General features: G+C 71.8%; 57 protein-coding genes (1 of these 57 only partly in view). 41 read left to right on the top strand and 16 right to left on the bottom strand.

Annotation, left to right across the window (positions count from 1 at the left end):
- From AB0M59_RS19000 to AB0M59_RS18990, 3 genes are all read right to left on the bottom strand, one after another.
- Positions 1–286, bottom strand: the 5' end (the start) of a protein-coding gene (locus AB0M59_RS19000; protein ID WP_364616605.1) for a metallophosphoesterase family protein. The gene continues 443 nt to the left of window position 1, outside the view; only the first 286 of its 729 coding nucleotides appear in the window; its start codon is at positions 284–286; its stop codon lies off the left edge, out of view.
- A 61-nt stretch (positions 287–347) separates the two neighbouring features.
- A complete protein-coding gene (locus AB0M59_RS18995) occupies positions 348–1,565 on the bottom strand; it encodes a cytochrome P450 (RefSeq protein WP_364616603.1) in 1,218 nt (405 codons plus the stop codon).
- A gap of 33 nt (positions 1,566–1,598) precedes the next feature.
- A complete protein-coding gene (locus AB0M59_RS18990; protein WP_364616601.1) occupies positions 1,599–2,294 on the bottom strand; it encodes a TetR/AcrR family transcriptional regulator in 696 nt (231 codons plus the stop codon).
- A 140-nt stretch (positions 2,295–2,434) separates the two neighbouring features.
- On the opposite strand from AB0M59_RS18990, the gene AB0M59_RS18985 reads away from it, so the two are divergent.
- The 3 genes from AB0M59_RS18985 to AB0M59_RS18975 all read left to right on the top strand — a co-directional run bounded on the left by AB0M59_RS18985 (position 2,435) and on the right by AB0M59_RS18975 (position 5,206).
- Positions 2,435–3,811, top strand: a complete 1,377-nt coding sequence (locus AB0M59_RS18985; protein ID WP_364616811.1) for a replication-associated recombination protein A — start codon at positions 2,435–2,437, stop codon at positions 3,809–3,811.
- A gap of 131 nt (positions 3,812–3,942) precedes the next feature.
- On the top strand, positions 3,943–4,320 hold the full coding sequence (locus AB0M59_RS18980; RefSeq protein WP_364616599.1) for a VOC family protein: 378 nt from the start codon (positions 3,943–3,945) through the stop codon (positions 4,318–4,320).
- Between the two features lie 40 nt (positions 4,321–4,360).
- Positions 4,361–5,206, top strand: a complete 846-nt coding sequence (locus AB0M59_RS18975; RefSeq protein WP_364616597.1) for an NAD(P)-dependent oxidoreductase — start codon at positions 4,361–4,363, stop codon at positions 5,204–5,206.
- A gap of 96 nt (positions 5,207–5,302) precedes the next feature.
- Here AB0M59_RS18975 and AB0M59_RS18970 read toward each other — a convergent pair whose 3' ends face one another.
- Positions 5,303–6,190 carry a hypothetical protein gene (locus AB0M59_RS18970; protein ID WP_364616595.1) on the bottom strand — a complete coding sequence of 296 codons (888 nt, stop codon included), beginning with the start codon at positions 6,188–6,190 and terminating at the stop codon, positions 5,303–5,305.
- Positions 6,191–6,318: 128 nt separating this feature from the next.
- On the opposite strand from AB0M59_RS18970, the gene AB0M59_RS18965 reads away from it, so the two are divergent.
- From AB0M59_RS18965 to AB0M59_RS18935, 7 genes are all read left to right on the top strand, one after another.
- A complete protein-coding gene (locus AB0M59_RS18965) occupies positions 6,319–6,705 on the top strand; it encodes a DUF948 domain-containing protein (RefSeq protein WP_364616593.1) in 387 nt (128 codons plus the stop codon).
- Positions 6,702–7,004 carry a hypothetical protein gene (locus AB0M59_RS18960; protein ID WP_364616591.1) on the top strand — a complete coding sequence of 101 codons (303 nt, stop codon included), beginning with the start codon at positions 6,702–6,704 and terminating at the stop codon, positions 7,002–7,004. The genes AB0M59_RS18965 and AB0M59_RS18960 overlap by 4 nt, the downstream gene beginning before the upstream one ends.
- A gap of 169 nt (positions 7,005–7,173) precedes the next feature.
- Positions 7,174–9,834: an alanine--tRNA ligase gene (gene alaS / locus AB0M59_RS18955; protein ID WP_364616589.1), complete on the top strand. Its 2,661-nt coding sequence runs from the start codon at positions 7,174–7,176 to the stop codon at positions 9,832–9,834.
- A gap of 31 nt (positions 9,835–9,865) precedes the next feature.
- Positions 9,866–10,327, top strand: coding sequence for a Holliday junction resolvase RuvX (gene ruvX / locus AB0M59_RS18950; RefSeq protein ID WP_364377111.1), 462 nt, complete (start codon positions 9,866–9,868; stop codon positions 10,325–10,327).
- The gene (mltG, locus tag AB0M59_RS18945) at positions 10,324–12,639 is read left to right on the top strand and encodes an endolytic transglycosylase MltG (protein ID WP_364616587.1); all 2,316 of its coding nucleotides are present in this window, start codon (positions 10,324–10,326) and stop codon (positions 12,637–12,639) included. Before ruvX ends, mltG begins: the two co-directional genes overlap by 4 nt.
- Positions 12,629–13,483 carry a shikimate dehydrogenase gene (locus AB0M59_RS18940; protein ID WP_364616586.1) on the top strand — a complete coding sequence of 285 codons (855 nt, stop codon included), beginning with the start codon at positions 12,629–12,631 and terminating at the stop codon, positions 13,481–13,483. Before mltG ends, AB0M59_RS18940 begins: the two co-directional genes overlap by 11 nt.
- A gap of 60 nt (positions 13,484–13,543) precedes the next feature.
- On the top strand, positions 13,544–14,833 hold the full coding sequence (locus tag AB0M59_RS18935) for a GrpB family protein (RefSeq protein ID WP_364616585.1): 1,290 nt from the start codon (positions 13,544–13,546) through the stop codon (positions 14,831–14,833).
- Here the strand turns inward: AB0M59_RS18935 and AB0M59_RS18930 are convergent.
- Together AB0M59_RS18930 and AB0M59_RS18925 are read right to left on the bottom strand one after the other, a co-directional pair.
- Entirely contained in the window at positions 14,784–15,443 is a 660-nt protein-coding gene (locus AB0M59_RS18930; RefSeq protein WP_364616584.1) for a TetR family transcriptional regulator, read from the bottom strand. The two genes, AB0M59_RS18935 and AB0M59_RS18930, sit on opposite strands and share 50 nt — an antisense overlap.
- Positions 15,444–15,468: 25 nt before the next feature.
- Positions 15,469–15,888 (bottom strand): hypothetical protein, encoded by a 420-nt coding sequence (locus tag AB0M59_RS18925; protein WP_364616583.1) that lies wholly within the window; start codon positions 15,886–15,888, stop codon positions 15,469–15,471.
- A 151-nt stretch (positions 15,889–16,039) separates the two neighbouring features.
- Here AB0M59_RS18925 and AB0M59_RS18920 point away from each other — a divergent pair, with 151 nt between their 5' ends.
- Together AB0M59_RS18920 and AB0M59_RS18915 are read left to right on the top strand one after the other, a co-directional pair.
- A complete protein-coding gene (locus AB0M59_RS18920; protein ID WP_364616582.1) occupies positions 16,040–17,233 on the top strand; it encodes an endonuclease/exonuclease/phosphatase family protein in 1,194 nt (397 codons plus the stop codon).
- Between the two features lie 165 nt (positions 17,234–17,398).
- Positions 17,399–18,331, top strand: coding sequence for a D-2-hydroxyacid dehydrogenase family protein (locus tag AB0M59_RS18915; protein ID WP_364616581.1), 933 nt, complete (start codon positions 17,399–17,401; stop codon positions 18,329–18,331).
- Positions 18,332–18,518: 187 nt separating this feature from the next.
- Here AB0M59_RS18915 and AB0M59_RS18910 read toward each other — a convergent pair whose 3' ends face one another.
- From AB0M59_RS18910 to AB0M59_RS18890, 5 genes are all read right to left on the bottom strand, one after another.
- Positions 18,519–20,003 carry an alpha/beta hydrolase gene (locus AB0M59_RS18910; protein WP_364616580.1) on the bottom strand — a complete coding sequence of 495 codons (1,485 nt, stop codon included), beginning with the start codon at positions 20,001–20,003 and terminating at the stop codon, positions 18,519–18,521.
- Positions 20,000–20,815 (bottom strand): serine hydrolase domain-containing protein, encoded by an 816-nt coding sequence (locus AB0M59_RS18905; RefSeq protein ID WP_364616578.1) that lies wholly within the window; start codon positions 20,813–20,815, stop codon positions 20,000–20,002. Before AB0M59_RS18905 ends, AB0M59_RS18910 begins: the two co-directional genes overlap by 4 nt.
- Positions 20,816–20,994: 179 nt before the next feature.
- Positions 20,995–21,261, bottom strand: coding sequence for an HPr family phosphocarrier protein (locus AB0M59_RS18900; protein WP_364616576.1), 267 nt, complete (start codon positions 21,259–21,261; stop codon positions 20,995–20,997).
- Positions 21,262–21,301: 40 nt separating this feature from the next.
- Positions 21,302–22,537 carry a PTS transporter subunit EIIC gene (locus tag AB0M59_RS18895; protein WP_364616574.1) on the bottom strand — a complete coding sequence of 412 codons (1,236 nt, stop codon included), beginning with the start codon at positions 22,535–22,537 and terminating at the stop codon, positions 21,302–21,304.
- Positions 22,534–23,322: a GntR family transcriptional regulator gene (locus AB0M59_RS18890; RefSeq protein WP_364529260.1), complete on the bottom strand. Its 789-nt coding sequence runs from the start codon at positions 23,320–23,322 to the stop codon at positions 22,534–22,536. The genes AB0M59_RS18895 and AB0M59_RS18890 overlap by 4 nt, the downstream gene beginning before the upstream one ends.
- A 242-nt stretch (positions 23,323–23,564) precedes the next feature.
- Between AB0M59_RS18890 and AB0M59_RS18885 the strand changes: the two genes are divergently transcribed.
- On the top strand, positions 23,565–23,804 hold the full coding sequence (locus tag AB0M59_RS18885; protein WP_167379806.1) for a glucose PTS transporter subunit EIIB: 240 nt from the start codon (positions 23,565–23,567) through the stop codon (positions 23,802–23,804).
- Entirely contained in the window at positions 23,801–24,256 is a 456-nt protein-coding gene (locus tag AB0M59_RS18880; RefSeq protein ID WP_364616572.1) for a PTS glucose transporter subunit IIA, read from the top strand. The genes AB0M59_RS18885 and AB0M59_RS18880 overlap by 4 nt, the downstream gene beginning before the upstream one ends.
- 69 nt (positions 24,257–24,325) lie before the next feature.
- On the opposite strand, the gene AB0M59_RS18875 is transcribed toward AB0M59_RS18880, so the two are convergent.
- Complete coding sequence (locus AB0M59_RS18875) at positions 24,326–24,763, bottom strand: Rieske (2Fe-2S) protein (RefSeq protein ID WP_364616570.1); 438 nt, start codon at positions 24,761–24,763, stop codon at positions 24,326–24,328.
- A 105-nt stretch (positions 24,764–24,868) separates the two neighbouring features.
- On the opposite strand from AB0M59_RS18875, the gene AB0M59_RS18870 reads away from it, so the two are divergent.
- The 10 genes from AB0M59_RS18870 to AB0M59_RS18825 all read left to right on the top strand — a co-directional run bounded on the left by AB0M59_RS18870 (position 24,869) and on the right by AB0M59_RS18825 (position 33,441).
- A complete protein-coding gene (locus AB0M59_RS18870; protein ID WP_364616568.1) occupies positions 24,869–25,237 on the top strand; it encodes a hypothetical protein in 369 nt (122 codons plus the stop codon).
- A gap of 5 nt (positions 25,238–25,242) precedes the next feature.
- Entirely contained in the window at positions 25,243–25,755 is a 513-nt protein-coding gene (locus tag AB0M59_RS18865; RefSeq protein WP_364616566.1) for a sigma-70 family RNA polymerase sigma factor, read from the top strand.
- A complete protein-coding gene (locus tag AB0M59_RS18860) occupies positions 25,752–26,399 on the top strand; it encodes a zf-HC2 domain-containing protein (RefSeq protein WP_364616564.1) in 648 nt (215 codons plus the stop codon). The genes AB0M59_RS18865 and AB0M59_RS18860 overlap by 4 nt, the downstream gene beginning before the upstream one ends.
- A 251-nt stretch (positions 26,400–26,650) precedes the next feature.
- Entirely contained in the window at positions 26,651–27,418 is a 768-nt protein-coding gene (locus AB0M59_RS18855; RefSeq protein ID WP_364616562.1) for a prepilin peptidase, read from the top strand.
- A 48-nt stretch (positions 27,419–27,466) separates the two neighbouring features.
- Positions 27,467–28,654, top strand: coding sequence for a chorismate synthase (gene aroC / locus AB0M59_RS18850; RefSeq protein ID WP_364616560.1), 1,188 nt, complete (start codon positions 27,467–27,469; stop codon positions 28,652–28,654).
- Positions 28,651–29,175 (top strand): shikimate kinase, encoded by a 525-nt coding sequence (locus tag AB0M59_RS18845; RefSeq protein ID WP_364616558.1) that lies wholly within the window; start codon positions 28,651–28,653, stop codon positions 29,173–29,175. The genes aroC and AB0M59_RS18845 overlap by 4 nt, the downstream gene beginning before the upstream one ends.
- A gap of 8 nt (positions 29,176–29,183) precedes the next feature.
- The gene (gene aroB / locus AB0M59_RS18840) at positions 29,184–30,293 is read left to right on the top strand and encodes a 3-dehydroquinate synthase (protein WP_364616555.1); all 1,110 of its coding nucleotides are present in this window, start codon (positions 29,184–29,186) and stop codon (positions 30,291–30,293) included.
- On the top strand, positions 30,290–30,721 hold the full coding sequence (gene aroQ, locus AB0M59_RS18835; RefSeq protein ID WP_364616552.1) for a type II 3-dehydroquinate dehydratase: 432 nt from the start codon (positions 30,290–30,292) through the stop codon (positions 30,719–30,721). Before aroB ends, aroQ begins: the two co-directional genes overlap by 4 nt.
- Positions 30,718–31,632, top strand: a complete 915-nt coding sequence (locus tag AB0M59_RS18830; RefSeq protein ID WP_364616549.1) for a GNAT family N-acetyltransferase — start codon at positions 30,718–30,720, stop codon at positions 31,630–31,632. Before aroQ ends, AB0M59_RS18830 begins: the two co-directional genes overlap by 4 nt.
- Before the next feature lie 327 nt (positions 31,633–31,959).
- A complete protein-coding gene (locus AB0M59_RS18825) occupies positions 31,960–33,441 on the top strand; it encodes a beta-xylosidase (protein WP_364616809.1) in 1,482 nt (493 codons plus the stop codon).
- Positions 33,442–33,456: 15 nt separating this feature from the next.
- On the opposite strand, the gene AB0M59_RS18820 is transcribed toward AB0M59_RS18825, so the two are convergent.
- The gene (locus tag AB0M59_RS18820; protein ID WP_364616546.1) at positions 33,457–34,083 is read right to left on the bottom strand and encodes a B-4DMT family transporter; all 627 of its coding nucleotides are present in this window, start codon (positions 34,081–34,083) and stop codon (positions 33,457–33,459) included.
- Between the two features lie 62 nt (positions 34,084–34,145).
- Between AB0M59_RS18820 and AB0M59_RS18815 the strand changes: the two genes are divergently transcribed.
- From AB0M59_RS18815 to nusB, 3 genes are read left to right on the top strand one after another with little or no spacing between them, the layout of a single operon-like run.
- The gene (locus tag AB0M59_RS18815) at positions 34,146–35,234 is read left to right on the top strand and encodes a Xaa-Pro peptidase family protein (protein WP_364616543.1); all 1,089 of its coding nucleotides are present in this window, start codon (positions 34,146–34,148) and stop codon (positions 35,232–35,234) included.
- Positions 35,235–35,276: 42 nt separating this feature from the next.
- Entirely contained in the window at positions 35,277–35,840 is a 564-nt protein-coding gene (efp, locus tag AB0M59_RS18810; protein WP_364616540.1) for an elongation factor P, read from the top strand.
- Positions 35,840–36,295 (top strand): transcription antitermination factor NusB, encoded by a 456-nt coding sequence (gene nusB / locus AB0M59_RS18805; RefSeq protein WP_364616537.1) that lies wholly within the window; start codon positions 35,840–35,842, stop codon positions 36,293–36,295. The genes efp and nusB overlap by 1 nt, the downstream gene beginning before the upstream one ends.
- 167 nt (positions 36,296–36,462) lie before the next feature.
- On the opposite strand, the gene AB0M59_RS18800 is transcribed toward nusB, so the two are convergent.
- Positions 36,463–36,951: a helix-turn-helix domain-containing protein gene (locus AB0M59_RS18800; RefSeq protein WP_003096372.1), complete on the bottom strand. Its 489-nt coding sequence runs from the start codon at positions 36,949–36,951 to the stop codon at positions 36,463–36,465.
- A 248-nt stretch (positions 36,952–37,199) separates the two neighbouring features.
- Between AB0M59_RS18800 and pyrR the strand changes: the two genes are divergently transcribed.
- From pyrR to AB0M59_RS18735, 13 genes are all read left to right on the top strand, one after another.
- Positions 37,200–37,817, top strand: a complete 618-nt coding sequence (gene pyrR, locus AB0M59_RS18795) for a bifunctional pyr operon transcriptional regulator/uracil phosphoribosyltransferase PyrR (RefSeq protein WP_364616534.1) — start codon at positions 37,200–37,202, stop codon at positions 37,815–37,817.
- Positions 37,814–38,746, top strand: a complete 933-nt coding sequence (locus AB0M59_RS18790) for an aspartate carbamoyltransferase catalytic subunit (RefSeq protein ID WP_364388022.1) — start codon at positions 37,814–37,816, stop codon at positions 38,744–38,746. The genes pyrR and AB0M59_RS18790 overlap by 4 nt, the downstream gene beginning before the upstream one ends.
- The gene (locus AB0M59_RS18785; protein ID WP_364616532.1) at positions 38,743–40,029 is read left to right on the top strand and encodes a dihydroorotase; all 1,287 of its coding nucleotides are present in this window, start codon (positions 38,743–38,745) and stop codon (positions 40,027–40,029) included. Before AB0M59_RS18790 ends, AB0M59_RS18785 begins: the two co-directional genes overlap by 4 nt.
- Positions 40,029–40,523 (top strand): transporter, encoded by a 495-nt coding sequence (locus AB0M59_RS18780; RefSeq protein ID WP_364616529.1) that lies wholly within the window; start codon positions 40,029–40,031, stop codon positions 40,521–40,523. The genes AB0M59_RS18785 and AB0M59_RS18780 overlap by 1 nt, the downstream gene beginning before the upstream one ends.
- Positions 40,520–41,641, top strand: a complete 1,122-nt coding sequence (gene carA, locus AB0M59_RS18775; protein WP_364616526.1) for a glutamine-hydrolyzing carbamoyl-phosphate synthase small subunit — start codon at positions 40,520–40,522, stop codon at positions 41,639–41,641. The genes AB0M59_RS18780 and carA overlap by 4 nt, the downstream gene beginning before the upstream one ends.
- On the top strand, positions 41,641–44,955 hold the full coding sequence (gene carB, locus AB0M59_RS18770; RefSeq protein ID WP_364616523.1) for a carbamoyl-phosphate synthase large subunit: 3,315 nt from the start codon (positions 41,641–41,643) through the stop codon (positions 44,953–44,955). Before carA ends, carB begins: the two co-directional genes overlap by 1 nt.
- The gene (gene pyrF / locus AB0M59_RS18765) at positions 44,952–45,809 is read left to right on the top strand and encodes an orotidine-5'-phosphate decarboxylase (RefSeq protein WP_364616520.1); all 858 of its coding nucleotides are present in this window, start codon (positions 44,952–44,954) and stop codon (positions 45,807–45,809) included. The genes carB and pyrF overlap by 4 nt, the downstream gene beginning before the upstream one ends.
- A 108-nt stretch (positions 45,810–45,917) precedes the next feature.
- The gene (gene mihF / locus AB0M59_RS18760; protein WP_013224622.1) at positions 45,918–46,235 is read left to right on the top strand and encodes an integration host factor, actinobacterial type; all 318 of its coding nucleotides are present in this window, start codon (positions 45,918–45,920) and stop codon (positions 46,233–46,235) included.
- On the top strand, positions 46,232–46,900 hold the full coding sequence (gene gmk / locus AB0M59_RS18755; protein WP_364616517.1) for a guanylate kinase: 669 nt from the start codon (positions 46,232–46,234) through the stop codon (positions 46,898–46,900). Before mihF ends, gmk begins: the two co-directional genes overlap by 4 nt.
- Positions 46,897–47,166 (top strand): DNA-directed RNA polymerase subunit omega, encoded by a 270-nt coding sequence (gene rpoZ / locus AB0M59_RS18750; RefSeq protein ID WP_005152353.1) that lies wholly within the window; start codon positions 46,897–46,899, stop codon positions 47,164–47,166. The genes gmk and rpoZ overlap by 4 nt, the downstream gene beginning before the upstream one ends.
- Positions 47,159–48,379, top strand: coding sequence for a bifunctional phosphopantothenoylcysteine decarboxylase/phosphopantothenate--cysteine ligase CoaBC (coaBC, locus tag AB0M59_RS18745; protein WP_364616514.1), 1,221 nt, complete (start codon positions 47,159–47,161; stop codon positions 48,377–48,379). Before rpoZ ends, coaBC begins: the two co-directional genes overlap by 8 nt.
- A 94-nt stretch (positions 48,380–48,473) precedes the next feature.
- Complete coding sequence (gene metK / locus AB0M59_RS18740) at positions 48,474–49,676, top strand: methionine adenosyltransferase (RefSeq protein ID WP_364616807.1); 1,203 nt, start codon at positions 48,474–48,476, stop codon at positions 49,674–49,676.
- A gap of 109 nt (positions 49,677–49,785) precedes the next feature.
- On the top strand, positions 49,786–51,885 hold the full coding sequence (locus AB0M59_RS18735; RefSeq protein WP_364616511.1) for a primosomal protein N': 2,100 nt from the start codon (positions 49,786–49,788) through the stop codon (positions 51,883–51,885).
- A gap of 330 nt (positions 51,886–52,215) precedes the next feature.
- Here the strand turns inward: AB0M59_RS18735 and AB0M59_RS18730 are convergent, their stop codons facing one another.
- Both AB0M59_RS18730 and AB0M59_RS18725 read right to left on the bottom strand, forming a co-directional pair.
- Positions 52,216–53,547 carry a hypothetical protein gene (locus AB0M59_RS18730; protein ID WP_364616508.1) on the bottom strand — a complete coding sequence of 444 codons (1,332 nt, stop codon included), beginning with the start codon at positions 53,545–53,547 and terminating at the stop codon, positions 52,216–52,218.
- A 79-nt stretch (positions 53,548–53,626) separates the two neighbouring features.
- Complete coding sequence (locus AB0M59_RS18725) at positions 53,627–54,442, bottom strand: lysozyme (RefSeq protein ID WP_364616505.1); 816 nt, start codon at positions 54,440–54,442, stop codon at positions 53,627–53,629.
- 203 nt (positions 54,443–54,645) lie between these two features.
- Between AB0M59_RS18725 and ggt the strand changes: the two genes are divergently transcribed.
- Positions 54,646–56,442, top strand: coding sequence for a gamma-glutamyltransferase (gene ggt / locus AB0M59_RS18720; protein WP_364616502.1), 1,797 nt, complete (start codon positions 54,646–54,648; stop codon positions 56,440–56,442).
- The last annotated feature ends 105 nt before the right edge of the window (positions 56,443–56,547 follow it).

The following is a 56,547-nucleotide window of genomic DNA, read 5'->3' as shown; positions in this document are numbered from 1 at the left end:
GATCCGTGGGACGCAGTTGTTCCGCCGCCCACGGGAAGATCGGGTCCGGGACGAACTTCCCGGTGCCGCGGGCCGAGGCCGCCAGCTCCCGGTCCGCGTTGCCCCGCACCCAGATCGCCCGCGGGCCCAGCGCCAGCAGCCGATCCAGGGTCTCGACCGGCATCGGTCCGGCGAGCATGTCGCCGAGCAGCACGATCCGGTCCGCCGCTTCGACGTCCGGCTCGGCGAGCACGGCCTCCAGCGCGGGGAGGACGCCGTGGATGTCGGACAGCACCGCCACGTTCATCGGTCCACTCTCGGGCACGGCAGCGCCCCGGGCGAGGGGTTTCGCCCAGGGCGCAACCGGGCTACACCGTGGTGAGCGGCAGCTCCCGCACCCCGGTCATGTTCGGGTTGATCTGGAACTTCGGCGGCTCACCCGGGATCGTGCGCAGCGCCGGGTAGCGGTCGAACAGGATGTTCAGCGCCACCCGGCCTTCGAGCCGGGCGAGCGGCGCCCCGATGCAGAAGTGGATCCCGCGGCCGAACGCGAGGTGCGGGTTGGGGTCGCGCAACGGATTGAACGTGTCCGGCTCGGCGAACACCCGGTCGTCCCGGTTGGCCGCCGCGACCCAGATCATCAGCATCTGGTCCGCGGGCACGGTCGTCCCGCCCAGCTCCACTTCGCGCGTGGTCGCCCGGGCCACCGCCGCGAACGGCGACAGGTACCGCAGCGACTCCTCGATCGCCGGTGGCACCAGCGACCGGTCGGCGCGCACGCGCTCGTCCCACTCGCGGTGCGTGTCCAGGCACAGCACCGCGTTGCCGAGCAGCATCGTGGTGGTGATGTGCCCGGCCAGCAGCAGGACGTTGGCGAAGTTCACGACCTCGTTGCGGGTCAGCTTCTCCCCGTCGAGCTCGGCTTCGACGAGCTTCGTCAGCAGGTCCTCCCGGGGCTGCTTCCGCCGTTCGTCGACGTGCACGCCCAGGTACTCGACGAGCGCCTTCTGCCCCTCCAGGGACTTCTTGACCGCGTCCTGCCGTCCCTCGGTCTGCTCTTTCAGCGAGAACTGCTCGGAGGAGTCGAACAGCTTGTCCACCCAGCCCTTGAACAGGTGCCGGTCGCTCGCGGGGACCCCCAGCAGCTCCGCGATGACGATCACCGGCAACGGGTAGGCGAGGTCTTCGACCAGCTCGAGCCGCCCGTCACCGCCCGCCGCGTCGAGCATCTCGTTCGTCACCGCGGCGATGCGCGGCTCCAGGTCCGCGACGACTTTCGGCGTGAACGCCCGGCTGACGAGCTTGCGCATCTTGTTGTGCAGCGGCGGGTCCAGCTGCAGCAGGTTCCCCGCCTGCATCTCCTCGAAGTCGACGCCGGCGTCCGGCAGCAGGTCCTTCGGCACCAGCCGGGTGGTGTCCGAGGAGTACGTCGCCGGGTCGCGCAGGACCTCTTCGGCCTCCGGGTGCCCGTAGACGTTCCAGAAGCCGAGGTCGGCCGCGTGGTGCACGCGGTCCTCGGGCTGCTTCCCCCGCAGCCAGAACTGGGATTCGTGGAGTCCCCAGGTGTCCGCTTGTGTAGTGGTCATGTCCGCCCCTTCTTTCCCCTGTGTGGCCCGGGATCAGCCGGGCGCCTTGGTGGGATCGTGTGCGTAGATCCCTTGCCGGTAGCCCGAGACGAGCTCCTCGAGCGCCGAACCCAGTTCCGCCGCCACGTCCGCGACCGCCGCGGGATCGGGCTCCCCGGACGGCTCGAACGCGGTGCGGATCATGTGGGCGAGCACCTCCGCCTTGTCTTCGAGCGGGATGCCGTCGAACTCGTCGGAAAGCGTGTCGCCCAGGTAGAAGCCGAGTGTCGAGGCGTTGAGCGCGTAGGTCAGGTTCGGGACGTCCGAGCGGATCAGCCCGCGCCGGAGCATCGCCTCCTCGAACTGCGTGCGCAGCTCGTCCTGCTGCTTGCGCAGGGCGAGGTCGCCGAGCGAGCCGAACATGTCGGCGTTGCCGCGCAGCATCGCCATCACCAGCGGCCGCCGGTGGGTGACGAGGAACGACGCCGGGATCATCCGGTGCGGCAGGATCATCGCCGGGTCGGCCTTGATCCGGCCCAGGATCTCGTCGGTCAGGTCGGCCGACTCGCGCATCATCAGCGCCTGGAACAGCAGCTCCTTGTTGCGCCAGTGCAGGTAGACGGTGCCCTTGCCGATGCCGACCGCGCGCGCGATGTCGTCGACCGCCACCTTCCGGTAGCCCATGCGCAGCAACAGCTCGCCCGCCGCGTCCAGGATGCGGTCGGCGCGCTCGCGGTTGGGATGACTCATGTGCGTCCACCTGCTGGTTCGTTGAACATTTGACCTGTTGACCGGAATCGCACTTTAGGTCAACCAGTCATTCCGACGGTAGCGCTCTCGCGTGGACCGGGGCAAGGGTTCTGTCGGTGGCTTCGGTTAACGTCATGCGTGTGGCACAGGACGAGCTCTTCACCGTGAACGCCGACATCGCGCCGCCGCCTGAGCGGACGACGTCGAACGCGGACGAGCGGCAGGCGGACCCGGCGAGCTCGCCGCTGGCCGTGCGGATGCGTCCGCGCGCGCTCGACGAGGTCGTCGGCCAGCAGCACCTGCTGCGCGAAGGCGCCCCGCTGCGGCGGCTGGTCGAGGGCGCCGCGCCGGCGTCGGTGCTGCTCTACGGCCCGCCCGGCACGGGCAAGACGACGCTGGCCAACCTGGTTTCGATCGCCACCGGGCGCCGGTTCGTCGCGATGTCGGCGCTGTCGGCGGGCGTCAAGGAGGTGCGCGGCGTCATCGAGGAGGCACGCCGGCGCCGCCAGTACAACGCCGAGAACACCGTGCTGTTCATCGACGAGGTGCACCGGTTCTCCAAGACCCAGCAGGACGCGCTGCTCGGTGCGGTCGAGGACCGCACGGTGCTGCTGGTCGCGGCGACCACCGAGAACCCGTCGTTCTCGGTCGTCTCACCGCTGCTGTCGCGATCGCTGGTGCTGCAGCTGCGCCCGCTGACCGACGAGGACATCACGCAGCTGCTGGAGCGCGCGCTGGCCGACGAGCGCGGCCTCGGCGGCGAGCTGACGCTGACCGACGACGCGCGGGCCCACCTGGTCCGGCTCGCGGGCGGGGACGCGCGGCGCGCGCTCACGGCGCTGGAGGCGGCGGCGGACGCGGCGTCGGCGACCGAGGCGAAGACCATCGACCTGCCGACCGTCGAGTCCACTGTGGACAAGGCGGCGGTGCGCTACGACCGCGACGGCGACCAGCACTACGACGTCATCAGCGCGTTCATCAAGTCGATCCGCGGGTCCGATGTGGACGCCGCCCTGCACTACCTGGCCCGGATGATCGAGGCGGGGGAGGACCCGCGGTTCCTCGCGCGGCGGCTGGTCGTGCACGCCAGCGAAGACATCGGGATGGCCGACCCGACGGCGCTGCAGTCGGCGGTCGCGGCCGCGCACGCCGTGCAGTTCATCGGCATGCCGGAGGGACGGCTGGCGCTGGCGCAGGCGACCGTGCACCTGGCGACGGCGCCGAAGTCGAACGCGGTGATCGCGGGCATCGACGCCGCGCTGGCCGACGTCCGCGCCGGGCTCGCCGGCACCGTCCCGCCACACTTGCGCGACGGGCACTACGCGGGCGCGAAGAAGCTCGGCAACGCGCAGGGCTACCGCTACCCGCACGGGGTCCCGGAAGGCGTGCTGGCGCAGCAGTACCCGCCGGACGAGCTGGTCGGCAAGGACTACTACGAGCCGACCCAGCGCGGTGCCGAGCGCACGCTCGCCGAGCGCGTCCCGAAGCTGCGCCGGACGATCCGCGGGGAGAAGTGAGCCGGGCGGAAGAATCATCGGGAACCTGATCACCGTCGTGGCCCGCTGAAGGCAAGATCATCGGGTTTCGTAAGCTTCGCGCCTTGAGGCGGCCACGAATCGGGCTCGCCGTGACCGCAGGAGGCGCTCCCGTGCCCGCGACACTGCAGTGCATCGTCCTGGATTGTCCGGAACCGGTGGTGCTGGCCCGTTTCTACCAAGCCGTGCTCGGTGGCGAGGTGGACCGGCCGGACCCGCGGTGGCGCGTCGACCAGGACTGGTCCACGCTGCACGTCGACGGGATCGTCCTGGGGTTCCAGCGGTCGTTCGACTACCGGCCGCCGCGCTGGCCCGACCCGGCGTTCCCACAGCAGTTCCACCTCGACTTCGAGGTCGACGACTTCCGGGAGTCCCACCACCAGGTGCTGGCGAACGGCGGCCGGCTGCTCGACCCCGACCTGGGTGGCCGCGGCTGGCGCGTCTACGCCGACCCGGCCGGGCACCCGTTCTGCCTCCTCGGCGACTACTGACCGAACTGCGGGCCCGCCGCGCGTTCGGCACGATGGGGACATGAGCGTCGCGTTTCTCGGAACCGGAATCATGGGCGCGCCGATGGCGGCCAACATCGCGAAGGCGGGCCTCGAGGTCCGGGTCTGGAACCGGACCCGGGCGAAAGCCGAGCCCCTCGCCGACGTCGCCACCGTCGCCGATTCGGCCGCCGACGCGGCCGAGGGCGCGGACATCCTGGTGACGATGCTCGCGGACGGCCCCGCGGTCGCTTCGGCGTTCGAAGCCGCTTCGCCCGCTTCGGGCACGTTGTGGCTGCAGATGAGCACGGTCGGCCTCGACTGGACCGACCGCCTGGCCGCAGCGGCGGAGAAGGCGGGCGTGGTGTTCGTCGACGCGCCCGTGCTCGGCACGCGCACCCCCGCGGAGCAGGCGCAGCTGCAGGTGCTGGCGTCCGGGCCCGAGGAGGCCCGCCCCGCGGCGACCCCGGTGTTCGACGCGGTCGCCGTGAAGACGCAGTGGCTCGGCCCGGCCGGGCAGGGCAGCCGGCTGAAGCTGGTGATGAACGCGTGGGTGCTCGCGCTGACGAACGGCACGGCGGAGAGCCTCGGCCTGGCCGGCGCGCTGGGTCTGGACCCGGCGCTGTTCCTGGAGACGATCAAGGGCGGCGGCCTCGACGTCGGCTACGCGCACGTGAAGGGCGGCGCGATGCTGGCGGGCGAGTACGCACCGGCGTTCCCGGCGGGCTTGGCGGCGAAGGACGCGAGGCTGGTGGTCGAGGCGGCGGGCTCCGACGTCGACGTGGCGGGGGCTCGCGCGGTGCTGGCGCACCTGGAGGCGGCGGTGGAAGCCGGCCACGGCGAAGAGGACATGGCGGTGCTCTACCGCGCGGTCCGCAAGGAGCGCTGACTCAGGCTCCGAGCGCCCCAATGTGGCCTTCGGTGCGTTGAACGCACCGAAGGCGGCCTTGGGTGCGTTCAACGCACCCAAGGCCGCCTTGGGGCGCTAAGCCGGGAGGAGCGTCGCCAGGCGGTCCACGCCCAGGCCGCTCGTCATCAACCGCTCCTTCGCGTTCCCCAGCAGCCGGCGCGTCCACGGCGTGAAGCCGCCGTCACCCACTTCGGCCGGCTCGCTGTCGAACGACGCGAACACCTTGAAGCAGAGGCCCTCGTAGTACCCGCCGCGCCCGCCTTCGCGCTCCGGGAACGGCCGGACCGGCACGTCGGGCACCTCGTCCAGAAGGCCCTCGAACCGCGGGTCCAGCACGGTCACCCCCAGCGAGACCGCGGTGGCGCCCAGCGCGCGGCACCCGGCGGCCATGAGCCGCGCGTGCTCGACGACGTGCTGCCGCTCGAAGCCCAGGTCGCCCGGGTCGCGCCCGGCCGTCACCGCGCCGAACAGCGAGAAGTGCGCGAACAACCCGGCCGGGACCGGCTGGGCACGCACCACGCGCTGCACCGTCGCCAGCCGCACGAGAGCGGACGAGGAGCGCCGGACCGCCGCCTCCAGGGCCAGCCCCGTCGTCGGATCCGCGGCGACCTCGGTGCCGCGTCCGGTCGGGACGACCCGGTGCTGGGCCAGCCCGGTCACCGCCGAGTGCGTGCCGAGCGGGGTCAGCGGCGAGAGCGGCACCAAATCGAACGCCGACGCCGCGGCCAGCAGCGCGTCCTCGACCCGCCGCAGCAACGCGAAGGGCAGCGGGCTCGGGCCGGTGAAGCGGTCGGTCCGGTGCCGGCGCAGCACGTCGGGGCCGGCCAGCCTCGCCGCCCGCCGCCGCGCGACCTCCAGCTGGACCGTCGTCAGGTCGGCGCCGGGCAACGCGGCCAGCACGTCGGCCGCGGCTCCGCCCGGCCCGGCGAGCACCCGGCGGCCAGGCCCGTCGTCGTCTCCCATCGCCCAGGTGTACCGCCCCGCGACCGCCGGAGCGACGCGTTTTCCGGCCCGCGCGGGGTGACACGGTCGGGGACCCGGCCAGGCGGTAACCTCATCCGCACCCAAGACCCGTTATCCGAGGAGGGCTCGTGTCGGCAGGGCAGATCGCCGCGTTGATCGCCGCGGGAGCATTCGTGGTGCTGGTCGCCCTGCTGGCGATCCCGCTGCTCAAGCTCGGCAAGACGCTGGACGCGGCCACCGAGGCGATCGAGCGCACCAACAGCAACACCGACCCGCTGCTGATCGGCGCGAACCAGACGATCACCCACGTCAACGCCCAGCTCGAGCGGGTCGACGGGATCACGTCGAACGCGCAGGCCGTCACCGGCAACGTCTCCGCGCTGACGTCGGTGTTCACCGCGACCTTGGGCGGCCCGCTGGTCAAGACCGCGGCGCTGTCCTACGGGCTCAGCAAGGCGATCAAGGCGCGCAAGAAGAAGACCGCGCTGAAGGCCGCGAAGAAGGCCGGCAAGTGAAGCGGCTGTTCTGGCTCGGCGTCGGCGTGGTCGCCGGCGTCGCCCTGTCCCGCAAGGCCGCCGAAACCGCTCGTCAGGCCACTCCGGCCGGGTTAGCATCGAACCTGGGCGGTGCCGTGCGCGAGCTGGCGGGCGCCGTGGGTTCGTTCGGCGCCGAGGTGCGCGCGGGCATGAACGAGCGGGAGCAGGAGTTGCACGACATGGTCGAGGAGCGGGCGGGCGTCACGGCGCCCCGCGCCGAAGGACGGCACGCCGCCGCCCGGCGCCCGGTCCGGCGAGCTCGCCGGGCGGAGGGCTGATCCGGGCCCGCCCGGAGCCCTCCGCCGTCGCTGCCGACCCGTTTCCGCCACCACTCGCCAATCCGACCAAAAGCAGGCCGCCCTTCGAGCGGAAGCGACCGTTGCCGCGAAAGCCATCGGCCGTGACTGTGGTTGGATCGGTGACGAACAGCACAGCAAGGACTGACCCGTGGACACACACGAAATCACCGATCGTTTCCTGCGCCATTTCGAGAGCAAGGGCCACACGCGCGTGCCCAGCGCGCCGCTGATCCTCGACGACCCGAACCTGCTGTTCGTCAACGCCGGCATGGTGCAGTTCAAGCCGTACTTCCTCGGTGAGGCGCCGCCGCCGTACCCGCGCGCGACCTCCGTGCAGAAGTGCGTGCGCACGCCGGACATCGACGAGGTCGGCAAGACCACCCGGCACAACACGTTCTTCCAGATGGCCGGCAACTTCTCCTTCGGCGACTACTTCAAGGAAGGCGCCATCGAGAACGCCTGGGAGCTGATCACCAAGCCCCAGGGCGAAGGCGGCTTCGGCCTCGACCCGAACCGGATCTGGGCGACCGTCTACAACGACGACGCCGAGGCGGCCGGCTTGTGGCGCAAGCTCACCGGCCTGCCGGGCGAGCGCATCCAGGAGCGCGACGGCAAGGACAACTACTGGGACATGGGCGTGCCCGGTCCCGGCGGCCCCTGCTCGGAGATCTACTACGACCGCGGCCCGGCGTACGGCCGCGAGGGTGGCCCGGTCGCCGACGAGGACCGCTACATCGAAATCTGGAACCTCGTCTTCATGCAGGACGTCCGCGGCGACCTGAGCCCCAAGCTCGGGCACAAGCCGATCGGCGAGCTGCCGAAGAAGAACATCGACACCGGCATGGGCGTCGAGCGCGTCGCGACGATCCTGCAGGGCGTCGAGAACGTCTACGAGACCGACCTCGTGCGCCCGGTCATCGGCCGCGCGGAGGAGTTCTCCGGCCGCCGCTACGGTTCGAACCACGCCGACGACGTCCGTTTCCGCGTGATCGCCGACCACGCGCGCACCGGCGTCATGCTGATCGGCGACGGCGTCACCCCGGGCAACGACGGCCGCGGCTACGTGCTGCGCCGCCTGCTGCGCCGCATCGTCCGCTCCACGCGCCTGCTCGGCGTGCAGGAGCCGGTGCTGCAGGAGTTCGCGAAGGTCGTGCGCGACACCATGGGCCCGACCTACCCCGAGCTGGTCGGCGGCTTCGACCGGATCAACGAGGTCGTCCGGATCGAGGAGGAGGCGTTCCTCTCGACCCTGACGAGCGGCTCGCGCATCTTCGACATGGCGGCCGAGGAGACCAAGCGCGGCGGCGGCGACGTGCTCGCCGGCGACAAGGCCTTCCAGCTGCACGACACCTACGGCTTCCCGATCGACCTGACGCTGGAGATGGCGTCGGAGCAGGGCCTGACCGTCGACGAGGACGGCTTCCGCACGCTCATGAACGAGCAGCGGACCCGCGCGAAGGCGGACGCGGCGGCCCGCAAGACCGGCCACGGCGACCTCTCGGAGTACCGGAAGGTCCTGGAGCAGCACGGCGAGACCGAGTTCCTCGGTTACACCGACCTCCAGGCCGAGGCGAAGGTCGTCGCCTTGCTCGAAGACGGGCAGCCGGTCCGTAGCGTCTCGGCGGGCAAGAAGGCCGAGCTGGTGCTCGACCGGACGCCGTTCTACGCCGAGAGCGGTGGCCAGGTCGCCGACACCGGCGTGCTGCTGGGCGACGGCGTCGAGCTGAAGGTCCTCGACGTGCAGAAGATCGTCCCGGGCCTGTTCGTGCACCGCGTCGAGGTCACCGAGGGCGAGGTCGGCTTGGACACGAAGCTCACCGGCTCGGTCGACGCGCACCGCCGCCTCTCCATCGAGCGTTCGCACTCCGCGACGCACCTGGTGCACGCGGCCGTCCGCGGCGCGTACGGCAAGCGCGCGGCGCAGGCGGGCTCGCTGAACTCGCCGGGCCGCATGCGGTTCGACTTCACCACGCCGGGCTCGGTGTCGGCGGACGTGCTGACCGAGGTCGAGCAGGAGGTCAACGACTACCTGCAGACCAACGTCGAGGTGCAGAGCTTCACCACGACCAAGGACAAGGCCCTCGAGCTGGGCGCGGTCGCGCTGTTCGGCGAGAAGTACGGCAACGACGTCCGCGTGGTCGACATGGGCGAGTACTCCCGCGAGCTCTGCGGTGGCACGCACGTCGACCGGATCGGCCAGCTCGGCCTGGTCAAGCTGGTCTCCGACGCGTCCATCGGCTCGGGTGTGCACCGCGTCGAGGCGCTGGTCGGCACGGACGCGCTCAAGTACGTCCGCAAGGAGCAGCTGCTGGTGTCGCAGCTGGCGAACACCTTCAAAGTGCCGTCGGACCAGCTGCCCGGCCGCATCGAGGACGTCCTGACCCGGCTGAAGAACGCCGAGAAGGAGATCACGCAGCTCAAGACCCAGCAGGTGCTGGGCTCGGCGGGCTCCCTGATCGACAAGGCGCAGGAGATCAACGGCGTCACGGTGGTGGCCGAGGTCGTCCCGGACGTCGACGGCAACGGCCTGCGCGCGCTCGCCTCCGACATCCGCGGCCGGCTCGGCTCGCGACCCGGCGTGGTGGCGCTGTTCTCCCCGGCGGGCGAGAAGCTGAGCTTCGTCGTCGCGACGACGAAGGCGGCGCAGGACAAGGGCATCGCGGCGGGCAAGCTCGTGCCGTCGTTCGCCGAGAAGATCGGCGGCCGCGGCGGCGGCAAGCCCGACATGGCCCAGGGCGGTGGCACGAACCCGGCCGGCGCGGCCGACGCGGTCACGGCCCTGCGTTCGGCGATTGCCGGCATTGGTTAACCGCGGAGACCGCGGCCTGGATCGGCCCGGAGTGGACGATCCGGGCCGCGGCCGTCGGCTCGGAGTGGATGTCGGATCCGTCCGGGTCGGGGTGGCGCTGAGCGATCCGGCCCCCGTGCTCGCCTCGCCATTGGTTACCCTCTCCCGCGATGCGACCGACGACAGTGATCTGGACCAGCTGGCCGCCCTCGTCACCGAGCACGAGGTGGTCGAGGTGATCGTGGGCCTGCCGCGAACGCTCGCCAACCGGCAGGGTCCGGCGGCCGAGCTGGCGATCGCGTATTCTGAACGCCTGGCCGGGCGCGTCGCGCCCGTGCCGGTCCGGCTGGGCGACGAGCGGCTGACCACGGTCACCGCATCCCGCATCCTCTCCCAGCGCGGGGTCAAAGGCCGCAAGCAGCGAGCGGTGGTCGACCAGGCCGCCGCCGTCGAGATCCTGCAGGCCTGGATCGACGCCGCAGCTGCGCACCGCGCCCGGGAGGGAGACCGATGAACGAGCAGCCACCTGAGCCCCCACGCGGGCGCAGGCGACTCCGCGAGCCTGGACCGGCCACCCCGCCGCCGTCCCGGCCCGCACCGCGTCGTGCGGACCCGCACGACCCCCACGCAAGTGGCTACCAGGAGCTTCCGCAGCCTTCGCGGCACAGTGGTTCCCGCGAGAGTGGCTCCCCCGAGCTGCCCCAGCCGTCCCGCCGGGCGCGGCCCGAGCCGGGCTACGACCCGCGCCGCGACGCACCGCCGTCCGGCCGCCGTCGCCGCCTCGAGCCGCCGGGCACGCTGCCCCCGGCCGACGAAGACTTCGACCCGCGGGAGGCCGAGCGCTCGGCCCCGGTCCGGGCCCGGCACGGTCTCGACGACGGCGCCGACGCCCCGGCCTCGCGCCGGCGGGCGGCCCCGGACCCCGGCGAGCCCGCCGAACCCCGGCGCCGGCGGGCGGCCCCGGCCGCGGAGGAAGCGGCCCCGCGCCGCCGCCGTCCCGCGCCGGAGCCGGACGAGCAGGCGGACGCACGCCGTCGCCGTCCCACTCCCGAAGAGCTGGCCGAAGCCGACGCCGCGCGCCGCCACCAGGCGATGCTCGACCTGGAAGAGGCCGCCGAAGCGCAGGCCGCCCGGCTCCGCGGCGCGCCGGACGAAGGCCAGGCCCCACGCCGCTCCCGGGGCGCCTCGGACGAGGTGGCCGACCTGGCCCGCTTCCGGGCCACGCCGGGCTCCGGCGAGGCCGTCGAGCCGCCGTCCGGCCGGCGTCGCGCCGCTGCCGACCCGGCCGAAGCCGCCCCGCGGCGGCGCCGCGCGGCACCCGATCCCGAGGAGGCCGGCGACTCGCGCCGGCGTCGCGCGGCGTTGGATCCCGACGCCGCCGCCGACCCCCGTCGCGCGGCCCCGGAATCCCCGCGACGGCCCGTCCAGCCGGGTGACCGCTCTCTCGGCGTGCCCGAACCCGGTGCGGAGCCGCCTCGGCGCCGTCGCCCGCCGCCCCCGCCGGTGCGCGAGGAGCCGGTGACCGACATCATCCCCGCGCAGGCCCCGGCCGAGCCGTCGCACGAGGAGCCCGAGGAGTTCCTCGCCGAAGACGGCGAGTACGCGGAGTACGACGACTACGACGAGTACGCCGACGACTACGACGGCTACGACGACGAGGCCGAGTACGAAGACGACTACGAGGAAGAGCCGAAGAAGCCGCGCAAGAAGAAGGGCAAGCGTGCCCTCGGCTGGGTCGCCGCGCTCGTGGTGATCGTGCTGCTCGGCGGCGGCGCCTACTACGGCTTCAACAAGATCTTCGGCTACGAGGACTTCGAAGGCTCCGGCGACGGGGACGTGCTGTTCCAGGTCGACGACGGCGACTCGACGTCGGCGATCGGCGCGAAGCTCGCCACGGCGGGCGTCGTCGCCAGCGGCAAGGCGTTCGTCAAGGCCGGCGAGGACAACCCGAAACTGTCGCGGATCCAGCACGGTTTCTACGTGATGAAGTCGCACATGTCCGGGGCCAGCGCGGTCGACCGGATCCTCGCGACCGGGTCGCGGGTGGGCCAGCTGGAGATCCGGCCGTACACCCAGTTCGACGACATCACCCAGCCCGACGGCAAGGTCACGCCCGGCGTGTACAGCCTGATGGCGAAGGCGTCGTGCGCGCAGATCGACGGCAAGAGCACCTGCGTGAGCGCCGACGACCTGCGCAAGGTCGTCGACGGAGCCGACCTCAAGACGCTCGGCGTGCCGGACTGGGCGATCGAGCCCGCGAACAAGGCCGACCGCAAGGACCGCAGGCTCGAGGGCCTGATCGCGCCGGGCCTCTACGACGTCCGGCCCGGCGCGACCGCGCAGGAGATCATCGGCCAGCTCGTCCGGAGTTCGACCGAGGCGATCCAGAACGCGGGCCTGAGCCCGCAGTCGACCGGGCCGGGGATGACGCCGTACCAGACGCTGATCATCGCCTCGATCATCGAGCGCGAGGCCGTGAAGGCCGACTTCGGCAAGCTCTCGCGGGTGATCTACAACCGGCTCGCGAGCAACATGCGGCTGCAGATGGACTCCACGGTCAACTACGTCCTGGACCGGCCGACCCTGGCGACCAACGACGACGACCGCCTCCGGGCCGGGGCGTACAACACCTACAAGAACGCGGGCCTGACCCCGACGCCGATCTCGGTGCCGAGTCCCGACGCCATCCAGGCGGCGGTGCACCCGGCGACGGGCGACTGGTTGTACTTCGTCAAGTGCGAGAAGAACGGCCTGTCCTGCTTCGCGGTCTCGTTCGACGACCACAAAGCCAACATCAACCTGGCCAAGCAGCGTGGTGTCTTCTGAGTCCCGCCGGGCCGCGGTGCTGGGCAAGCCGGTGGCGCACTCGCTGTCCCCGGTGCTGCACGGCGCCGCGTTCGCAGCGCTCGGCCTGACCGGCTGGACGTACGAGCGGATCGAGACGAGCGCCGAGGAGCTCCCCGGCCTCGTCGGCGGCCTCGGTCCGGAGTGGGCCGGGCTTTCGGTCACCATGCCGGGCAAGCGCGCGGCGCTGGACCACGCGGACGAGGTGACCCCGCGCGCGGCCGCCGTCGGCGCCGCCAACACCCTGGTCCGCACCGCGAAGGGCTGGCTGGCGGACTGCACCGACGTCGACGGGGTCACTGGGGCGTTGCGGGCGGCGGGCGGCTACGAGCCGTCGCCCGGCGACACCGGTGTGGTGCTCGGCGCGGGCGGCACCGCGGCCGCGGCGGTCGTCGGGCTCGCGGCGCTGGGCGTGCGGCAGGTGCGTCTGGTCGTGCGAGATCCCTCACGGGCCGCCGAAACCCTCGACGCGGCGAAGCGGGCTTCGCTCGACGTCGACGTGCTTCGCTGGTCCGAGACGGACTTCGCGGCCCTGGGCTCCGCGGCAGTGCTGGTGAACACCGTGCCGCCGGACGCCGTCGCCGCGCACGTGGCCGACCTCGCGGCGATCGGGCACGTCCTCGACGTCATCTACCACCCGTGGCCCACGCCGTTGGCGGAAGCGGTCGCCGAGCGGGGCGGCCGGCTCGCGACGGGCCTGGACATGCTGCTGCACCAGGCGTTCGGCCAGGCGGAGCACTTCACCGGGCGGCCCGCTCCGCGCGCGGCGATGCGCGACGCCCTGCGCGAAGCCACCGGGAACCTGCTGCCGCTGCCGATCACGTAAAACCACTTGCCCGAAGTTGATATTCTGGCCGACTGCCCAAAACGAAGGGGGTCTGCCGGAATGAGCAGTCAAGAAGCGCGGAGCGAGGCCGAGAACGACTCGGCGTGGGTCGGCGAACGACCGAAGCTCAACTCCACGGTCACGCTCGCCGACTACGACCCGGAGTGGCCGAAGCTCTTCGAGCGCGAGGCCGGCCGGATCCGGGACGTGCTGGGGGAGCGGGTGCTCGTGCTCGAACACGTCGGGTCGACGTCGGTACCGGGCCTGTGCGCCAAGCCCTGCGTCGACATCCTCCTCGAGGTCCCGGACTCCGATGACGAGGACACGTACGTGCCCGCGCTGGAGGCGGCGGGCTACCGGCTCGTGATCCGCGAGCCGGACTGGGAGAAGCACCGCTGCTTCAAGGGCCCGGACACGAACATCAACCTGCACGTGTACTCGCCGGGCAACGGCCAGACGCCGCGCTACCGGCTCTTCCGCGACCGGCTGCGGTCGCACCCCGAGGAGCTGGAGCTCTACGCGACGACGAAGCGTGAGCTGGCCGCGCGGGAGTGGACGTACATCCAGCAGTACGCCGACGCCAAGACCGAGGTCGTCGAGGCCATCCTCGGCCGGGCGCGGGCCGAGCAGTACGACGGCTACAGCGAGGCCTACGCGTCGCACGCGGAGAAGTCCGTCACGAACGCGCTCTACGACCGGCCGGCGATCGTCGACCTGGCCGGTGCGGTCGAGGGCAAGCGGGTGCTCGACGTCGGCTGCGCGGCCGGGCACCTCAGCGCGCTGCTCGCCGGGCGGGGCGCCGACGTCCTCGGCGTCGACGCCAGCGCGGGCATGGTCGAGGTCGCGCGGCGGAAGTTCGGCGATGTCGCCCGCTTCGAGGTCGTGGACGTCAGCGGGCCGCTGCCGCTGCCGGACGGCTCGATCGACGTCATCACGGCGTCGCTCGTCCTGCACTACCTGAAGGACTGGACGGCCACCCTCGCCGAGTTCCGCCGGGTCCTCGAGCCGGGCGGGGTGCTCGTGTTCTCGGTGCACCACCCGGGCGAGGACTGGCACTGGTTCGAGAAGGACGACTACTTCCAGCTCGAACTGCTCGAAGACGACTTCGGCCTCGACGGCAAGCCGCATCCGGTCAGCTTCTACCGGCGCCCGCTGAGCTGGACGTTCGGCGCGGTCCGCGACGCCGGTTTCGCGGTCGACCGGCTGGTCGAGCCGATGCCGGTGCCCGAGGCGGCCGACGCCGATCCGAAGTGGACGGAGAACCTGCGGACCAAGCCGCGGTTCCTCTACTTCCGGGCGGTCAGTCCTTCTTGGCGAGATCCTGGATCAGGTCGACGATCTCCCGGCTGACCGGGCGGAACACCCGAAGCCGGGAGAGCGCGGCCAGCCGGGCGAGCAGCGGGACGCTGCGCTCCACCAGCATCCGGCTGCGCTTCTGCCCGGCGGAGCGGTCGTGGACCCAGAACAGCACCACGCCCATCTGGAAGAGCCAGAGCAGCTCGGGCAGCTGACCGCGCAGCTCCGGGTCGAGCTTGACGTCGGAGCCGTCGACGACCTCGCGCATGAGGCCGATCGACGCTTCGCGGGCGGCCGAGGAGTCGTCGCTGAACGGGCTCAGCGGCGACTCCGGGTCGGCCGCGTTGACGAAGAACTGAGTGCCGAAGCGCTGGTAGGGCTCGGCGATGTCCAGCCAGCACAGCAGCACGGTCTTCAGGCGGGCGGCGAAGGCGGTCTCGCCGTCGATCCGGTCGCGGGCCGCGTCGAGGTGCTGTCTCGCGATCTCGTCGTAGAAGCCCTGGATCAGCTGCTCTTTCGAGGAGAAGTAGTAGTAGGCGTTCCCGACGGAGACGCCCGCTCCGGCGGCGATGGCGCGCATCGTCGTGCGGTCGTAGCCGTTCTCGGTGAACAGCCGCATCGCGGTCGTGACGATCAGGGACCGCGTTTCCTCGCTCTTGGCCACGTGCGGCACGTTAGCGCCGGGCACGTCAGGGCGCGGGGAAGGGCGGGGCCTGCGGCATGCCGGCGTAGGGCAGCGGTGCCGGTCGCGGGGCCTGCTTCGGGGCCAGGTGGTGGCGGCGGATGGCGTTGAAGACCAGCACGTTGACCAGGTGCATCGCGCCGAGGATCAGCGCGACGACGCCGACCTTCACCGAGAGCAGTTCGAACACCTCGCGCGCGGTGGGCACCTCGGCGTGGCTGGTCAGGAAGAGCGTCACGAAGCCGAGGCTGACCAGGTAGAAGCCGACGACCAGGAGCTGGTTGACGGCGTTGGCCAGGCCGGGGCTGTCGGCGAAGACCTCGGTGAGGAAGGTGCGGCCGTGCCGGCTCAGCGTGCGGGCCACGAGCACCGTCAACGGAATGCTGATCAGCAGGTAGAGGGCGTACGCGACGACTATCCGGTCCATGGTTCCTCCTTGTTTTGAACGTGTTCAAGAAGTACCGTAGCGCCGTTTTTGAACGTGTTCAAGAGGGCTGGGTCACGTCGGCTGTTCACCTTCCGCTCACCCATCCGGGCGGTTCCCGGCATAGGGTGGCCGCCGACTGGGAGGTACCACCGTGAACCGCATCGCCGCCGGGCTTTCCGTAGCCGTGCTGGTCGGGCTCTCCGTGCCCGCCACCGCTTCCGCGAGCTTCGGACAGAACGTCCGCTTCGCCACCTTCAACGCCTCGCTGAACCGCGCGTCCGCCGGCCAGCTGGTGACCGACCTCTCGACGCCGGGCAACGCCCAGGCGCAGGAGGTCGCCGAGGTCGTCCAGCGCAACCGCGCCGACGTCCAGCTGATCAACGAGTTCGACTACGTGCCGGGCAACCGGGCCGCGGACCTGTTCCGGAAGAACTACCTGGCGGTGGGCCAGCACGGCGCGAAGCCGATCGACTACCCGTACGCCTACACCGCGCCGGTCAACACGGGCGTGTCGACGGGCTTCGACCTCGACCGCGACGGCACGATCGGCCTCGGCAACGACGCCCAGGGCTTCGGCACGTTCGAAGGCCAGTACGGGCTGCTCGTGCTGTCGAAGTATCCGATCGACCTAGCGCACGTGCGGACGTTCCAGAAGTTCTTGTGGAAGGACATGCCGGGCGCGCTGCTGCCGGACGACCCGGCCACGCCGGCGCCGCACGACTGGTACAGCCCCGCGGAGCTGAACGTGCTGCGGCTGTCGTCGAAGTCGCACTGGGACCTGCCGCTGAAGATCGGCCGCTCGACGGTCCACTTCCTGGTCTCGCACCCGACGCCGCCGAGCTTCGACGGTCCGGAGGACCGCAACGGCACCCGCAACAACGACGAGATCCGCTTCTGGGCGGACTACGTGACGCCGGGCAAGGGCGGCTATCTCTACGACGACCGAGGCCACCGCGGCGGCCTGGGCGCTTCGGAACGGTTCGTGGTGGCGGGCGACAACAACTCGGACCCGTTGGACGGCGACAGCGTCCCTGGCGCGATCGACCAGTTGCTGGACGCGCGCCGGGTGATCGAGACGCACCCGGGCAGCCGCGGCGCGGTACTGGCGGCTCAGGCCCAGGGCGGCGCGAACGTCGGGCAGGAGAGCGACCCGTTCTCCGACACGGGAGACTTCAACGACGTCGCGCCGGGCAACCTGCGGACGGACTACGTGCTGCCGTCGAAGGGTCTGGTGCCGTGGCACGCGGAGGTGTTCTGGCCGGTGCCGAGCGACTCGCTGTCCCGGCTGAACGACGCCTCCGACCACCACCTGGTCCGCGTGGACGTGTTCGTGCCCCGCGGCTAGACGGCCCGGACCACAGGTCTTGAATGAGTCATTCAAGACCTCCGAAGACCTGAATGACTCATTCAAGACGTTTGCGCCGGCAGCCGCGCTGTCCACGAACCTCGCGACCTCCCGGCGGCGGGTGCGGGCCTGCGCCGGCCCGGACCTGTCGCCTACGGTGAGATCATGCGGATCGCGATTCTCGACGACTACCAGGACGTCGCCCTGACCTTCGGTGACTGGGACTCGCTCAAGGCCGACATCACGGTCTTCACCGACCCCCTCACCGACGTCGTCGAGCAGCTCCAGGGCTTCGAGGTGATCGTCGCGATGCGCGAGCGCACCCGGTTCCCCGCCGAGGTGCTCGACCGGCTGCCCGACCTGAAGCTGCTGGTCAGCACCGGCCCGCGCAACGCCGCCATCGACGTCCCCGCGGCGAAACGCAACGGCGTCGTCGTGTCCAGGACCGGCTACCTCGGCCAACCCACCGCCGAGCACACCTGGGCGCTGATCCTCGCCGCGTCGCGGAACCTGCCGCAGGAGTTCCGGTCCATGCGCGAAGGCGGCTGGCAGACGACCGTCGGCACCATGCTGCACGGCAAGACGCTCGGGCTGCTCGGCCTCGGCCGGCTCGGGGCCGGGGCGGCGAAGATCGGGCAGGTCTTCGGCATGGAGACCATCGCCTGGAGCCAGAACCTGACGCCGGAGAAAGCCGAGCCGCACGGCGTCACCGCGGTGTCCAAAGAGGAACTGTTCGCCCGCTCGGACGTGCTCTCGATCCACCTCGTGCTCAGCGGGCGCACCCGCGGCCTGGTCGGCGCGGCCGAGCTCGCCGCGATGAAGCCGAGCGCGTTGCTGGTGAACACCTCGCGGGGCCCGATCGTCGACGAAGCCGCGCTGGTGGACGCGTTGCGCCGCAAGGAGATCCGGGCGGCCGCGCTGGACGTCTACGACACCGAGCCGTTCCCCGCCGACCATCCACTGAGGACGATGGACAACGCGGTCCTGACGCCGCACCTCGGGTTCGTCGCCCGGGAGACCTACGAGATCTTCTACGGCGACGCCGTCGAGGACATCGCGGCGTTCCAGGCGGGGGAACCGATCCGGCTGATGGAGTAAGGCGTGCGGCCCGCCGGGGCCCGAGGTCCCCGCACCGGCCCGGCGGCGGGCCCGCACGAGAACCATGACACCACTCGCGCAGCACGCCGGGCAGGGTCCAAAGACCCTGCCGCGGGCGTCCGTTCGGCTGAACGGCGAGCCCGGCCGGGTCGTGAGTGAGAAACAGGGTTCTAACCCTGTTTCTCACTCACGAGAACGGGACCGCGTCCGGCGCGCAGGTGGCCCCCTCGGCCGGCGCCGCCAGGTCTGTCAGGTACCGCACCACGGCCGCCGAGGCGCACGCGCTCGGCGCGTCCAGCGACGTGTGGCCGTACCCGTCGACGACCAGCACCCGGCCGTCGCCCAGCTCCGCCGCCGTCGCCCGCGCGTTGTGCAGCGGGGTCGCCGGGTCGAACCGGTTGTTGAGCACGAGAACGGGGTTCTTCCGCGCCCGGTTCCACGGCCCGGTGTACCGGTCCTCGTCGTGCGCGGGCCAGCCGACGCACTGGGCCATCGAGTACACCGCGCCCAGCCCGAAGTACGGCTGACGCGCGCTTTCCCGAGCGGCCAGAGCCGTGTAGTCCGCGGCAGACCCCGGGTTGTCGCTGTCGACGCACTGGACGGCCAGGAACCCGGGGGAGTGGGTCGGCACGTACGGGTCGAGCACCGGCGCGGCGGGCCCCGGGTCGGACGGCATCGCCGCGAGGGTCTGGGCGAGCCGCTTCCACCGCCCCGACTGGTACAACGCGCTGTCGACGGTCTTCATCAGCGAGCCGATGCCCGTGCTGTGCGACGCCCGCGCGAAGACCCCGGCGAACTTCGCTTTCGGGTCACCGCCGGAGAACGCGCACTTCGGTCCGGCCGCGGCGCACACCGCGAAGAACTGGTCCAGCTCCTGCTGCTGCGCCCCGGCGACGTCGGCGCGGACGTCGACCGGCTCCTTCTCCTGCCCCGGTTTCCCGGTGGCGTTCGCGACCAGGTCGAGCGTGCCGTCGAGGGTCATCGCGCGGACCTTGTCCGGGAACAGGTTCGCGTACGTGCCGCCGAGGTAGGTGCCGTAGGAGTAGCCGTAGAAGTTCAACGCGGCGTCGCCGACGGCCTGGCGCAGCAGTTCCAGGTCGCGCGCCACGTTCGCCGTCGACAGGTGGCTCAGCAGCGCACCCGACCCGGCCGCGCACGCCTTGCCCGGCGCCGCGCTCGCCGCGAAGAACGCGTCCGGCTGCCGCAGCGGCGAACCCGGGGCAGGGGCGTGGTCGGCGCCGGGACAGCTGATCGGCGTGGACCCGCCGATGCCGCGCGGGTCGAAGCTCACCAGGTCGAAGCGGGCGCGCACCTCGTCGGGGTAGCGGTCGGCGAAGCGCGTCAGCTCGCCGACGCCGTCCGTGCCCGGGCCGCCGAAGTTGACGAACAGCGAGCCGAGCCGCCGGCCCGGGTCGCTCGCCGGCAACCGGATCACCGAGAGCGTGATCGCGGTGCCCTTCGGCTCGCGGTAGCTCAGCGGCACGGCCGCGGCCGCGCACTGGTACTTCCCGTGGCACGGCGTCCAGCGCAGGGCCGGCACGGCGGCGCCGTTCGTGCCCAGCGCGGGCGGGGCCTCGGCGGGGGCCGGGGACGCCGGCGGGGGAGCGGGTGCCGCCGGGGGAGCACTGCAGGCGGCGAGCAGGAGCAGCAGAGCGGCGAGGAGGGCCTTCACACGCTCAATTCCGCCAGGACGGCGTCGGTGTAGCGCGGCCAGACCTCGGCGGCCCACGGGCCGAACGCGCGGTCGGTCAGCGCGACGCAGGCCGCGCCCGCGTCCGGGTCGACCCAGAGGAACGTGCCGGACTGGCCGAAGTGCCCGAAGGTGCGCGGCGAGCTGTTCGCGCCGGTCCAGTGCGGGCTCTTGTGGTCGCGGATCTCGAGGCCGAGGCCCCAGTCGTTGGGCTTCTGGTGCCCGAAGCCGGGCAGCACCCCGGACAGGCCGGGGAAGACGACGTTCGTCGCCTCGGTCACCGTGGCGGCGTCGAGCAGTTTGGGCGACTGCAGCTCGGCGGCGAACGCCACCAGATCGTCCACAGTGGACACCGCGCCGGACGCGGGCGAGCCGTCGAGGGTCGTGTTCGTCATCCCCAGGGGCCCGAACAGCGCTTCGGCCTGGTACTGCGCGAAGGGGATGCCGGAGTGCTCGGCCAGCGCGTCGGCCAGCTGCTCGAACCCGGCGTTGGAGTAGAGCCGCCGCGTGCCCGGCTCGGCCATCGCCTTGTGCGCGTCGAAGGCGAGGCCCGAGGTGTGGGCGAGCAGGTGCCGCACGGTCGAGCCCTCGGGGCCGGCCGGCGTGTCGAGCTCGACGACGCCCTCTTCGATGGCGATGAGCGCGGCGTAGGCGGTCAGCGGCTTGCTGACCGAGGCCAGCTTGAACTTCCGCGCGGTGTCGCCGTGGCGGCCCACGACGCTCCCGTCGGCGGACACCACGGCCGTCGCGGCGTTGTCCACCGGCCACTCGTCGATCAGGCGCACGCTCTCCATGCGTCCACCCTACGAAACGCCACGAAGGCCTTCGCACCGGTGTCGGGGACCGGTGCGAAGGCCTTCGCGTGGAGTACTGTGCCGTCGAGTACTGATCCGACCACAGCCACGGCCGGATGGCTCCGTGGCGACAGTCCCGTCCCGCTCGGGGTCTGGCCTGCTTTTGGCCGGATCAGTACTCAGGCGTCGAGGTCGGTGGCGACCAGCTGGGCGACCGCTTCCACGGCCTCCTCGGCACCTTCGCCCTCGGCGCTGATGACGACCTCGTCGCCGTACCCGGCGGCGAGCGTCATCAGGTTGAGCACGCTGCCGGCGGCCACCGGGCTTCCGCCGGCCTTGGCGATCTGCACCGCGACGGGCTGCGCCGCGGCCGTCTTCGCCACCAGCGCGGCCGGCCTGGCGTGCAGGCCCACCTTGCTCGCCACGGCGACGCGTTTCTCCGGCATGTTCGTCCTCTCCCTACGGGGTGTTACGTCGCTGTCGATCTTACTTCGCGGCGGTGCGATCCAGGTCCGCCTCGACCGAGTCGTCCTCGCGACCCGGCGTCCGCAGGTTCCACTTCGTGATGACGATCCGGAACACGAAGTAGTAGATCACCGCGAACACGAGCCCGATCGGGATGAGCAGCCACGCCTTGTGCGCGGTGTCCAGGCTCGAGTTGAGCGCGAAGTCGATCGCGCCACCGGAGAACGAGAACCCGAGCTTGATGCCCAGGGCGTTCACCAGCGCCAGCGACAGGCCGGTCATGATCGCGTGGAAGATGTACAGCGGCCACGCGACGAACATGAACGAGAACTCGATCGGCTCGGTCACGCCGGTGATGAACGAGGTCAGCGCGGCCGCGATCATCACACCGCCGACGATCTTCTTCTGCGCCGGACGCGCGGTCTGCCAGATCGCGAGCGCCGCCGCGGGCAGGGCGAACATGAAGATCGGGAAGAACCCGGTCATGAACGTGCCCGAGCCCTGCACGTGGTTGAAGAAGTTGGTCAGGTCACCGCCGTTGAAGATGAACCACACCGGCACGTTCAGCAGCTGGTGCAGACCGACGGGGATGAGCAGCCGGTTGAAGAAACCGTAGATGCCGCCACCGACGACCGGCTGGCCGACGATCGCCGAACCCAGGTTCTGGATGCCCTCGTCGACGTACTTGAAGACCAGGCCGAAGAGCACGCCGAGGATGATCATGGCGAAGGCGGTGACGATCGGGACGAACCGCCGGCCGCCGAAGAACGCCAGCCACGCGGGCAGCTTGATGCGGTGGTACTTCTGCCACAGCAGGGCCGCCACGATGCCGGCCACGATGCCCGTCAGGACGCTGTAGGGCCAGTGCAGTGGTGAGCCGTCCCAGCTCGGCTTGTAGCCGGTCTGGCTGCTGATCGGCGCGATCGCCTGGATCACGCGGTTGAAGACGACCCAGCCGACCGCCGCCGCGACGGCGGTCGAGCCGTCGCCCTTGCGGGCGAAGCCGACGGCGATGCCGATCGCGAAGAGCAGGGGCAGGAAGTCGAAGAGCGCGTTGCCCGCCCCGCCGATGACGGCGGCGACCTTGTCCCAGCCCAGCCCGTCCTTGCCGAGCAGGTCGTCCTGGCCGAACCGGTTCAGCAGGCCGGCCGCGGGGAGCGTGGCGATGGGAAGCATGAGGCTACGGCCGAAGCGCTGAAGACCGGCGAGGCCTCCGCCGCCCTTCTTCGTCGCCCCTTCCGCGGTGGTGGAGCTCATCTGGATCCTCCATAGTGGGGTGGTTGACCGGGCTCCGGGGTGTTCCGGTCCAACTGCATGGTCACCTGGTAGTGATCTCCCCGGTACCAGGACGTGATGTCTTCGATCGGGTCGCCGTTCGCGCTGGAGACCCGCCGGAACACGAGCAGGGGACTGCCGGCACGCATGCCGAGCAGCCGGGCCGTCTCGCGGTCCGCTCCTTCGGCCCAGACCGTCTGCCACGCCTGGTCGGGACGCACGTCGTACGTCTCGGCCAGCTGCGCGTAGATGGACTGGGTCAGGTCGAGCTCGAGCAGGCCGGGAGCCCGGCCCGCGTGGTACCAGCCGCGTTCGACGGCCAGGGGCACGCCGTCGGCGTGGCGCAACCGCACGAGGTGGTGTGCGGGGGCGCCCTCGGTCAGCCCGAGGGCGTGCGCCGAGGCGGTGGGTGGGACTTCGGTGGCCGCCGAGACCACTTCGGTCGTCGGCGTCAGCCCCCGCCTCCGCATGTCGTCGGTGAACGACATGAGGTAGAGCTGCAGCTCCATCCGCCGGGCCGCGGTGAACGTGCCCTTGCCGCGGACCCGGGCGAGCAGACCTTCCTCGACCAGCTTGCCGATCGCCGATCTGACCGTGAGTCGCGACACGCCGTAGCGCTGGGCGAGTTCACGTTCCGACGGGATCGGCGCACCCGGGGGGAGCTCGCGCTCCACCGTGCGGCGGAGGATTTCCCGCAGCTGGGCGTGCTTGGGCGTGGGCCCGTTGACGACCCGGTCGGGTGGCGGGACGTGCGCTGCCGCGCTCATCGGCGTCACCCTCCTCGTTCTCGCGTCACCGGGGACCGGTGCTCGCGTCCGGCCCGGAACATTGGTACGTTCCGGTCTAGACCAATGATCTGATGGGGCAGGATGCTCCGCCACGCGGACGGGTGTCAACCACCGTTATCCGTTCGTGGCCCGCGGCGGGGTGCATGCCGACGAACGGCGTAGTACAGGTGGACACGCGGTTCGCGTCAGGTTGGGAACAAACAGTGATCAAGGAGACCGCGATGGCGGATGACAGGCCCGAAAAGATCCTCGCCGCACTCGGCGGCACGGAGAACCTCACCGAGATCGAGGGCTGCATCACGCGGCTGCGCTGCGAGGTCGAGGACATGAGTCTCGTCGACGAGGCCGCGCTGAAGAAGGCCGGCGCGATGGGCGTCGTCAAGATGGGGTCGTCGGCCCTGCAGGTCATCGTCGGGCCGGAGGCGGACACGATCGCCAGCGACATCGAGGACCTGCTGTGAGCTTGGAGATCCTCAGCCCGGTCGCCGGGCGCGTCGTGCCGATCACCGAGGTTCCGGACCCGGTCTTCGCGCAGGCCATGGTGGGACCGGGTGTCGCCGTGCAACCGTCGGGCGGCCGGTCCGACGCGGTCGCGCCGGTCGACGGCACCGTCGCGACGCTGCACCCGCACGCCTACGTCGTCGCGACCGAGGACGGCAAGGCCGTGCTGGTGCACCTGGGCATCGACACGGTCAAGGAGAAGGGCGAAGGCTTCACGCTGCACGTCGTCAAGGGCGAGCAGGTGCGGGCCGGCCAGCCGATCGTCAGCTGGGACCCGGAAGCGGTGACCGCGGCGGGCTACTCGGCGATCGTCCCGGTCGTCGCGCTGGACGCCTCGGCGGACGTGCTGTCCGGTTTGGACGGCGAGCGCGACGTCGCCGCGGGCGACCGGCTGTTCGGTTGGGACGCCTGAGGCGGTTTTGTCACATGAAGGGCCCTTGTGGACAGACGTCCCCAAGGGCCCTTCACGCCGCCCGGCCCGTCAGCCGGTGACGACCTTCCCGTTCTCGACCTTGACCGGCACCGACGGCAGCGGCTTGTTCGCCGGGCCCTGCTTGACCTCCCCGGTGAGCGCGTTGAAGACCGAGCCGTGGCACGGGCAGACGAGGTCGGCGCCCTGCGGGGCGACCGTGCAGCCCTGGTGCGTGCAGATCGCGCTGAACGCGGCGCAGGCCGATTCGGACGTCCGGGCCACGATCACGTCGGAGCCGTCCGGGGCCTTGGCGGCCTTCGCCTGCCCGACCGGGACGTCGGCGAGCGCGACCAGCGGCGTCCCGGCGGCGATCGGCGCCTGCGCGGTGCCCGACTTGGCGTCGTCCGAAGAACCGCAGGCGGAGAGCGCGACGGCGCCGACGGCGGCGCCCGCGACGGCGGCACCCGTGGTGAGCACGGTGCGGCGGGAGTGGGTTTCGGCAGTCATGCCCCACTAAACGAGATCGACACCCCTTCGGTTCAATCCGCGGTGAACCGGATCGGCCCCTGTCTCGTGTATGTACCCGAGTGGGTGTGGAGTGGAGGATCGATCATGGTGAGTTGGGTTCTGCGCATCGTCGTGGCGGCCGCGTTGCTGGGCTCGGCGGGCGTGCACTACTTCCTCTGGACCGAGGACTACCCGGGCATCGTCGGGCCGTTGTTCCTGCTCGACGCGATCGGCGGCGTGGTCCTCGCGATCGCGGTCCTGGCCTGGCGGCACTGGCTGCCCGCGCTGGGCGCGGCCGGTTTCGGGGTGCTGACGCTCGGCGCGTACGTGCTCGCCGCGACCGTCGGGTTCGCCGGGAACCACGACCAGTTCAACAGCCAGCCGGAGTACTGGGGCGTCATCACCGAGGCGGTCTGCATCGTCGGCGGCCTGGCGCTGATGTTCGTGAAGGACCGGCGTCGAGTCACGGCCTGAGTTCCGTGGGGGAAGTCGCCGAAGACGCGCTGATGCGCGCGCTGCACGAGGAACACGCGGGCGCGCTGTGGTCGTACGCGCTCCACCTGACCTCCGGCGACCGGATCCGGGCCGAGGACGTCGTCCAGGAGACGCTGCTGCGCGCCTGGCGGTCGACGGCGGTGCTGGACCAGTCGCAGGGTTCGGCGCGGGCGTGGCTGTTCACGGTCGCGCGGCGCATCGCGATCGACGGCTGGCGCTCGGCGTCGGCCCGGTCGGAGGTGGTGACCGACCGGCCGCCGGAGCGCGCCGTCGGCGACGGAACCGACCGCGCGGTGCAGGGCTGGCTGGTCGCCGAGGCGCTCGCCGAGCTGTCGGAGCGGCACCGCGAGGTGCTCGTGCTGTGTTACTTCCAGGGCTATTCAGTGGCGGACGCGGCGACGCGGCTGGGCGTGGCCGAGGGAACGGTCAAGTCCCGGACGCACTACGCGTTGCGCGCGCTGCGCCTGGTGCTCGAGGAGAGGGGGGTGACCCAGTGAGCGAGGACCCGTTCGCGACGTTCGACGCGGCGTACGTGCTCGGGGCGCTTTCCCCGGAGGACCGCCAGCGCTTCGAGCAGCACCTGCGCACGTGCGACCGGTGCGCGGCCTCGGTGCGGGACTTGGCGGGGCTGCCGGGCCTGCTGGCCCGCGTCGACGCCCCGGCTCCGGTCATGCTGCCGGACGCGGGGCCGCCACCACCGGACCTGCTGCCGACGGTCCTGCGCCGCGTCCGGCGCGGCCGCCGGATCCGGCTCGCGGTGACGTCGGTGTCGGCGGCGGTGGCGGTCTCGGCGTGCGTGGCGCTGGCGGTGGTGGCGGCGTGGCCTCCCGCGGCCCCACCGCCGTCGATCGCGATGACGGCACTGGGCCAGTTCCCGGTCCGCGCGGACGCCCGCCTGGACGCGTTCGAGTGGGGCACGCAGGTCGACATGTCGTGCAGCTACACGGGCGAGCGCAGCAGTGGCGAGTACGTCCTGGTGGCGATCTCGCGCTCCGGCGTCGAGACCCAGCTGGCGACGTGGAAGGCGGTCCCGGACAACACGGCGCGGATCGTGATCGGGACGGCGTTGAAGAGGACCGATCTGGCGGCTTTGGAGGTGCGCGGGGGGAGCGGGCGGGCGCTGCTCAGGTTGACCTTGTGAAGGGGTGGTGGCTCGTCCGGGGCGCAGGGGGTCCCGGACGAGTCACCTGGTTTCCCGTTCGCGGGTGACCTTCGCGGCCCGCAACTCTCGGTTTCGTCGATGCTCGTGCCTTCTCGGCCTGAGTGCTTTGCGAGCGTCCGTGGCCTCGCGTGTCGCCCACAGGAATGAAACCCGGCCCGGAACGTAGCGAACGGACCGTTCGCTACGCCCGGCATTTGCCCAGCTCAGCCGAGCCGCAGCACCCTGGACCCATGCCCCCGACGATCTTCGTCCTCACCACCGCGGCGGCCGCAGGAGCGGCCACCGCGCCACTGTCGGCGTGGGCCCTCGGCCGGGCCGAGGCCCCGATCCCGGTCCGGCGCGCCGCCGCGCTGGCCGCCGCCGGTGTCACTCTCGTCACCGCGCTCTGGCTGTCCGGCGGCTGTCCCGGCTGGTGGCTGCCCGTGCCGATCCTGCTGACGATCATCGCCGTCTCGCTCGCCCTCGCCGACCTGCGTCACCTGCGCCTGCCCGACGCGCTGACCCTGCCCGCCTACCCCCTCTTCGGCGCCGCGATCGGAGCGGCCGCACTCGGCGGTGGCGGCCCGTCCCTGGCGGCGCGCGCGGCGGCGGGAGCCCTGCTGTTCGGCGGCGCGCACGCCCTGGTCGCCCGCGCGGCACCGGGCAGCCTCGGCGCGGGCGACGTGAAGCTATCCGGCAGCCTGGGCGCAGTTCTGGGCGCGGCGGGGTGGCCCGCGCTCGCCCTCGCGGCGATCCTGTCGGCCCTGTTCAGCCTGGCCGTCGCGATCGCCCAGAGCGCCGGCCAACGGCGAGCAAGAGGCCGAGCGCAATCGGAACCCACCACGCACCCGGCAGCGGCAGCCGGCCGGCGTCTCGGCCCGCATCCACCGCCGTCACCCGGCACCCGACCAGCGCCCATCCCACCCCCCATTCGTCCCTTCGGCGGCCACCGCGTGCCCCACGGCCCAGCCCTCCTCGCCGCCACCTGGCTGTGCGCCCTCTTCCCGGGTGCGCCGTGACCGGAACACTCTTCGGGCCCGCCCGGCCCCCGTGACAGGATTGAGCCCATGTTGCGCTGGATCACCGCAGGTGAATCGCACGGACCCGCGCTGGCCGCCGTGCTCGAAGGCATGCCCGCCGGCGTCGGTGTCACCACCGCCGACGTCACCGAGCAGCTCGCCCGGCGCCGCCTCGGCTTCGGGCGCAGCCCGCGGATGGGCTTCGAGACCGACCACATCGACTTCCTCGGCGGCGTGCGCCACGGCCTCACCCAGGGCGGCCCGGTCGCGGTCCAGATCGAGAACGCCGAGTGGCCCAAGTGGGAGCAGGTCATGGCGGCCGATCCGGTCGACCCGCAGATCCTCGACGGCCTCGCGCGCAACGAACCGCTCACCCGGCCCCGCCCGGGCCACGCCGACCTGCCCGGCATGCAGAAGTACGGCTTCGACGAGGCGCGCCCCGTCCTCGAACGGGCTTCCGCGCGGGAGACGGCGTCGCGGACCGCGCTCGGCACCGTCGCGCGGAACTTCCTGAAGCAGTTGCTCGGCGTCGAGATCCTCAGCCACGTCGTCTCGATCGGCGGGGCCGACGCGCCCGAGGGCCCGCTGCCCGTCGCCGCCGACCTGGCCGCCATCGACGAGAGCCCGGTGCGTGCCTTCAGCCAGGAAGGCACCGACGCGATGGTCGCCGAGGTCGACGCCGTGCGGAAGGCGGGCGACACCGTCGGCGGCGTGATCGAGGTCCTCGCCTACGGCCTGCCGCCTGGCCTCGGCTCCCACGTCCACTGGGACCGCCGGCTCGACGCCCGGCTCGCCGGCGCGCTGATGGGCGTCCAGGCCATGAAGGGCGTCGAGGTCGGTGACGGCTTCACCACCGCCCGCCGCTGGGGCAGCCAGGCGCACGACGAGATCGACCGCGGCACCGGCCCGGTCGGCGTCACCCGCCGGTCCAACCGCGCGGGCGGCCTCGAAGGCGGCATCACCAACGGCGAGCCGCTGCGGGTGCGCGTCGCGATGAAGCCGATCTCGACCGTCCCCAAAGCACTGTCCACAGTGGATGTCAAGACCGGCGAGCCCGCCGTCGCCATCCACCAGCGGTCCGACGTCTGCGCGGTGCCGCGCGCCGGGGTCGTGCTCGAATCCGTCGTGGCGCTCGTCCTCGCCGACGCCGCGCTCGAGAAGTTCGGCGGCGACTCCCTCGCCGAGAGCAAGCGCAACGCCGAGGCGTACCTGAAGGCCCTCGAGGAGCGCTGGTGAGCCCTCGCGCGGTGATCGTCGGGCCGCCCGGCTCGGGCAAGAGCACGGTCGGCCCGCTGCTGGCGGCCGCCCTCGGCGTCGAGTTCCGCGACAGCGACGACGACATCGTCGCGCGCGCCGGGCGCAGCATCTCCGACATCTTCGCGGACGACGGCGAACCCGCTTTCCGTGCCCTGGAAGAAGAAGCGGTCGCCACCGGGCTGGCGGAGCACGACGGCGTGCTCTCCCTCGGCGGCGGCGCCCCGCTGACGCCCGGCACCCGGGCGCGGCTGGCCGAACACACCGTCGTGTTCCTCAACGTCGGCCTCGCCGCCGGCGTGCAGCGCACCGGCCTGTCCAGCGCGCGGCCACTGCTGGCCGGGGTGAACCCCCGCGCCACGTTCAAGAAACTGCTCGACGAGCGGGTGCCCGTCTACCGCGAGGTCGCCACCTTCGAGATCGTCACCGACGACCGGACGCCCGCCGAAATCGTCGCGGGCCTGGCGGCCGAGCTCGCCGTCCCCGCCGAAGCCAAGGAGTGAGTCACCTCGTGTCCGATCCGGTGCGCATCCCCGTCGCCACCGCCCGTCCCTACGACGTCGTGGTCGGCCGCGGCCTGCTCGGCGACCTCGCCGCGCACCTGGCCGACGCCTCGAAGATCGCGCTGGTCCACCCGCCGACGCTGACCACCACGGCCGAGGCCATCCGCGAGGAGCTGATCGCGGCCGGGCTCGACGCGCACCGCGTCGAAATCCCCGACGCCGAGGACGGCAAGGCGCTCACCGTCGCGAGCTTCTGCTGGGAGGTGCTCGGCCGCATCGGGCTGGACCGCCGCGGTGTCGTGGTCGGCCTCGGCGGCGGCGCCGTCACCGACCTCGCCGGGTTCGTCGCGGGCACCTGGATGCGCGGCGTGAAGCTGGTCAACGTCCCGACGACGCTGCTCGGCATGGTCGACGCCGCGGTCGGCGGCAAGACCGGCATCAACACCGAGGCGGGCAAGAACCTCGTCGGGGTGTTCCACGAGCCGAGCGCGGTGTTCGTCGACCTCGCGACGCTGGAGACGCTGCCGCCGAACGAGCTCGTCGCCGGGATGGCCGAGGTCGTGAAGACGGGCTTCATCGCCGACCCGCGGATCCTCGAGCTGATCGAGGCCGACCCGGCCGGCGCGCTCGACGCGGGCGGCGACGTGCTCGCCGAGCTGGTCCGCCGCTCGATCCAGGTCAAGGCCGACGTCGTGGCCGCCGACCTGCGCGAGTCCGACCTGCGGGAGATCCTCAACTACGGCCACACCCTCGGCCACGCCATCGAGCGCCGGGAGCGGTACCGGTGGCGCCACGGCGCCGCGGTGAGCGTCGGGCTGGTGTTCGCCGCGGAGCTGGCGCGGCTGGCCGGCCGGCTCGACGACGCCACCGCCGAGCGCCACGCCGCCGTGCTCAAGCTGCTCGGCTTGCCGACGACGTACGACGCCGACGCGCTGCCCCAGCTGCTGGAAACCATGAAGGGCGACAAGAAAACCCGGTCGGGAGTGCTGCGGTTCGTCGTCCTCGACGCGCTGGGCAAGCCCGGCCGGCTCGAAGGCCCGGACCCGGCACTGCTCGCGGCCGCGTACTCGGCGATCGCCGCCGACGCCCCGAAGGCCGGCGGGAGCGTGCTGCTGTGAAGGCGTTCGTGTTCAACGGCCCCAACCTCGGGCGGCTCGGCAAGCGCGAGCCGTCGGTCTACGGCTCGGCCACCCACGACGACCTCGCGGCGCTGTGCGTGAAGACGGGCGACGAGCTGGGGATCGAGGTCGAGGTCCGGCAGACCGACCACGAGGGCGAACTGGTCGGCTGGCTGCACGAAGCCGCCGACGGCGGGAACCCGGTGGTGCTCAACGCCGGCGCGTGGACGCACTACTCGATCGCGGTGCGCGACGCCGCGGCGCAGCTGTCCGCGCCGCTGATCGAGCTGCACATCACGAACGTGCACAAGCGGGAGGCGTTCCGGCACCACAGCGTGCTGTCGGACATCGCGACCGCGGTGATCGCCGGCCTCGGCGTCGACGGCTACCCGCTCGCCCTGCGGTGGCTCGCCGCGCACCCGGGATGACGCTGCCGACGCTGACCACGGCGCGGCTGAAGCTGCGTCAGCTGGTCGAGGCCGACCGCGAAGCCGTCGTGAAGGTGTTCTCCGACCCGGAGATGAGCCGGTTCTTCGCCGCGGACTTCTCCGACCCGGCCGCGGCGAGCGCGATGGTCGACCGCCGGCTGGACTACCGCGGCCCGGCCGGCCAGGGCCACTGGGTGATCGAGCGCGACGGCGAGGTGATCGGCGTCGCGCACCTGCGGCCGTCGTGGGAGCTGCCCGGCGGAGTGGCGGAACTGGGCTATTACGTCGCGAGCGCGCACGCGGGGCAGGGTTTGGCGACCGAGGCCGCCCGGGCGGTGCTCGACCACGGCCTCGACGCGCTCGGGCTGCCGGCGGTCTGGGCGCTGGTGCACGAGAACAACGCGGCGAGCCGGAAAGTGGCGACCCGGCTGGGTTTCCTCGACGTCGGCAGCGGCATCCACTACGGCGACCTGCACCGCGTGCTCGTGTCGTTGGCGCCGGCGCACGGGCGGCCGCACCACGTCGAGCTGTGGGTGCCGGACCTCGCCGAGGCCGAGCGGAGCTGGGGCTGGCTGCTCGGCGAGCTGGGGTGGCGGGAGTTCCAGCGCTGGCCCGCGGGCGTCAGCTGGCGGCTCGGCGGGACGTACGTCGTGGTCGAGGCATCGCCGGCGATGAGCGCCCCGGAGCACCAGCGCACCCGGCCGGGCCTGAACCACCTGGCGCTGCACGTGGGAACGCGAGCCGAGGTCGACGACCTGGCGACGCGCGCGGCCGACCACGGCTGGCGTCCGCTGTTCGGTGATCGCTATCCGTACGCGGGCGGGGAAGCGCACTACGCGGCTTATCTGGAGAACGACGCCGGCTTCGAGGTCGAGCTGGTCGCGCTCGAAGGCCCGCCGGCCGGAGCCTGACCCTTCGCCACCGACGCCCGCCATCCGTCGGGCCGGTTCGGCTCGCCGGCTGCTCGGCAAACGTCTTGAATGAGTCATTCAGGACCTCCGAAGCCCTGAATGACTCATTCAAGACGTCACCGCCGGCGCGAGCCCCCGGCCACCGCTTGACCGCGCCGCCACCGGGTCTGACCGGCTCGGACTCCGAAAACCGTTGCCCCTCCGCGATCTTCCCCGCGATCGAAGGACCACCGACCAGGTGTGCCACCACTCGGACGGGTGGGAGTCTCGCTACACTCCGATGTCGTGCACCCGTTTCGTCGTGGGGGTCGGCGACCCGCTCGTGCCCTGCTCGCCAGTGTCCTGGCCGGGCTGCTCGTCGCCGGGTGCACCGAGGGTTACGCCCAGCCCCAGGCGGCGGGGGACAACCCGGCCATCGCCGGCGGGAAGAGCAGCGCTCCGCCGCGGCCGGTCGATGTCAAGCTCGCTTCGGGTGACCCCCGGGAGAGTGGTGGTGTGATCGCCGCCGGTGGGGCGGACGCCGTCTACGACTACGGGCCTTCGGTGATGCTTGACCGCGGGCAGACCCGGATGTGGTGGTGCAGCCAGTACGGCGGCGCCGGACCCGCCGGCGACGACATCCTCTACGCCCAGGCCCAGTCGATCGACGGGCCGTTCGCCGGGCCCAGCGGCGGGATTCCGGCCGCCGTGTTCTCCGGCGCGCCCGGGCAGTTCGACGGCATGCACACCTGCGACCCCTCGGTGCTGCGCGTCGGCACCACCTACTACCTCTACTACACCGGCGCGGCCGGTGACCACGCGCTCGGCAACGCCGTCGGGCTCGCGACCAGCACGGACGGTGTGCACTGGACCCGCGCGGCGGGCGGGAAGCCGATCCTCGGGCCGTCGCACGACGTGCACCGCGCCAACGTCTACGGCGCCGGGCAGCCCTCGGCCGTCTACCTCGACGGCTGGTTCTACCTGATGTTCACCGACACCACCGGCCGCGCCGCCGCGTGGAACGGCGCCGGGCAGTTCGTGCTGCGGTCGCACGATCCCGCGTTCGGGTCCGGGGTGCAGGCCCTCGACGTCGGCGGGTTCGTGCCGGTGGCCACGACCGCCACGCCGCGTGGCCGGTCGGTGGTCGAGGGGTTCAGCTCCGACCTGATGTGGGTGGGCGCGCTCGACGCGTTCGTCATCGCGCACGAGACCGACACCGGCACGACGCTGACGTTCTGGACCGCGGACTTCACCGAGAACCCGTACCGGCCGGTCGTCATCCCGGGCCCGTGGAAGGAAGGGCCGGGGCTGGTGCGCCGCGCGGACGGGCACGCGCCGCTGTCGACCGCCGCGCCGTGCGACCGGGTGCCGTTCGACGTCGTGCGCGCCACCGCGATCGGCGGGGCCGGCGCACCGACCGCCCTGCGGCACTACGGGCTCGACCTGCTGGGCAGCCAGGCCTGCGCGAACCCGGGCCGGGTGGCCGCGACGTTCGACGGCGTGACGATGCCGTCGCCGGACCGGACGATGGACCTGGTCCGCGCCGGGCAGCGGGTGCGGGTCGACCGGCGCGGCGTGGCCGCAGCCCTGGCCGGCGAGCTGCTGGAGAAGGAACCGCCCGAGGTGGCGGCGCTGCCGGTGGCGACGCGGCTGCGTTCGGGCGCGGAGGCGTTCCAGGCGCCGGGCCGCGGGCTGGCGCTGGTCCTCGACGACCGCCGGTTGTGGCGGGTACCGGACGCGGGGATCGTGGCCGGCAACGGCTCGGCGGCACGCCCGGTGACCCCCGCCCAGTGGGACGGCTCCCCGCAAGGCGTATCGCTGGTCGGCTGACGCCCGGAAGCAGCGCTAGGCGCGGGGCTCCCCGGTGCGCGGCTGAATCCGGCGAGACGGCCTTGGTGACGGGGCTTCGCCGGACAGCCGGACCCGGCGAGCCGGTTGTGGCGTCAGTTCCTCGTCGGCCGCCTGAGCCCGGCGGCGCGGTCGTGGCGTGGGTTCCGCCTCGGACGACCTGACCCGGCGAGACGGTCGCGGTGAAGGCGCTTCGCGCGCCTCTTCGTCGGTGTCGTCTTCGTCGGCGGGCCGGGAACGCCCGATCCGCCCGCCCACGAACAGCCCGAGCCCCGCGGGAATCAGCACCAGCAGCGCCGAGAACGCGGCCCCGCCCGTCAGCGCCCCGCCCAGCTCCGACACGCCCGTCTGGTCGACGAACACCGCCCGCCCGATGACGTACAGGATCCCCGACACGACCCCCGTCACGAGCGCCGCGATGAACCACGCGCGACCGCGGTCGGGGACGTCCCGCCAGGCGTCCAGCGCGCTCCACAGCGCGGCCGCGCCGACCAGGACCGCCAGGGCCAGCGACACCATGAGGGTCTGGTCCGTCGGGTGGTACACGGCGTACTTGGCCAGCAGCGTCAGCGCGACGCCGTGGAGCACCGCCATCCCGAGTCCGCGGATCACCCAAGCGCTCATCCTGCGGAGTGTAGGCCAGGTTACTGGCGAGTCGCCTGGCACGCGCCCACTAGGCTGGACCCGTGCCCGAAACCCATGGACGACGCCGGGCGGCGCTGCGCGGGCTTCTGACCGAAGCCGGTGTCGACGCGCTGCTGGTCACCGATCTGCTCAACATCCGTTACCTCACCGGGTTCACCGGCTCGAACGCCGCCGTGCTGCTGCACGCGGAGGGCGACGGGAAGACGCTGTTCTGCACCGACGGCCGCTACACGACCCAGTCGGCCGCCGAGGTGCCCGACCTGGACAAGGTCGTCGACCGGGCCAGCGCCGCCGCCCTCGTGAACCACGCCGCGAAGGACACCAAGACCTACGGCCGGGTCGGCTTCGAGAGCCAGCACGTCAGCGTCGAGGAGTACGAGGCGCTCCGGAAGCAGGTGCAGCTCGAACGCACCCCGGGGCTGGTCGAGCGGCTGCGTGTGGTGAAGGACGAAGCCGAGGTCGAGGCGCTGCGCCAGGCGTGCGCGGCCGCCGACCGGGCGCTGGACGACCTGCTTGCCGCCGGGGGCCTGCGACCCGGCCGGACCGAGCTGGAAATCGCCCGTGACCTGGAGAACCGGATGCTGGAGCACGGCTCGGCCGAGCCCAGCTTCGCCTCCATCATCGCCGCCGGCGCGCACTCGGCCATCCCGCACCACCAGCCGACGCACGCCCAGCTGAAGCGCGGCGACTTCGTCAAGATGGACTTCGGCGCGACCGTCGACGGGTACCACTCCGACATGACCCGCACCTTCGTCGTCGGCGCGCCCGCGGACTGGCAGCGCGAGGTGTACGACCTCGTGCACACCGCCCAGGCGGCCGGGGTCGACGCCGTCGTGCCCGGTGCCGAGGTGTCCGATGTGGACGCCGCGGCGCGGAAGGTGATCGCGGACGCGGGCCACGGCGAGCACTTCGCGCACGGTCTCGGCCACGGCGTCGGCCTGCAGATCCACGAGGCGCCCAGCTTCGCCGCGACGGGCGTCGGTACACTGTCCGCCGGTATGGCGGTCACCGTCGAGCCCGGCGTCTACCTCGCGGGGCGCGGTGGCGTGCGCATCGAGGACACGCTCGTCGTGCGGGCTGGGGAGCCCGAACTCCTCACCCTGAGCACCAAGAACCTCGTGGTCGTCTGACGGCGGCCCCGAACCGAGATCGACACAGGAGACTCCAAGCTCGTGGCCACGACCAACGACCTGAAGAACGGGCTCGTCCTCAACCTCGACGGCCAGCTGTGGACCGTCACCGCGTTCCAGCACGTCAAGCCGGGCAAGGGCGGTGCCTTCGTGCGCACGACGCTCAAGCACGTGCTCACCGGCAAGGTGGTCGACAAGACGTTCAACGCGGGCACGAAGGTCGAGACGGCCACGGTGGACCGCCGGAACATGACCTACCTGTACAAGGACGCCCAGGACTTCGTGTTCATGGACGCCGACACCTACGACCAGATCACGGTGCTGGCCGAGACCGTCGGCGACAACGCGAACTACCTGCTGGAGAACACCGAGGTGCAGGTCGCGGTGCACGAGGGCGTGCCGCTCTACATCGAGCTCCCGACCTCGGTGGAGCTGCTCGTGCAGCACACCGACCCGGGTCTGCAGGGCGACCGCTCCACCGGCGGCACCAAGCCGGCGACGCTGGAAACCGGCGCGGAGATCCAGGTCCCGCTGTTCCTGTCCACCGGCGAGAAGATCAAGGTCGACACCCGCGACGGCCGTTACCTGGGCCGCGTCTCCAGCTGATGCCGACGTCGAAACCCCACCCCAACCGCGGCGGCGCGATCAGCCGGCGGCAGGCGCGCCGTCGCGCGGTGGAGATGTTGTACGAGGCCTCGCAGCGCGACACCGACGCGGTGACGCTGCTGGCCGACCGCGTCGGCGCGACCGAGGTCGACCCGATCGCGGACTACACGATCAACCTGGTCGAGGGCGTGACCGGCCGGAAGACGCAGATCGACGAGCTGCTGGCCGAGCACGCGCAGGGCTGGACCCTGGAGCGGATGCCGAAGGTCGACCTCGCGGTGCTGCGGGTCGGTGTCTACGAGCTGCTCTGGGCCGAGGACGTGCCGGACCCGGTCGCGATCGACGAGGCCGTCGGCCTGGCGAAGGAACTGTCCACGGACGATTCGCCGCGGTTCGTCAACGGCGTGCTGGGCCGGATCGGCACGATCGCCGACCGCCTCCGCGCCGTTCTGTAAGGCCCGCCTGGCCCCCCGGTCAGGCGGTTCCGGTCAAGGTGACCACGACCGGGGGTCCGGGGGGCTTGCCCCGGGCGGGGTGTGGGGGCTGCGCCCCCACAAGACACGGCGGAGAGAGGCTCGGCTCGCGCTTTCCGCGAGCAGGGCTCGCCCCCGAACGAGCCCGATCAGTCCTCCTTGGACGGGCGCGCCTCCGGCGGGAGCACACCCCAGTCGATGAGCTGCTCGGTGAGCTCGCCCGGGGTCATGTCGTAGATGATCGCCAGGGACCGCAGGTCCTCGGTGCGGATCGAGAGCACCTTGCCGTTGTAGTCGCCGCGCTGGCTCTGGATCGTCGCCGCGTAGCGGGCCAGCGGGCCCACCTTTTCGGCCGGCAGCTGCTGCAGGCGCTCGAGGTTGATCACGATCTTGGTGGCGGGCTCCGCACCGGAGGGGACCCGGCCCTCGGGCAGCAGCTCGACCACCGGCACGCCGTAGAAGTCGGCCAGCTCGGCCAGCTTCTGCACGGTGACGGCACGGTCGCCACGCTCGTACGAGCCGACGACGACGGCCTTCCAGCGCCCACCGGACTTCTGCTCGACCCCGTGCAGGGACAGGCCCTGCTGCTGGCGGATCCCGCGGAGCTTGGCCCCGAGCGCCTTGGCGTAATCGCCCATCTGGTCGTTCTCCGTTCTCCACCCCCTCCCGGTCGGGGTGACCGGTCCAGGGGACTCTTCGAGTCGAATACTCAGAGTAATGGTTACGCATTGTTGTCACCAGGTCAAGCAGGAGCTTGCCGCGAATCACGCCACACCACCCGTAAGACTGAGCAAAGTGCCTGCTACTGTCGGTGGGAAAGCCCCGACCAGCAGGGGAACAGACGTCCTTTAAGGACCCGTCCGGTGAGGCGGGGAAGGAGTCCGAAGTGTCGTCACGTCCGCGTGGCGCGGCTGGTTCGGCCGGGGAGCGCGAGCTCCTGACGGCCGGCGATGTCGCGCGCACGATCGCCCGAATGGCCCATCAGGTCATCGAAAAAACCGCGAACGGTGCGGAGAGCACTACCCCGCCCGTGTTGCTCGGGATCCCCAGCCGCGGCACTCCGCTCGCGGCCCGCCTGGCCGACAAGATCGGCGAGTTCTCCGGCGTCCGCCCGCCGACCGGCGCCCTCGACGTCACCCTCTACCGGGACGACCTCCGCCGCCGCCCGCCGCGCGCGCTCGAACAGACGCAGCTGCCCCCGGACGGCATCGACGACCGGGTGGTGATCCTGGTCGACGACGTCCTCTTCTCCGGCCGCACGATCCGGGCCGCGCTCGATGCCCTCCGTGATCACGGCCGCCCCCGCGCGGTGCAGCTGGCCGTGCTGGTCGACCGCGGCCACCGTGAGCTGCCGATCCGCGCCGACTACGTGGGCAAGAACGTGCCGACCGCCCGCACCGAGGGCGTGTCCGTCCTGCTGGCCGAGATCGACGGCCGCGACGCGGTGCTGCTCCGTCCATCGGAAAGCGGCCCGACCGAAGAAGTACCTGGAGAAGATTCGTGAAGCACCTGCTCGCCACCGACGGGCTGGACCCGGCGCTGGCCACGGCCGTGCTGGACACGGCCGACGAGCTGAAGCACACCCTGCTCGGCCGCGAGGTCAAGAAGCTGCCGACGCTGCGCGGCCGCACGGTGATCACCCTGTTCTACGAGAACTCGACGCGCACGCGGGTGTCGTTCGAGATCGCCGGGAAGTGGATGAGCGCGGACGTGATCAACGTCTCCGCGTCCAGCTCCTCGGTGAACAAGGGGGAGTCCCTGCGCGACACCGCCCTGACGCTGGCCGCCGCGGGCGCCGACTGCGTGATCGTCCGGCACCCCGCCAGCGGCGCCGCCCAGCGGCTCTCGGAGTGGCTCGCCGAGCCCGGTACCTCGGTGGTCAACGCCGGCGACGGCACCCACGAGCACCCCACCCAGGCGCTGCTCGACGCGGCGACGCTGCGGGAACGCCTCGGCTCGCTCAAGGACCGCCGGGTCGCGATCGTCGGGGACGTCCTGCACAGCCGGGTCGCCCGCTCCAACATCCACCTGCTCTCGGCCCTCGGCGCGGAGGTGGTGCTGGTCGCGCCGCCGACGCTGCTGCCCTACGGCGTCGAGAGCCTGCCGGTCACCGTCTCGCACGACCTGGACGCCGAGCTGCCCGCGGTCGACGCGGTGATGATGCTGCGGGTCCAGGCGGAGCGCATGCACGGGGGGTTCTTCCCGAGCGCACGCGAGTACTCGATCGCTTACGGCCTCTCGGAAAAGCGGCAGAAGCTCCTGCCGGACCACGCGGTCGTCCTGCACCCGGGCCCGATGCTGCGCGGGATGGAGATCGCGAGCGCGGTCGCCGACTCCCCGGCCTCGGCCATCACCGAACAGGTCCGCAACGGCGTCCACGTCCGGATGGCGGTCCTCTACCACCTCTTGGCCAGTGAAGGAGCCGCCGCGTGAGCACCGTGATCAAGGGCGCCCGCCCGTACGGCGAGGGTGACCCGGTCGACGTCCTGGTCGAGGACGGGGTGATCACCGCGATCGGCGCCGTCCAGGTCCCCGAAGACGCCGAAATCGTCGAAGCCGGCGGCCAGGTGCTGCTCCCCGGCTTCGTCGACCTGCACACCCACCTGCGCGAACCCGGCCGCGAAGACACCGAGACGATCGACTCCGGCTCGGCCGCGGCGGCGCTCGGCGGCTACACCGCGGTGTTCGCCATGGCCAACACCGACCCGGTCGCCGACAACGCCGTGATCGTCGACCACGTGTGGCGGCGCGGGCAGGAGGTCGGCCTGGTCGACGTCCACCCGGTCGGCGCGGTCACCGTCGGGCTCAAGGGCGAGAAGCTCGCCGAGCTGGGAACCATGGCGAACTCGCAGGCGCGGGTCAAGGTCTTCTCCGACGACGGCCTCTGCGTCGCCGACCCGCTGCTGATGCGCCGCGCGCTGGAGTACTCGACCGCGCTCGACGTCGTCATCGCGCAGCACGCCGAGGAGCCGCGGCTGACCGTCGGCGCCCAGGCGCACGAGGGCGAGCGCGCGGCCCGGCTCGGCTACACCGGCTGGCCGGCCGCCGCGGAGGAGTCCATCGTGGCCCGCGACTGCCTCCTGGCCCTGCACGCCAAGGCGCGGCTGCACGTCTGCCACGTCTCCACTTCGGGCACCGCGGACGTCCTGCGCTGGGCGAAGGACCGCGGCACCAAGGTGTCGGCCGAGGTCACGCCCCATCACCTGCTGCTCACCGACGAGCGCCTGGCCACCTACGACCCGGTGAACAAGGTGAACCCGCCGCTGCGGACGGAGTCCGACGCCGAGAAGCTGCGGGCGGCCCTGGCCGAGGGCGTCATCGACTGCGTCGCGACCGACCACGCGCCGCACGCGGTGCAGGACAAGGACACCGAGTGGACCGCCGCGCGGCCGGGGATGCTCGGGCTGCAGACGGCGCTGTCCATCGTGGCCGAGACCATGGTCCGCCCCGGGCTGCTCGACTGGCGCGGCGTCGCCCGCGTCATGAGCGAGCGGCCCGCCGAGATCGGCAACCTGGCCGACCAGGGCCGCCCGATCGCGGTGGGGGAGCCCGCGAACCTGACGCTGGTCGACCCGGACGCCGAGTGGACGGTCCGGGGCGCCGAGCTCGCCAGCATCGCCGCCAACACCCCGTACGAGGGAATGCGGCTCCCCGGTGTGGTGACCGCGACGCTGCTGCGCGGGCGGCTCACCGCGCGGGACGGGAAGGTCTGCTGATGGAACGCCTTTGGCTGGTGCTGGCGATCGTCGCCTTCTTCCTGCTCTGCCTGTGGGGCATGTACGTCGGCTGGCGCCGCAAGGCGCGCTCGCAGAGCGTGCAGGTGCCGCCGTTCCCCGCCATCCCCGAAGACGCGGGCGACGCGCTGCTGGAGTCCACCGGCGTCTACGTCGCCACGACGTTCGCGGGGGAGTGGCAGAACCGGGTCGTCACCCGCGGCGCGGGCCTGCGCACCGGCGCGGTCCTGCGGCTGCACGACGGCGGCGTCGCGGTCGAACGCGGCGGAGCGCCCGACTTCTGGATCCCGCGCGACGCCGTCACCGGCGTCCGCCGGGACAACAAGATCGCCGGGAAGGTGATGGGCACCGACGCGCTGCTGGTGCTCACCTGGCGGGCCGGCGACGCCGAGCTCGACACCGGCTTCCGGGGCGACGACCTCGACGACTATCCACAGTGGATCGAACAGCTCAAGATCAAGGGAGGTGCCCAGTGAACGCGCGCGCTCAGGCCGCACTGGTACTCGAAGACGGCCGGGTGTTCCGCGGCGCCGCCTACGGCGCGCAGGGGCGGAGCCTCGGCGAGGCGGTGTTCTGCACCGGCATGACCGGCTACCAGGAGACGCTGACCGACCCGTCCTACCACGGGCAGATCGTGGTGCAGACCGCGCCGCAGATCGGCAACACCGGCTGGAACGACGAGGACGACGAGTCCTCGAAGATCTGGGTCAACGGCTACGTGGTGCGCGACCCCGCGCGCACGCCGTCCAACTGGCGCTCTCGCCGGACGCTGGACGACGAGCTGGTGAACCAGGGGATCGTCGGCATCGCCGAGGTCGACACCCGCTCGCTGACGCGCCACCTGCGCGAACTCGGCGCGATGCGCGCGGGGGTGTTTTCCGGCGACGCGCTGGGCACCGTCGACGAGATGGTCGCCGAGGTCCTGGCGAGCCCGAAGATGGAGGGCGCCGACCTGGCCGGCCAGGTCACCACGCCGAAGCCGTACGTGGTCTCGCCTTCGGGGGAGACGCGCTTCCGGGTGGTCGCACTGGACCTGGGCATCAAGTCCAACACCCCGCGGCAGATGGTCAAGCGCGGCATCGAGGTGCACGTGCTGCCCTCTTCCGCGTCGCTGGAAGACGTCCTGGCCGTGGAGCCGGACGGCGTGTTCCTGTCGAACGGCCCGGGCGACCCGGCCACCACGGTGCACGCGACCGAGCTGACCAAGCAGGTCCTGGGCCGCGAGATCCCGCTGTTCGGCATCTGCTTCGGCAACCAGGTACTGGGCCGCGCGCTCGGCCTGGGGACGTACAAGATGCGCTACGGCCACCGCGGCATCAACATCCCGGTGATCGACGTCGCCACGAAGTCGGTGGCGATCACGGCGCAGAACCACGGTTTCGCCCTGGAAGGCGAGCCCGGGCAGCGCTTCGAGTCGCCCTTCGGCGCGGCTCAGGTCAGCCACTACTGCGCCAACGACGGCGCGGTCGAGGGCCTGCGGGCCTTCGACGTCCCGGCGTTCTCGGTCCAGTACCACCCCGAAGCCGCGGCCGGCCCCCACGACGCGGCGCCCCTGTTCGACGATTTCGTTTTGCTCATGGAGAAGAAGGCCTGATGCCGAAGAGGACGGACATCCAGCACGTGCTGGTGATCGGCTCCGGGCCGATCGTGATCGGGCAGGCCGCGGAGTTCGACTACTCCGGTACCCAGGCCTGCCGGGTGCTGCGCAGCGAAGGCCTGCGCGTGTCCCTGGTGAACTCGAACCCGGCCACCATCATGACCGACCCCGAGTTCGCCGACGCCACCTACATCGAGCCGGTGACGCCGGACTTCGTCGAGAAGGTCATCGCGGAGGAGCGCCCCGACGCGATCCTGGCGACCCTCGGGGGGCAGACCGCGCTCAACTGCGCCGTCGCCCTGCACGAGCGCGGGGTGCTCGACAAGTACGGCGTCGAGCTGATCGGCGCCGACATCGACGCCATCCAGCGCGGCGAGGACCGGCAGAAGTTCAAGGACATCGTGCGCTCCATCGGCGCCGACGTCCCGCGCTCCCGCGTCTGCCACGACATGGACGAGGTCCGGGACACCGTCAAGGAACTCGGCCTGCCGGTCGTCATCCGGCCGTCGTTCACCATGGGCGGACTCGGGTCCGGCATGGCGCACACGCCCGAGGACCTCGAGCGGCTCGCGTCGACCGGGCTCACCGAATCTCCCGTCACCGAGGTGCTCATCGAGGAGAGCGTGCTCGGCTGGAAGGAGTACGAGCTCGAGCTGATGCGCGACAAGCACGACAACGTCGTGGTCGTCTGCTCGATCGAGAACGTCGACGCGATGGGCGTGCACACCGGCGACTCGGTCACCGTCGCGCCGACCATGACGCTCACCGACCGTGAGTACCAGGTGATGCGCGACGTCGGCATCGCGGTGCTGCGCGAGGTCGGCGTCGACACCGGCGGCTGCAACATCCAGTTCGCGATCAACCCCGAAGACGGCCGGATGGTCGTCATCGAAATGAACCCGCGCGTGTCGAGGTCTTCCGCGCTGGCGAGCAAGGCCACCGGCTTCCCGATCGCCAAGATCGCCGCGAAGCTCGCCATCGGCTACACGCTCGACGAGATCCAGAACGACATCACCAAGGCGACCCCCGCGGCGTTCGAGCCCACTTTGGACTACGTCGTCGTGAAGATGCCGCGGTTCGCCTTCGAGAAGTTCCCGGGCGCGGACCCGACGCTGACGACGACGATGAAGAGCGTCGGCGAGGCGATGTCGTTCGGCCGCAGCTTCCCCGAGGCGCTCGGCAAGGTGATGCGCTCGATCGAGACGAAGGCGACCGGGTTCTGGACCCTGCCCGATCCCGAGGGCGCCACCGTCGAGTCCACTTTGGACTCGTTGCGCACGGCGCACGAAGGCCGGCTCTACGAAGTGGAACTCGCGCTGCGCCTGGGCGCCACCGTCGAGCAGGTCCACGAAGCCTCCGGCATCGACCCGTGGTTCATCGACCAGATCGCCCTCATCGGCGAGGTCGGTGCCGAGGTCCGCGACGCGCCCGTGTTGACCGGGGATCTCCTCCGGCGCGCCAAGCGCACCGGCTTGTCGGACCGCCAGATCGCCGCGCTGCGCCCGGAACTGGCCGGCGAGGACGGCGTCCGCGCGCTGCGGCACCGCCTCGGCGTGCGGCCGGTGTTCAAGACCGTGGACACCTGCGCGGCCGAGTTCGCCGCGAACACGCCGTACCACTACTCGGCCTACGAGTCCGACCCCGAGGCGCAGTCCGAAGTGGCGCCGCAGCCGGACAAGCCGAAGGTGCTCATCCTCGGCTCGGGCCCGAACCGGATCGGCCAGGGCATCGAGTTCGACTACTCCTGCGTGCACGCGGCGATCGCGTTGCGGGAGGCCGGGTTCGAGGCCGTCATGGTCAACTGCAACCCGGAAACCGTGTCCACCGACTACGACACGTCCGACCGGCTGTACTTCGAGCCGCTGTCCTTCGAGGACGTCCTCGAGGTCGTGCACGCCGAGCAGGCGTCCGGCACGGTCGCCGGCGTCATCGTCCAGCTCGGCGGCCAGACCCCGCTGGGCCTGGCCAAGCGGCTCGCCGACGCCGGCGTGCCGGTGGTCGGAACGCCGCCGGAGGCCATCCACCTGGCCGAGGACCGCGGCGCGTTCGGCGAGGTGCTCACCGAGGCCGGGCTGCCCGCGCCGCGCTACGGCACGGCGACGTCGTTCGAGGGCGCCAAGCGGATCGCCGACGAAATCGGCTACCCGGTGCTCGTCCGGCCGTCGTACGTGCTCGGCGGGCGCGGCATGGAGATCGTCTACGACGAGGAGACCCTGGCCGGCTACATCAGCCGCGCCACCGAGATCAACCCCGAGCACCCGGTGCTCGTGGACCGGTTCCTCGACGACGCCATCGAGATCGACGTCGACGCGCTGTTCGACGGCGAGGAGCTCTACCTCGGCGGGGTCATGGAGCACATCGAGGAGGCCGGGATCCACTCCGGCGACTCCTCGTGCGCACTGCCGCCCATCACGCTCGGGCACACCGACCTGGAGGCCGTCCGGCGCTCCACCGAGGCCATCGCGCGGGGCGTGGGCGTGCGCGGGCTCCTGAACGTCCAGTACGCGCTCAAGGACGACGTCCTGTACGTCCTGGAGGCCAACCCGCGCGCGTCGCGGACGGTGCCGTTCGTGTCCAAGGCGACGGCGGTGCCGCTGGCCAAGGCCGCCGCGCTGATCATGACCGGCTCGACGATCAAGGACCTGCGCGAGAGCGGGGTCCTGCCGGCCGAGGGCGACGGCGGGCGGATGCCGGCCGACTCGCCGGTCGCGGTGAAGGAAGCCGTGCTGCCCTTCCACCGCTTCCGCACGCCCGAAGGACACGGCGTCGACTCGCTGCTGGGCCCGGAGATGAAGTCCACCGGCGAGGTGATGGGCGTCGACGTCGACTTCGGCAAGGCGTTCGCCAAGTCGCAGAGCGCGGCCTACGGCTCGCTGCCGACGTCCGGGCGTGTGTTCGTCTCGGTCGCCAACCGCGACAAGCGCTCGCTGGTGTTCCCGGTGAAGCGGCTGGCGGACCTCGGGTTCGAGATCCTCGCCACGTCCGGCACCGCGGAAGTGCTGCGGCGCAACGGGGTCGCGTGCACCGTGGTGCGCAAGCACTACGAGGGCTCGACCGAAGCCGAGCCGAACATCGTGGACGTCATCCTCAACGGTGACGTCGACATGGTGATCAACACTCCTTACGGCAACAGCGGTCCGCGCGTCGACGGCTACGAGATCCGCACCGCCGCGGTGTCGCGCGACATCCCGTGCGTGACGACCGTGCAGGGCGCCGCGGCGGCCGTGCACGGCATCGAGGCGCTCATCCGGGGCGACATCGGGGTCAAGTCCCTGCAGGAGCTGCAGGCGGCGCTGAAGGCGAAGTCGTGACCGCGTCTTCGGAGCGGGAACGGTTCGGGGCGCGGCTGGCGAAGGCCATCGCGGACCGGGGCCCGCTGTGCGCCGGGATCGACCCCCACCCGGGCCTGCTCGAGGCCTGGGGGCTCCCGGTGGACGCTTCGGGCCTGGAACGGTTCGCGCTGTCGGCCACGGAGGTCCTGGCGGCGCGCACGGCGATCGTGAAGCCGCAGTCGGCGTTCTTCGAAAGTTTCGGAGCCGCGGGCGTCCGCGTGCTGGAACGGGTCGTGGAAACCGCGCGCGAAGCCGGCGCACTGGTGCTGCTGGACGTCAAGCGCGGCGACATCGGCTCCACGATGGCGGCGTACACGACCGCATACGTGGCCGAGGGCGCGGCGATCGCGGCCGACGCGATCACCGTTTCGCCGTACCTCGGGTTCGGCTCTTTGGTCCAATGCGCCGAAACGGCGGTCGCCGCGGGGCGCGGCATCTTCGTGCTTGCGCGAACTTCCAACCCCGAAGCGGCCGCGGTGCAGAACGCGAAGCTGCCCGACGGGCGCACCGTCGCGCAGGCGATCGTCGACTCGGCGGCGGCGCTCAACGCATCCGCGGGGCCGCTCGGCGATGTGGGTGTCGTGGTCGGCGCCACGGTTGCGCCGGGCGAACTGGACCTCTCGCGGCTCAACGGACCGGTGCTGGCGCCCGGTTTCGGGGCCCAGGGAGCCACTGTGGCCGATTTGCGTGCGCTTTTCGGTGCGTCCCTGCCAGGCGTGCTGCCCGCGTCGTCCCGGGACATCCTGAAGCACGGGCCGGAGCAAGCGGCTTTGCGCCAAGCGGTCGAACGGGTCGCCGAAGTGCTGGCCGACCCGCAGGAAAACGACCAATAGCAGGGCCCGGAACCGGGTCCCACCAGGCACCCCCGCATTGTGGCCGGTGCTCACGGGTGGGTACCGTCGCGTCACCCACCCAGTTTTGAGAACTATCCGGAGGAAAACGTGGCACTTCCCCAGCTGACAGAGGAACAGCGCGCTGCGGCGCTGGAGAAGGCCGCCGCCGCTCGCAAGATCCGTGCTGAGCTGAAGGAGCGGCTGAAGCGGGGCGGTACCACTCTGGTCGACGTGCTGAAGCAGGCCGAGGAGAACGAAGTCCTCGGCAAGATGAAGGTTTCGGCTCTGCTCGAGGCCCTTCCGGGCGTCGGCAAGGTCCGCGCGCAGCAGACCATGGAACGACTGGAGATCGCCCCCAGCCGTCGCCTTCGCGGCCTCGGCGACCGGCAGCGCAAGGCGCTGCTGGCCGAGTTCAGCGGCGAGTGAACGGCGCCGGTCGTGACTGCCCGGTGACCCCGGGCGCCGACCGCGGCAGTGAGCCGGTGGCGGGGGACATCCCCCGGCACCGGCTCACCGTCGTATCGGGGCCTTCGGGGGTCGGGAAGTCGAGCGTGGTGGGCGAGCTGCGGAAGCTGGAGCCCGACATCTACTTCAGCGTCTCGGTGACCACGCGCAAGCCCCGCCCCGGCGAAGTCGAGGGCGCGCACTACCACTTCGTCGACCGCGCCGAGTTCGACGCGATGGTCGCCGACGGCCGGCTCCTGGAGTGGGCCGAGTTCACCGGCAACTGCTACGGCACCCCGCGCGAGCCGGTCGAGAAGGCCCTCGCCGAGGGACGCCCGGCGATCCTGGAGATCGAGCTGCAGGGCGCCCGGCAGGTCCGCGCGGCCATGCCGGAGGCCCGGCTGGTGATGCTGATGCCGCCGTCCTGGGAGGAACTGGTCGGCCGGCTCACCGGGCGCGGCACCGAGAACGAGGCCGCCGTGCAGGCCCGGCTGGCGGAAGCGGAGCGTGAACTGGCCGCCGCCGGCGAGTTCGACCACCGCGTCGTCAACGCCGACGTGCGGGACGCCGCCGAGCACTTGCTAAACTTGATTACCGGCGAGCAGTTTGCCGCCGGTATTCCCCAGGATTCGGAGCACCACGAGTGACGACTCAGGCGACCCTGCACGAAGAGCTCGAGGGCATCACCAACCCGCCGATCGACGACCTGCTCGAGAAGGTCAGCTCGAAGTACGCGCTGGTGATCTACTCGGCCAAGCGTGCCCGCCAGATCAACGACTACTACGCCCAGCTGGGCGAGGGCCTGCTCGAGTACGTCGGCCCGCTCGTCGAGCCGGGCCCGCGCGAGAAGCCGCTCTCGATCGCGCTGCGCGAGATCCACGGTGGCCTGCTCGAGCACACCGAGGGTGAGTAAACCCAAGGTCGTCCTGGGCGTGGGCGGCGGCATCGCCGCCTACAAGGCCTGTGAGGTGCTGCGCGGGCTGACCGAATCCGGTCACGACGTCCGCGTGGTCCCCACCGAAGCCGCGCTGAACTTCGTCGGCGCGGCCACCTTCGAAGCCCTCTCCGGGCACCCGGTGCACACCGGCGTGTTCACCGAGGTCCCCGAGGTCCAGCACGTCCGCGTCGGCAAGGAAGCCGACCTGGTCCTGGTCGTCCCGGCCACCGCGAACCTCCTCGCGAAGGCCGCCCACGGCATCGCGGACGACCTGCTGACGAACACCCTGCTCACCGCCCGGTGCCCGGTCGCCTTCTTCCCGGCGATGCACACGGAGATGTGGGAGCACCCCGCGACCCGCGACAACGTGGCCCTGCTGCGCTCGCGCGGCGCGATCGTCACCGAGCCGGACTCCGGCCGGCTCACCGGCGTCGACACCGGCAAGGGCCGCCTGGCGAACCCCGCCGAGATCGTCGACCTCGCCCGGCTGCTGCTGGCCCGGCCGGACGCCCTCCCGCGCGACCTCGAAGGCGTCCGCGTCGTCGTGTCGGCGGGCGGCACCCGCGAGCCGCTCGACCCGGTCCGCTACCTGGGCAACCGCTCGTCCGGCAAGCAGGGCTACGCGCTGGCCCGCGTCGCCGCCCAGCGCGGCGCCGAGGTCACCCTGGTCACCGCCCACACCGTCGCGCTGCCGGACCCGGCGGGCGCGGTCGTCTCGCACGTGTCGACGGCGGAGGAGCTGCGGCAGGCGGTGCACGCCGCGGCCGAATCGGCCGACGTCGTCGTGATGGCCGCCGCCGTCGCCGACTTCCGGCCGGCGAACCGGGCCGACCACAAGATCAAGAAGTCCGACGACCAGCCGGACCCCGTGATCACGCTCGACCGCAATGCGGACATCCTGGCCGAACTGGTGCGCGATCGGCGCCCGGGTCAGGTCGTCGTGGGATTCGCCGCGGAAACCGGCGACGAGCACGGCGACGTCCTCGACCACGCCCGCGTGAAACTCAAGCGCAAGGGCGCTGACCTGCTGGTCGTCAACGCGGTCGGCGACGGCAAGGCGTTCGGCACGGAGGACAATTCGGGCTGGCTGCTCGGCTCCGACGGCACGGAAATCCCCATTCCTCTCGGCGCGAAGGCTGAACTGGCGTCCACTCTGTGGGACGCTGTTGTGAGCTTCATGAAGCGTTGACCGTCCTCCGAGCGATAGTCAGTACGCTTGCATTTGATAAGGGGTGCCTAACTTGCGGGGCATCCGACGTCTAGGTGAGGAAGTGACGGCCACCGTGACCGCGTCTAGCAGCAGATTGTTCACCTCGGAGTCGGTGACCGAAGGACACCCCGACAAGATTTGCGACGCCATCAGCGACTCGATCCTCGACGGCCTGCTGTCGAAGGACCCTCGCAGCCGGGTCGCGGTCGAGACCCTGATCACCACCGGCCAGGTGCACGTCGCCGGCGAGGTGACCACGGAGGCGTACGCCGACATCCCCACGATCGTCCGCGACGTCATCCTCAAGATCGGGTACGACTCCTCCGCCAAGGGGTTCGACGGCAACTCCTGCGGCGTCAACGTCGCGATCGGCTCGCAGTCGCCCGACATCGCCCAGGGCGTCGACACCGCGTACGAGTCGCGCGTCGAGTCGGACGAGGACGAGATCAACCGCCAGGGTGCCGGCGACCAGGGCCTGATGTTCGGCTACGCCTGCTCGGACACCCCCGAGCTGATGCCGCTGCCGATCGCGCTGGCGCACCGGCTGTCGAAGCGGCTGACCGCGGTCCGCAAGGACGGCGTGCTGCCCTACCTGCGCCCGGACGGCAAGACCCAGGTGACCATCGAGTACGCCGGTGACCAGCCGGTGCGCCTCGACACGGTCGTCGTGTCCTCGCAGCACGCCGACGGCATCGACCTCGAGCGGATGCTCAGCGTCGACGTCAAGGAGCACGTGGTCGGCCCCGAGATCGAGGCACTGGGCATCGACACCTCCAGCGCGCGGCTGCTGGTCAACCCGACCGGCCGCTTCGTCATCGGCGGCCCGATGGGTGACGCCGGCCTGACCGGGCGCAAGATCATCGTCGACACCTACGGCGGCATGGCCCGCCACGGTGGCGGCGCGTTCTCCGGCAAGGACCCGTCCAAGGTCGACCGCTCCGCCGCGTACGCGATGCGCTGGGTGGCCAAGAACGTCGTCGCCGCCGGGCTGGCGTCGCGGACCGAGGTGCAGGTCGCCTACGCGATCGGCAAGGCGGCCCCGGTCGGCCTGTTCGTCGAGACGTTCGGGACCGAGACGGTCGACCCGTCGAAGATCCAGCAGGCCATCACCGAGGTCTTCGACCTCCGGCCCGCCGCGATCATCCGCGACCTCGACCTGCTGCGCCCGATCTACGCGCCGACGGCGGCGTACGGCCACTTCGGCCGGCCCGAGCTGGACCTCCCCTGGGAGAGCACGGCCCGCGCCGAGGCGCTGAAGAACGCGGCCGGCGCCTGACACGTTCGTGGTCCGTGAAGGCCACCTTGAGGGACTCTATGGTCCTCGAGGTGGCCTTCACGGCGTTCTGGCGCTCGGGCTGTCGGAGGGGTCTGGTAGAGATCACGGCGTGAGTAGCTCCGAGCCCGCCGCTCTCTGGGACCTCCCGGAGAAGCCGCCCGCCGCTCCGGCGGCGCCGTCGCGTGCCCGGAAGTCGAAGCCGAAGCCGGGGCAGAAGGCCAAGGGTGCGCAGTCGCCCGCGCCCGAGCGGCCGGTCGCGCGGATCGTCGTCGACATCCCGCTGGCCCACCTGGACCGCACCTTCGACTACCTCGTGCCGGAGAAGCTGCACGAGACCGCCGTGCCGGGCTGCCGCGTCCGCGTCCGGTTCGCCGGGCAGCTCGTCGACGGCTACCTGATCGAGCGCGGCGAGACCAGCGACTACGGCAGCAAGCTGGCGTTCCTCGACCGCGTGACCTCGGCCGAGGCGGTGCTGCCGCCGTCGTTGCACACGCTGTGCCGGGCGGTCGCCGACCGCTACGGCGGCACGCTCTCGGACGTCCTGCGCCTGGCGATCCCGCCGCGTCACGCGAAGGCCGAGGGCGAGCCGGCCCTGCCGCCCGCGGCTCCGCCGGAGGCGCCGGACACCGCGGCCTGGGCGCGCTACCAGCGTGGCCCGGCGTTGCTGGAGGCCCTCGCCGAGGGCAAGCCCGCGAACGCCGTCTGGCAGGCCCTGCCGGGCGAGGACTGGCCGCGCCGGCTCGCCGAAGCCGCCGGTTCCGTGGCGGCGGCCGGCCGCGGCGCGGTGCTGGTGGTGCCGGACCACCGCGACCTGACCCGGGTGTACGAGGCGTGCGCGGCGATCGTCGGGGAGGACGCCGTGGTGGCGTTGATCGCCGGGCTCGGGCCCGCCGAGCGCTACCGGCGCTGGCTGGCGGTGCTGCGCGGCGCGGTGCGGGTGGTGGTCGGCACGCGGGCGGCGATGTTCGCGCCGGTCCACGACCCCGGGCTGTTCGTCGTCTGGGACGACGGCGACGACCTGCACCTCGACCCGCACGCGCCCTACCCGCACGTCCGGGACGTCCTGATGGACCGCGCGCACGCGGCGAAGGCGTCTCTGCTGGTCGGCGGGTTCGCCCGCACGGCCGAGGCCCAGCTGCTGGTCGAGTCGGGCTGGGCCGCGCCGGTCTCGGCCGACCGCACGGTGCTGCGGTCCGCGGCTCCCCGCGTCACCCCGGTCGGCGAGGACTTCGACGTCGCCCGCGACGAGGCCGCCCGCGTCGCCCGGCTGCCGGCGGTGGCGTTCGAAGCCGCGCGGCAAGCGTTCGCGGCGGGTTTGCCGACGCTGGTCCAGGTGCCGCGGCGCGGGTACGTCCCGGGTCTGGCCTGCGGAAACTGCCGCACGCCGGCGCACTGCCGCCGGTGCGCGGGGCCGCTGGCGTTGCCCGGCGGCTCGGTGGACGGTCAGCCGAAGCCCCCGGCATGCCGCTGGTGCGGCGTCCCGGAGACGGCGTTCCGTTGCACGGCGTGCGGCTCGGTGAGGCTGCGCGCGGTGATCGTCGGCGCGAAGAGGACGGCGGAGGAACTGGGGCGCGCGTTCCCGGGCATCCCGGTCCGGACTTCGGGAGCGGCGGAGGTGCTGGCGTCGGTCCCGGGCAAGCCGGCGCTGGTGGTGTGCACACCGGGAGCGGAACCGGTGGCCGAGGGCGGCTACGGCGCGGCTCTGTTGCTGGACGGCTGGGCTCTGCTGGGGCGTCAGGACTTGCGGGCGGGGGAGGAGGCCTTGCGCCGCTGGATGGCGGCGGCTTCCCTGGTCCGCCCGGCTTCCGCCGGCGGCCGGGTGATCGTCGGGGCCGAGGCGGGCATGCCGGTGGTGCAGGCCCTGGTCCGCTGGGACCCGGCTTGGCACGCGGGGCAGGAGCTGGCCGAGCGCCAGGAGCTGGGCTTCCCGCCGGCGATGCGGATGGCGAGTGTGGAGGGGAGTCCGGACGCTGTGGCCGGTTTCCTGTCGGACTTGCCTCTTCCGCCGTCGGGAGAGGTGCTGGGTCCGGTTCCTCTCGGAGAGATCGACGAAGAGGGCAATGCCGAGCGGGAACGGGCTTTGGTCCGGGTGTCCCGGGCGGAGGGCAAGGCTTTGTCGGCGTCGATCCACGCGGCCGCGGCCCGTCGCGACGCGAAGAAGGCGACGGAACCGATCCGCATCCAGCTCGACCCGCTGGACCTGATCTAGCGACCCGTGTCGACCCCCCATCGCGCGAGATGCCCCTCCAGTCACGAGTGATGCCCGCTCAATCACACGAGATTCCCTCCAGACACGGGTGATTCCCCTTGGCGCACGGTGGTTCCGCGTGTGGAACAACCGAATCCGCGTGATGGAACCCGGAACTCGCGTGATGTAAGACGGAACTCACGTGATCGCAGGCGTAACTCGCGTGATCGGGAGGCGAACTCGCGTGTCCGCCGGGGTACCACTCGTGATCAGAGGGGCATCACTCGTGATTGAGCGGGCATCTCTTGTGATTGGAGGGGCATCACTCGCGATTGGGGAGTCGACAAGGCGTCACCGGGGGAGGACCGTGCCCGGCAGGGACTCAACCGCCGCCCGCGGAGATTCCTTCGCTGGCATGGAAACCGCTCGAGGCGAGCCGGCCGCGGCGGAGGTCAACGCGATCACCTCGGACGCGATCGCCTGACGACGGGCCTCGAAGTCGGGGTCGGCCAAGCCCACCGGCTGGCCCAGCACCGGCGTGTGCAGGTGACCGCCCGCCACCGACGTCAAGCCCAAGCCCAACCGGACCCGGTTCGCGCGGAACATCGACTCGTTGGACAAGTAGTTCCCGCCCCCGCCCGAAGCCGCGATCTCCCCGGGTGCCGGGGCGTCCGAACGGCACACCGGCGTCCCGGTACCGGGGTGCGACGAGTCCGGCCACACGCAGAACGCCTGGTTGAAGTTGACCGGGTAAGCGCCGGTCACCTCGAGCATCCGCGAGTACGGCAGCGTCGTCTCGATGAACTGGACGTCCGGTTGCGGCCAGCCCGCGGCCGGCGGGACCCCGCCCGTCACCGACACGTTGTTGTTGTCCGGGAAGCCACCTCGCCAGGCGCCGGCCCAGCGTTCGACGTCGAAGCGGCCGGGACGGCCCTGGCTGATCGTCAGCACCACGTCGGGCCGCCGCGCGCGGTCGCGCAACGCCGTGCCGTACGCCGCCTCCACGATGCCCTGGTCGAAGTACCCCCACACCACCGGGAAGCTCACCGCCTGGACCACGGCCGGGCCGGACGGCGTGTCGAGGACGCGCCCGTCCAGCTGCAGCGCCGACGCCCCCGCCGGGTTCGAGATGGTGATGCCCGGGCCGTCCAGCTGGAACGGGTCGAAGCCGCTCACCATGACCCGCCGCGTCTTTCCGAGCGGGAACCGGACGTCGTCGAGGCCGCGCGAGCCGCGGTCGAACGCCGTCAGCAGCGCATCCCGCCGCGACGGGAACGACGTCCACTGGCGGATCGCGCTGCTGAGCTGCAGCCGCGCCCAGTACAGCGGCCGGTCGTCGAAGCGGTCGAGCGTGCCGAGGTCCGGCCGGCGGCCCTGCGCGCGGTCGACAGCCGTCCGCCACAGCCGGTCGCCGGCCTGCGTGACGACGTGTTCGGCACGACGCGGGGTGCGCGCCGCGCAGAGGTCGTGCTTCACCTCGGCCACGAAGGGGTCGAGGCCCGCCAGCCGGACCAGCTCGGGCCCGACCGCGGGGCCGCCGGCCGGCAAGGCAGCGGTCAGGCGCTGCTCTTCCACGGTCAGCGGCACGGACGGGTCGAAGCAGCCGGGCGCGGCCGTGGCCACCCCGGGAGACACGAAGAGCGGGACGGCGGTGAGCAGGGGGAGCAGGGCGGTCAGGCGCACGGGTTTCCCTCCACGGCGTGGGTGACGCGGCCGAGTCTTCCGTCGACCGCGCCACCCGCGTAACCCGCGGAAGTCGGGATCAGCCCGTCGCCAGCACCTTCAACCGGGAAATGTCCGCGCTGAACTGGTCCTGGTCAATGGGCGAGGAGCTGTACTGCCAGAACGTGTAGAAGCCCCAGTTGTACGGCAGCGTCCCCGCCGACGACGCGTACCGCGCCACCCACAACGGGTTCGTCGAGCTGAAGTCGCCCGTGTTGCCGGTGCACTGGCTCCACCAGCTCGTCGCCGTGTAGATGACCGGCCAGCGGGTCGTTTTCGCGTGGTACTCGTCGCTGAACGCCTTGATCCACGCCACCATCTGGGCCGGGGTCTTGCCGTAGCACGCGTTGTTCGGGCCCCACTCGATGTCGAGCGTGCCCGGGAGCGTCTTGCCGTCCTTCGACCAGCCGCCGCCGTGGGCGACGAAGTAGTCGGCCTGCGCGGCGCCGCCGGCCCCGTCCGGGCGGCCGTAGTGGTAGGCCCCGCGGATCATGCCGACGTTGTACGACCCGGTGTACTGCTGGCTGAAGTACGCGTTCTGGTAGCTGGTGCCCTCGGTCGCCTTGACGTAGGCGAACTTCTTGCCCGCGCTCCAGTACGACGCCCAGTTGACGTTGCCCTGGTAGGAGCTGACGTCGATGCCGGGGACGCTCGCGTCCACCGACGCCGGCGCCAGTCCGGCCGGGGCGACGCCGTCGTGGGCGCGGATGGCCGCGCCCATCTCGTGGTTGTTCGACGCGTCCTGGTCCGGAAGGCCGGGCGAGGCCGAGGCTCCGGCGGCGGTCACGACCAGCAGGGAGGTCGAGACGGCCACAGCGGCGCCGAGCAGGCGGCGCCATCTGCGTGGTGCGGTCATCTTCAGTTGTCCTTTCGGTTGCCCTCGCTGTGCGCGGCTGTGCAGGGCCGCGCCGGACGATTCTGTGGCAGCGACGTGGGCAGCGTCACTCCGCCATGTGATCCAATTTCGAAGTCTGGGGAAACTCGTAAAATTCTGACCAGGCGGGCGCGTCGCCTTTTGGCGTCTTGAACGTGCCTGGTCCGAGGGGCAGACTCGCCCGCATGCCCGCGCACCGGAGTCGCACCCTCGTCATCGCCGCCACGGCCGCGCTCCTCACGACCGTCGCCGCCGGACCCGCCACCGCCGCCACCCCCACGCCGAAGTCCCCGGTCGCCGTCGGTTTCGGGGGCGCCGTGGCCAGCATCGACGCCGACGCCACCGCGATCGGCACCCAGGTCCTGCGCGACGGCGGCAACGCCGTCGACGCGGCCGTCGCGGTCGCCGCCGCGCTCGGCGTCACCGACCCGTTCTCCGCCGGCGTCGGCGGGGGCGGGTTCCTCGTCTACTACGACGCGAAGACCCACCGCGTCCACACCCTCGACGGCCGGGAGACCGCGCCGAAGACTGTCGACGCGAACCTGTTCGTCGAGAACGGCCAGCCGCTGCCCTTCAACGACGCCGTCACGAGTGGGCTCAGCGTCGGCGTCCCGGGCACGCCCGCGACGTGGTCCGAGGCCCTCCGCAAGTGGGGGACGCGCTCGCTGGCGAAGTCCCTGAAGCCCGCCGAAGACCTGGCGCGCAAGGGGTTCGTCGTCGACCCGACGTTCCAGACGCAGATCGCGAACAACGCCGCGCGGTTCGCCGCGTTCCCGTCGACGCGCTCGCTGTACCTGCCCGGCGGCGCGCCGCCGACCCCCGGGACCGTCTTCCGCAACCCCGACCTCGCCGCGACGTACGCGCAGCTCGAGCGCCACGGCGTCGACGCGCTCTACCGGGGCCCGATCGGCGCCGACATCGCCAAGACGGTGCAGCAGCCGCCGAAGGATCCCGCTTCGACGCTGAACGTGCGCCCCGGCAAGCTCGGCACCGCCGACCTCGCCGCCTACCGCGCCATCGAGCGCACCCCGACCCACGCGACCTACGAAGGCCTCGACGTCTACGGCATGCCGGCGCCGTCCTCGGGCGGGCTCACTGTCGGCGAGGCGCTCAACATCCTCGAGAACTTCGACCTCAAGCACGCGAGCAAGACCGACTACCTGCAGTACTTCCTGGAGTCGACGCGGTTCGCCTTCGCCGACCGCAACCGCTGGATCGGCGACCCCGCCGTCATCGACGTCCCGGCGCGCGAACTGCTGAGCCAGCGCTTCGCCGACTCGCGAGCGTGCCTGATCTCGAAGGACAAGGCCGCGACCAGCCCGGTCGCGCCGGCCGACCCGAAGCACCCGGCGCCGTGCGCGGCGGGCGCGACGGCCGCGCCGACGCCGTACGAGGGCGAGAACACGACGCACCTCACGGTCGCCGACAAGTGGGGCAACGTCGTCGCGTACACGCTGACGATCGAGCAGGAGGGCGGCAGCGGGATCGTCGTGCCTGGCCGCGGGTTCCTGCTCAACAACGAGCTGACCGACTTCTCCTTCACGCCGGTGACGCCGGGCGTGCCCGACCCGAACCTGCCCGGCCCGGGCAAGCGGCCGCGCTCGTCGATGGCGCCGACGATCGTGCTCGACCACGGCCGACCGTTCTTCGCGACCGGCTCCCCGGGCGGCGCGTCGATCATCACGACGGTCCTGCAGGTGCTCCTCGGCCGCATCGACCGCGGACTGTCGCTGGAGAACGCGATCGCGGCGCCGCGGGCGTCGCAGCGGAACTCGGCGGCCGCCCAGGTCGAGCAGGAGTTCCTCGACCTGCCCGAGACGGCCGTGCTGAAGGCCCGCGGCCAGGGCTTCTCGACGGCGCCGGCGGAGATCGGCGCGGCGACGGGCGTGGAACGCCTGCGTGACGGCCGCTGGCTGGCGGCCGCGGAACCGGTCCGGCGCGGCCAGGGCGCGGCCCAGGTGGTGTACCCGGCGCGCTGGTAGCACTCGGCTCGAGCTGACCCAGTCCATCTACGCGCAGCTGGCCGAGACGTACGACGTGCGTCCCGACCAGGCGTGGCAGACGGTCCGCTCCTTCGGCCCAGACCG

It is taken from the genome of Amycolatopsis sp. NPDC051371, assembly GCF_040682155.1.
In the GTDB taxonomy this organism is placed as follows: domain Bacteria; phylum Actinomycetota; class Actinomycetes; order Mycobacteriales; family Pseudonocardiaceae; genus Amycolatopsis.
Note: the sequence above shows the minus strand (reverse complement) of the source record. Positions and strands in the feature narration are given on the sequence as shown.

Excerpts from the sequence above, each read along its gene's own strand:
- AB0M59_RS18995 (WP_364616603.1), bottom strand. The coding sequence starts at position 1,565 with ATGACCACTACACAAGCGGACACCTGGGGACTCCACGAATCCCAGTTC.
- AB0M59_RS18990 (WP_364616601.1), bottom strand. The coding sequence starts at position 2,294 with ATGAGTCATCCCAACCGCGAGCGCGCCGACCGCATCCTGGACGCGGCG.
- AB0M59_RS18975 (WP_364616597.1), top strand. The coding sequence starts at position 4,361 with ATGAGCGTCGCGTTTCTCGGAACCGGAATCATGGGCGCGCCGATGGCG.
- AB0M59_RS18970 (WP_364616595.1), bottom strand. The coding sequence starts at position 6,190 with ATGGGAGACGACGACGGGCCTGGCCGCCGGGTGCTCGCCGGGCCGGGC.
- mltG (WP_364616587.1), top strand. The coding sequence starts at position 10,324 with ATGAACGAGCAGCCACCTGAGCCCCCACGCGGGCGCAGGCGACTCCGC.
- AB0M59_RS18935 (WP_364616585.1), top strand. The coding sequence starts at position 13,544 with ATGAGCAGTCAAGAAGCGCGGAGCGAGGCCGAGAACGACTCGGCGTGG.
- AB0M59_RS18925 (WP_364616583.1), bottom strand. The coding sequence starts at position 15,888 with ATGGACCGGATAGTCGTCGCGTACGCCCTCTACCTGCTGATCAGCATT.
- AB0M59_RS18915 (WP_364616581.1), top strand. The coding sequence starts at position 17,399 with ATGCGGATCGCGATTCTCGACGACTACCAGGACGTCGCCCTGACCTTC.
- AB0M59_RS18905 (WP_364616578.1), bottom strand. The coding sequence starts at position 20,815 with ATGGAGAGCGTGCGCCTGATCGACGAGTGGCCGGTGGACAACGCCGCG.
- AB0M59_RS18900 (WP_364616576.1), bottom strand. The coding sequence starts at position 21,261 with ATGCCGGAGAAACGCGTCGCCGTGGCGAGCAAGGTGGGCCTGCACGCC.
- AB0M59_RS18895 (WP_364616574.1), bottom strand. The coding sequence starts at position 22,537 with ATGAGCTCCACCACCGCGGAAGGGGCGACGAAGAAGGGCGGCGGAGGC.
- AB0M59_RS18890 (WP_364529260.1), bottom strand. The coding sequence starts at position 23,322 with ATGAGCGCGGCAGCGCACGTCCCGCCACCCGACCGGGTCGTCAACGGG.
- AB0M59_RS18885 (WP_167379806.1), top strand. The coding sequence starts at position 23,565 with ATGGCGGATGACAGGCCCGAAAAGATCCTCGCCGCACTCGGCGGCACG.
- AB0M59_RS18875 (WP_364616570.1), bottom strand. The coding sequence starts at position 24,763 with ATGACTGCCGAAACCCACTCCCGCCGCACCGTGCTCACCACGGGTGCC.
- AB0M59_RS18870 (WP_364616568.1), top strand. The coding sequence starts at position 24,869 with ATGGTGAGTTGGGTTCTGCGCATCGTCGTGGCGGCCGCGTTGCTGGGC.
- AB0M59_RS18855 (WP_364616562.1), top strand. The coding sequence starts at position 26,651 with ATGCCCCCGACGATCTTCGTCCTCACCACCGCGGCGGCCGCAGGAGCG.
- aroC (WP_364616560.1), top strand. The coding sequence starts at position 27,467 with ATGTTGCGCTGGATCACCGCAGGTGAATCGCACGGACCCGCGCTGGCC.
- AB0M59_RS18830 (WP_364616549.1), top strand. The coding sequence starts at position 30,718 with ATGACGCTGCCGACGCTGACCACGGCGCGGCTGAAGCTGCGTCAGCTG.
- AB0M59_RS18820 (WP_364616546.1), bottom strand. The coding sequence starts at position 34,083 with ATGAGCGCTTGGGTGATCCGCGGACTCGGGATGGCGGTGCTCCACGGC.
- nusB (WP_364616537.1), top strand. The coding sequence starts at position 35,840 with ATGCCGACGTCGAAACCCCACCCCAACCGCGGCGGCGCGATCAGCCGG.
- AB0M59_RS18800 (WP_003096372.1), bottom strand. The coding sequence starts at position 36,951 with ATGGGCGATTACGCCAAGGCGCTCGGGGCCAAGCTCCGCGGGATCCGC.
- AB0M59_RS18780 (WP_364616529.1), top strand. The coding sequence starts at position 40,029 with ATGGAACGCCTTTGGCTGGTGCTGGCGATCGTCGCCTTCTTCCTGCTC.
- carB (WP_364616523.1), top strand. The coding sequence starts at position 41,641 with ATGCCGAAGAGGACGGACATCCAGCACGTGCTGGTGATCGGCTCCGGG.
- AB0M59_RS18725 (WP_364616505.1), bottom strand. The coding sequence starts at position 54,442 with ATGACCGCACCACGCAGATGGCGCCGCCTGCTCGGCGCCGCTGTGGCC.
- ggt (WP_364616502.1), top strand. The coding sequence starts at position 54,646 with ATGCCCGCGCACCGGAGTCGCACCCTCGTCATCGCCGCCACGGCCGCG.